Source organism: Facklamia sp. P12932, assembly GCF_050409545.1.
Taxonomy (GTDB): Bacteria; Bacillota; Bacilli; order Lactobacillales; family Aerococcaceae; genus Facklamia.
The window spans coordinates 115,344-173,014 of sequence record NZ_JBNUPG010000002.1; the positions used below are offsets into that span (position 1 = coordinate 115,344).

The following is a 57,671-nucleotide window of genomic DNA, read 5'->3' on the forward strand; positions in this document are numbered from 1 at the left end:
ATTTGTCTTTAAATTGATTTCTTTTTCTTAGAGCAATCAGTAGTGCTCCCCCAACTACTAAAATGCCTGCGACTAAGTAAATCACTTTTGAAGTTGTTTCACCAGCTGTTGGTAAATTGCCTTTTTCAGCTTCTTTACGATCGGTTGACTTTTTAACAACAACTGCTTTCCTATCCTCTTGAGTTTGAGTGGTTGTTGATTGATCAGTTTTGGCGTCTTTGTATACTAAGGCTACAATACCAAGGCCTTTGCTTTCAACAGTGGCTGTTTCTCGGTTAAGGCGTACTTTTAATCCTTCAACTTGTTGGCCCATAACTTTCATGGCTAAAAGTTGACTATTAATTGGACGGGTAGGAAGTTTGATTATTGTTGGATTTTCCAATTTTATTTCACTACCGTTTTGATTAAAAGCTTTGATTTCATAAGCTACAAAATCTTTACCTTTCAATTCAGAAGGGAGATTAGCGGCATTTAAATCAACTTTTTGAATAAGAACCTTCTCCACATTTTTAGCGTCTGCCTTGGTTAAGAGGACTTGTCCTCCATTTTCTAAGTCCTTAAAGACCATTTCAGGAACGGTCGCTTCTTCGGTAACAGTCGTTTCCTCAACAGTTGTGGTAGTTGACTCTTGTGTAGTTGATGCTAGTGTCGTAGTTGTTGGCTCTATTGATGTAATCACTTCTTCAGTTGTGGTTGTCGGCTCTGGCGTAGTTGAAGGCTCATCAGTCGTAACATTTTCTTCCAACTGATAAGCTAGTTCAACTTTTTGGTTTGCAACCACTTCAATCGTTTCTGGAGAGAATTGATCTGCACGGTAAACTTCAGGAATAGAAACAAACTGGACTTCATAACTGCCTACAGGCACTTCTTCAATTAAAGCTATTCCATTCTTGTTAGTTTCAACAGTCAACTCGCCAATTTGCATTTGCACATTTGCAACAGCTTGACCTTGACTATTGCTGACAGCTATTGAAACTTGACCCACCTCAGCTTCTTTTTGAATAGTCACAGCTTGTAACTCTGGCGCTTCATTTTCTACAGCTACATCTATTAGATTGCCTTGGGCTACATATCCTTCAGGGGTTTGACTGACTTGGTATTGGTAGTTACCTAGAGCAAGATCACTAGCTGAGGCTAGACCTTGACTATCAGTCGTTATTTCCTGTTCTTGGCCATCTTCAGTATTGATTAAGCGTATGCTCACACCTTCTACCGCTTCAGCCTTTTGATCTTGAACTTTAATCGTCAAAACCGCTTTGGGATCCTGTGTCGTCGTAGTTGGCTCTTCTGTAGTAGGTTCAGCAGTTGTAGTCGGTTCCATTGTTGTAGTCGGCTCTTCTATTTCAAATGTTAAATCCGTAGGCTGATTAACTGAAACTTCAACCCTTTGAACATTGGACTCTAAATCAGCATTTCCTGAAGTCGTCACCAAGGTAACATCGTAATCACCCACTGGCAATGAATCAATAAAGATAGAGCCATTGTCATCAGTCGTATAAACTTGGTCTAACACTTGAACTTCAGCTTGGGGAATTGCTTGACCTTGAGTATCGGTAACTAAGATATTCAGTTGACCTACTTGGTCTAACTTGGTAATACCAATTACTTGACGATTTTCTTCATTAGCAGAAACTTGTGTTTCTAATAATGTTCCTTGAGCTGAATGTGTTTCCGGTGTTTCGATTACTTGATATTGGTAATTGCCAGTGGGAATATCAGAAGCTTGAGCGACACCTAATTGGTCGGATACTAATTCTTGTTTAAATTGAGGATCATCCAGTTTGGTCAATTCAATCTTAACTCCTTCAACCGGTGCTTCCTCTTGATCATATACTTCGATTTGTAAATCAGCTTTAGCTTCTACAGTTGTTTGAGAAGTTGTTGAATCTTCGATAACACCTGACAATATCAAAGGAAAGTCGTAAGTTTGACCTGAGTAAATCTCAACATTTTCTTCAATTTCATATCCTGACATTGCTTCTGGTAATCGACCAAAATTCATTACATAGTTACCAGTAGGAACTTCTTGAAATTGAGCGATCCCTTGTTCATCGGTTAAAACTTCCTGCCCATTGATCACTATTCCTACATTCGGAACGACATTACCCACACTGTCCTTAAGAATTACATTAACGTTTCCTAATTCGCCAGCAACTTCTGTTTGACTGTTTTCTTCACTATTATCAGTTTCTTGACTACTGTCTGCAGTTGGTGATTCAATCTTTGGTACTTGAGGGTTTTGAACTTGATCACCGACTAAATAAATGTTAAAAATCGGAGGTGTTTCTAAATAATTGCCGTCAATTGTAAAGGCATAATCATATACTATCGTTTGATCGGCCAACTCAACAATTTCTCCTGAATCCTCAGCAATTTCATCAGCCTTCTCTTGTTTTTCTTGAACGATTTGAACTTGATAAGGTCGAACTGATTGTCCTCCCCTTTGAAACTTCCCGTCATCATATAAACGGAAGATATATTCACCAGCAGTCAATTCAATTGGTTGCTGTTCAGTATTGTCACTACGATAAGAATAAACAACCTCTTGACTTGCTATATCAATAATATCATAGGAAATCTCTTTTTGAGCTTGGGGGACATTCTCATCTACTTGTAAAAAAATATTAAAAGTAGGCTCTACAAAATTTTCTTGTGCTTGCGTTTCAACTTGAGCTAAAACTTCTTGGGTTTGAAATATTGGTGCTGCCAATAGGTTGCTCACTAGAACAAATGATAAAATATTTTTTCTCTTAAACATCTTGATAACCTCCTTAAATACTATGTTTCGTCTACAATTATACTTTACCATAAATCAAGAGCCAACGACCTTAGAATGCTTAATTATCAAAATTTATAAAGGTTTTTACTAAATTTCATCAATCTTTCTTCAAATTTGACAACTACTCCTGATTTAAAACTTTGACTATCTTTACAAAAAAATTTGCATAAAAATGTGCTATTGATTATAATTTAGCTAGATGTTCATAAGGGAGTAACTTAAGATAGATGATATCTTGGCTGTATCAACAACGTTAAGTAGTTTTACTACTGGTACAGTCTGAAATAGTGAGACTTATGCCATTGAGCGCAGCTTTGTGTTGCCCAAGTGGCATGAGTCTTTTTTCTATTCGAAGTCAATCTTATAAACACGTTAAATTAAAGGGGGAAAGTGGATGTCTAGCAAAGATTTTGTTGCTTATACTAAATCAAATCAAGAGATTATAAGCGAATTAGATACCGATATTAAGAGCGGATTAAGTCAAACAGAAGTAAAAAAGCGTTTGGAGCAATACGGTGAAAACACCTTGAAAGAAGAAGAAACAAGGTCTCTTCTACAAAAATTTGTGGACCAATTTAAAGATTTTATGATCATTGTTCTGTTAGTTGCTTCTGTCATATCTGCATTTGTTGGATATATGGAGGGAGAAGGACCAACTGATTCAATTATTATTCTGATTGTTGTCCTATTAAATGCAGTGCTTGGAGTTTTCCAAGAGGCTAAGGCCGAAGATGCCATTAACGCCTTGCGTGATATGTCTTCACCTGAAGCCAACGTATTACGCGATGGAGAATATATGAAAATCAAATCAACTGAACTTGTTCCTGGCGATGTAGTTAGTTTAGAAGCTGGTGACATCGTTCCTGCGGACATACGCTTAGTTGAAACCAATTCCTTAAAAGTCGAAGAAGCGGCACTAACTGGCGAATCTGTTCCGGTTGAAAAACATGCCGAAGCGGTTATTGAAAAAGAAGCTGGGATTGGTGATCGATCCAATATGGCTTTCTCTTCAACCAATATTACCTATGGGCGCGCTTTAGGAATCGTCACTCACACAGGGATGGATACAGAAGTTGGACATATTGCAGCCATGTTGTCTTCGACGGAAAAGCAGCTCACTCCACTTCAAAAAGACCAAGAAAAATTGGGTAAAACACTTACCTATTTAATTATCGCAATCGCTATCATAACTTTTATTGTTGGTGTCTTTCTTAAAGGATTCTCGCCAATTCAAATGTTATTAGTTTCTATTTCATTGGCAGTTGCCGCTATTCCAGAAGGCTTACCTGCTATTTCAACCATTATTCTATCTTTAGGCACGCGAACCATGGCTGCCAGAAATGCCTTGGTAAGAACTCTTCCTGCTGTTGAAACTTTAGGATCAACTATGGTTATTTGTTCAGACAAAACCGGTACTTTAACACTGAATCAAATGACTGTTGAAAAGGTTTATTATGATGGTAAATTGCATTATGCTCAAGATCCACTTGATAATAATGGTAAATTTATTTGCTCTTTCGCTTTCCCTAATGACTCTAAAGTCGATGCTCAAGGAAATGTCAACGGTGACCCTACTGAAACAGCCCTCATTCAATACGCCTTAGACCATGGGATGGATCTCAAAGGACAATTAAGACAATTCCCTCGAGTAGAGGAAATTCCTTTTGATTCAGGCCGTAAATTAATGTCAACCATTCATGAGACCGATGATGGCCGTTATCTAGTCTTTGTTAAAGGAGCTCCTGATCAATTAATTAAGCGCTCAAGCTCTATTCAAAAAGCCCAAGAAGTTACTGCAATGACTGCGGCTGATCGAGAAGAAATTATAGAAGTCAATGCTAAATTAGGTCGGCAAGCATTAAGAGTTTTAGCAGGTGCCTATAAAATAATTGATGAGATTCCCGCTGAAGTTACAACGGAAACCTTAGAAAAGGACCTAGTTTTCACTGGTTTAGTCGGTATGATTGACCCAGAAAGAACAGAAGCCAAAGCTTCTATTGAAAAAGCGCGTATGGCTGGTATTCGTACTGTCATGATCACAGGAGACCACGCAATGACTGCTCAGGCCATTGCTGAACGTTTAACTATCTTAGACCCAAATGACAGCGAAAATGAACGTCACGTAATGACCGGAGCCCAATTAGATGAAATTACAGACGATCAGTTAGCTAAAGAAGTTGGAAATTACTCAGTTTATGCTAGGGTTTCACCAGAACATAAAGTGCGTATTATCCGTGCTTGGCAAGCCAATGATGCCGTTGTCTCAATGACCGGTGATGGAGTTAATGATGCGCCATCTCTTAAACAAGCAGATATTGGTGTCGGTATGGGTATCACTGGTACAGAAGTCTCTAAGGGTGCTTCAGACATGGTCTTAGCTGATGATAATTTCCAAACCATAGTTGTAGCAGTCGAAGAAGGACGAAAAGTATTTGCTAATATCCAAAAAGCTGTTCAGTTCTTACTTTCTGCTAACCTTGGAGAGGTGATCACTTTATTTACAGCCACTTTATTCGGTTGGGTGATTTTAGAACCAATTCATATCCTGTGGATTAACTTAGTAACGGATGTCTTCCCTGCTATCGCATTAGGTATGGAGAAAGCAGAGTCTGATGTAATGTCACACCGTCCACGTACTAAAAAAGATTCTTTCTTATCCTTTGGGGTGGCACCCTCTATCCTTTATCAAGGGATTCTAGAAGCTTTAATTACGCTATTCGTATATTGGTATGCTGCTGAAGGCCCAATGCAAACATCCTTAATAGGAGAGGAACGACACGTTCTTGCTGAGACTATGGCCTTCATTACACTTGGTTTAATCCAACTATTCCATTCATATAACGTCAAATCCGTTTTCGCTTCCCTATTCAGCCGTAATCCTTTTGACAACAAGTGGCTAAACTTAGCCTTCTTAGTATCCGGAGCAATGCTTTTAGGTGTTGTATTAATTCCTGGTATCAGTCAATTCTTTGATGTTCATGCTTTAACAGCTGGACAATGGGGAATTGTTGTCGCAGCCGCCCTCTCAATTGTGGTGGTGGTAGAAATTGTTAAATTTATTATGCGTTTAAGTGGGTTCGCTGACAAATATAATCAATAAGCCTATCAAAAAAGCTGGGACAAAAGGACCTCTCAGCCACCTCAATATTTACAGCGAGCCTAGATTGGAAAGTAACTTTCCAATCTAGGCTCGCTGCTTTGGGTATTTACGTAGATTATTGGCCATAAATATCCGCTCGACATCGGTCTTAGAAAAGCTATTACGACCGTTAAATATCGCTTGATGAGTGGTGTGTTTTTCTTCACGAGGAATAAAATCCTGGCAATTTTTCGGTGATACTTTTGAGACGACGGCGTTCTTTTTGCGTTCATCCGCTCCGGCAACAGTTTGCGATTCAATCGCTCAGTTAAGCGTTTCAATTTCTTCACTTAAGAGCTGCTGAATCTCAGATTGAATCTGTTTGACTACCTCATGAATCCGCCTAAACATTATGATTTTCAGGGAATAAACAATCCATTTCCAGTAGCAAGCAAGTTTGATTCATAGTATACTGTTGCTAAATAGAAAGCCCCTCCTGAATGGCTTTGTGATTACTACGATTACAGCAGGAAACGCTTTCTTTGTTTATATTGTTAAAGAAAAAGTCCGATTAACGATTATATCGTTGACCGGACTTTCTTTAATTATTCAAGGCTTTTGTCCCAGCCCCTTGTTTTATTCTCTAATTTGACCAGAACCTTCAATGAGGTATTTGTAAGTAGTCAGAGCCTCTAATCCCATAGGCCCTCTGGCATGAAGTTTTTGAGTTGAGATACCAATTTCTCCTCCGAATCCGAAGACTTCACCATCCGTAAAACGCGTCGAAGCATTTACATAAACAGCTGCCGAATCGACATCATTCATAAAATCTTGCGCCACTGAATAGTCTTGCGTAATAATAGCTTCGGAGTGTCCAGTTGAAAAACGGCTGATATGGTCAATCGCTTGGTCATAATTTTTTACAATTTTTATTGCCACTACTAAATCTAAGAACTCTGTCTCATAATCTTCCTCACTAACCTGTACGGAATATGGCAATAAGTCACGTGTTTGCTCATCTCCTAAGATTTGAACATTGGCATCAAACAAGGCATTTCCTATTTGTGGTAAGTAAGCCTTAGCGAAAGCCTCATCAACAATGATTGTCTCAACAGCATTACATACAGAAGGACGTTGTGTTTTAGCATTGACAACAATCGTCTGAGCCATTTTAAAGTCTGCTTTTTCATGTATATAAATATGGACATTGCCTACTCCCGTTTCTATAACAGGAACAGTGGCATTTTTCACCACATTTTGAATTAATCCTGCTCCTCCTCTTGGTATTAAGCAGTCAACATAATGATTCATTTGCATGAGTTGAGTAACTAACTGTCGATCAGGGTCTGTCATTAACTGAACACAGTACCTAGATAAGCCAGCCATTTCAAGGCCTGCTTGAATGGCTTCAACGATTGCTCGGTTGGTGGCGATGGCTTCTTTACCTCCTCGTAAAATAACAGCATTTCCTGCTTTTAGACATAAACCAGAAGCATTCGCTGTCACATCGGGACGTGATTCATAAATAATGCCAATTACACCTAGTGGGACAGGTCTTTGACTAATGCGCAAGCCCAATTCATTCACCCATTGCTTGCGTGTGTTAGCTAATGGATCTGCTAACTGAGCTATTTTTCGAATACCTGCTACCATTGATGCAAAACGCTTTTCATCTAGGGTTAATCGCTCGATCATGGCAGCTACCATGCCATCCGCACGCGCGTTCTCTACATCTTGAATATTTTGCTCTAAAATACTTTCTTGCTTTTCTTCTAAAGATTGAGCCATAGCTAATAAAGCTTGGTTTCTCGCTTGACTGCTTAACTTACGTAATTTTTCAAAGCTTTCTTTTGCTCTTTTTCCAATGGTTAATAATTCGATCGATGTTGCCATTTTATTTATCCCCTTTCCGATGGAAAAAAGTTCCAATACTTTTACCTTTTAGAATATCAAAAATTATCGAAGGATCGGCTCCTGAGGTAATGACTAAGGATGAATCGGTAGTAAAGATGACCTCGGCTGCATTCAATTTAGTAGCCATACCTCCAGTTGAAAATTCTGAGCCTTTTCCCATTGCCATTTGCTGAATTTCTTGTGTGATTTCAGTCACTTGATCAATTAACTGAGCATGAGGGTTTTGTTGTGGGTTTGAGTCATATAAACCATCAACATCTGAAAGAATAATTAAAAGGTCAGCATCTGTAATTTTAGCTACAATAGCAGATAAGGTGTCATTATCACCAAACTTGGTTTGATGATTTAACTCCTCAACTGCTACCGCATCGTTTTCATTAATAACGGGGACAATTTTTCGTCTTAATAAGGTATCCATGGCTACTTGAACATTTTGTAGCGATTGAGGATAATCAACTACATCTCGTGTTAAAAGAATTTGGCCGACATTCACGCCATAATATTTAAAGAAGCGAGAATAGTGTCCCATTAATAACGTCTGACCGACAGCTGAAGCTGCTTGTTGGTCTGCAATGGTAGTTGGATAGTTGGCTTCATTTAAGTCCATACTCCCTACACCAATAGCTCCCGAGGAAACAATGACAACTTCTTTACCTTCTTGGATCAAACTAGCACAGACATAAGCTAAGCGATCTAATTTAGTGAAATTAATCCCTTCATCGGACAATATTGTGTTTGTTCCTAACTTAATAATAATTCGTTTTGCATTTTTTAAATCACTACGTTTCATTCTCTACCCTCTTTTACAATTCAATAGCCTTATTATAGGAAAGTTTCATGTCTGGGTAAAGTATCCATACTATTCTCTTTGAAAAGTGAAAATCCCTTTACAATTTTAATTTCCCTTTTTAGCCGCTGATAATTCTAGCTTTGATAAATAATTTCCTAAAGCTCGATTGTAAACTCTTCGCTCTAAAATAATTGATTTTTCTTTCTGGTATTCTCTTTCCAAGAAATCATAATAAGTCCCTGGCGTTTGGATTCCAACCAAAGGGGAAAGAGCCAACCCTATTTCCTTAATAATATCATCAGAAAATAAAACACAATTTGTCCAAAAAACAAAATATGTTTGAAATTGCCCTTCTTTGAATTTATAAAATTTTGTATATTTAGTTTGACGCATCAATTTTCCTACAAAAGAATTTAGGACTGTCTTGGATTGAGGATGCCAATTAATTGTTTTTTCTTTAATGCCATTCAACTTTTCCTCTAACTGCTGGGCTTGTTGTTTAGAAAGCGCGATATCATATTCTACAATCGTCAGACGATTTTTTAATGAAAAGGATAGATATTCTGAACGATCAATTAAGGCCAAGACACCTTCTCCACTTGTATCCAACAAATTTCTAGTGTCATCATCTTGATTGCCATAAAAATAAACAGTATCTTTATATGCAATGTTCATATGACCCACCCTATCAAATGTTGATTTTCCAACAGGTATTTGGATAGTAATTAAATTGTCTTCTTGCTTTGGCAAGTCATTTTCATTAGCCAAAAGTGACGCTCTATAATCGGATTCAATATCTTGGGTCGTGTCTATCAGTATTTCATCTACTTTTCTAATTAACTTCTGAGGAAACAAAGCTGAAAAGAGCACTGGCAAGGGTAGGCGTAGACTTCTTCGCCAAATATGCTGCTTTTCAAGATCAAGTAGGTTAAAGCCCCCATCATATAGATAGCTGATTCCAAGAAAAATAAGGTAGATACCCAAACGAAGCAAAGCAGGATAACCCTGATTCATTATTAAAATACTATCAATAGCAAATATAAAATTCGCAATTGCAAAAGCTAAACGTTGATAACGCTCAAAGGCCTTATCTTTAAACATTAGGTAATAAGAAAAGAAATTTAAGAGAGCCAATAATAACTGATAAATTCCTACGCAACGCACCATCCATAAATAAAAATTGGGCGAATTAGTCAAGAGTCCGCATGCAAAAATAATCTGCCCTAGACTTATTATTGGTGGTGAAAACCTCACTTTTGATGAGTTATTAAATATATGACCCAATAGATACGCCAGAAAATCTACCCCTCCAATTATTAAGATGATTATAGCTAGACCATTTAAAAGTATATTTGCAATTTTTAGCTTAAACAGCAAGAGAGCTATGCCCAGCGCTGATAAAATTAGACCCTCTAAAATATATGAATAATTTTTCTTATTTATTATTCTCATCCCTTTTTTCTCTTTTCAATTACTTTTATATTTTAGCATAGACGCTAAATAAATTTACTTACCTTATATTGATCTCAAACATGATGGTTGCTCTTAAACTTTTGTTCTATATGTTATACTTATTTCAAAATATAAGTTAGGAGCTCAATTATGTTTAAAAACCCCTATGTGAAATATGTTTATGATGATCTTCAAGCAAAATTCAGTGAACAAGTCGAGTATCTGCAGGCAGTTAAAGCGTTTTTATCCGCCATCGAGCCCCTAGTTGAACAAGATGAAAGTCTAGAAAAAGAAGCGATACTTGAGCGTATGGTTACACCGGAAAGAATCATTAAATTCCGAGTCCCTTGGCAAGATGACCAAGGTCAAGTCCATGTAAACTGGGGGTATCGTATCCAGCATTCTTCTTTACTTGGCCCCTACAAAGGAGGCTTACGTTTTGATACACAAGTTAATGAGAGTGTAATGAAATTTTTGGCTTTCGAACAGACTTTGAAAAATGCCCTGACTGGTCTACCTATGGGAGGTGGTAAAGGAGGAAGTGATTTTTCAACACGTGGTAAATCTGATCAAGAGATTATGCGCTTTTGTCAATCCTATATGACTGAACTAGCTAAACATATTAATGAAAAAATAGATGTTCCTGCCGGTGATATCGGCGTTGGAAAGCGTGAAATTGGTTATATGTATGGCCAATATAAACGCCTTAAGGGGGTTGAGCTAGGAAGCTTGACTGGAAAACCTATCTTGGCTAATGGATCACTTGGTCGAGAAGAAGCCACTGGGTACGGTCTCATCTATTTCCTTCAAGCCATGTTAAATGAAGAGAAGGAACAAATATCACAAAAACGCTTTATGATCTCAGGGCTTGGAAATGTTGGTTTAAATGCTATCAAAAAGGTTATGCAATTAGGTGGAATGGTATTAGCTGTATCCAACAGTCAAGGATCACTTTATGATCCAAGAGGCATCAATATTAATCACTTAGAAGATATTCTTGCGCACCATAAGAAAGACCTATCTATTTACACTCAAGAGTTCCCTCATGCTTCTTATTCACAAGACTCAATCTGGTCGCGTCAAATTGCAGCAGATATTGCCCTACCTTGTGCCACACAAAATGAAATAAATGCTCATCAAGCCAGAAACTTAATCGCTAATGGTGTGCGTTTTTTAGCTGAAGGTGCCAATATGCCATGCATGTCGGAAGCTATTGAGGTGTTCAACCAGAGTAAAGATTTTATTTGGGCTCCAGCTAAAGCAGCTAATGCGGGAGGAGTGGTTGTTTCTGGTTTAGAAATGTCACAAAACGCAATGCGTCTCCAGTGGTCTTTTGAAGATGTCGATCACAAACTACAAGCAATTATGTCTGATATCTTTGCTAACTGTAAAGAAACTTGTTTAAAGTTTGATTTGGGTAAGAATTATGCAACTGCAGCAGATATAGCCTCTTATCAAAAAATTGTTCAACTCATTCAGATGCATGGCCTGATATAATTAAAAATTAAAAGTGTAGGTGAAAATTTCACCTACACTTTTAATTTTTGCTTAAGTTTTTAGACTAACCTATCTGCCTTTGTACCAAGGTCTTCCAATCTTTTTTACGATAGATATAGAAGCCCCATACTACAATCAACATATTAGAAACCAGCATAGAAATCCAAATACCTGTCGATCCTAAGTCTGTAAAGTAACGCAGGTACATGACAATTGGTACACGGATAAACCATAAACGTCCCAAGGTCATTAACATAGAATATTTGGTTTGACCACAGCCTTGGAAAAAACCATTGAGGGCAGCAAATAAACCCATAAAGAAAATAATGAAAGCTGTATAAGCTAGGTACTCTTTGGCTTGCATCCAGAGGTCGCTATCTGCTGATTCTTTAATGAAGATACTTAAAATCGGTTGTTGGAAAAGAATCATCAAAGCAGAAGAGATTACCGACATAAACAAAATGAAAATAATAGCTCGTTTAAAAATTTGATTGGCGCGAGTATAGAGTTTGGCTCCCATATTTTGACCAACGATTGAAGTAAGTGCCATCCCTACTCCCATTTGCGGTTGCATCACAATATCTGAAATACGATTAACCATAGAAAAAGCTGCCAGTGTATTTGTTCCGTATGAGGTAATCAAAGCGTTCATAACCGTAAATCCTAATGAAGACCCCCCATAACCTAAGAAAGATGGTAAAGCCAATTTCATAATATGTTGACTGGTTGGCCAATCAAAGCGAATCCCCTTCAATTGAGGTTGAATTCTAGATTGTTGGCTAACTACATAAATAGCTAGCACAATTAATACAATCTTAGATACAACAGTAGCCCAAGCAGCACCTGCTATTCCCCAACCTAAACCTGGAACATTAAGTATTGGGACTTTGTCATAAATAAATATAGGATCTAATATAATATTGATTGTCATCGAAATAGCAGAAATAGCCGTCATAATTTTGGTGTTCCCTTGAGCATTTAAGATGGCCTGGTAGGTGAAGTAAGCAAAATCAAAGGCAAGACCAATAAAACTTATTTTAAAATAAATAATTGATTTGTCTAAAAAACTTCCGCTTCCGCCCATAACTGACAGCATCCAAGGAGTTGCTAGATAACCTAAGAAAGCAAGAACAATACCCAGACTTAATGTCAACAGCAAGGTATTATCTACATATACTTGAACTCGTTCATACTGTTTGGACCCTAAAAAGTTTGATAAAAGAGCTGTGGCTGCTACTCCTATTCCCATGCCTAGTGAAATAAAAAAAAAGTTTAAAGGCCACGAAAAAGCAGAGGCTGCAAAATCCTCAGCGGAAAGTTGAGCCAAAAATAAACCGTCTGCCACAGTATAAAAGGTACGTACCAAATTATTAATCATTAAGGGGGCCGAAATTGTTAAGATAACTTTCCACATAGGGCCATGCGTTAGAAAATCCCTGTTATTAATCTTTTGCTTCAATCTTAAACACTCCTATAAGTAAAAGAGTCAATCAGCAGGGTGCTAACCGACTCCTTTGATTTATTAAACGAACCCCTAAATTCTAGCGACACCTTCTTCAACTGCACAATCTGCTACAGCCTTAGCTACAGCATCTGCCACTCCATCCGCTAGGGGTGAGACAATGATATTGTCCGGGCGTAAGTCTTCTTCAGCTACCATTTCTGCAATTGCGATAGCTGCTCTTTCCTTCATTTTATCAGTAATTTCTTTTGCACGCACTGATAAAGCTCCTTTAAATATTCCTGGAAAAGCTAAAACATTATTAATTTGATTTGGGTAATCTGATCTGCCCGTTCCAACTACTTTAGCACCTGCTGCGATTGCATCTTCAGGCATAATTTCAGGAACCGGATTTGCCATAGCAAAAATTAATGGTTCATTCATAGATTTTACCATTTCTTTACTCACAACATCTGGGGCAGAAACGCCAATTAAGACATCTGCTCCTTTCAATGCATCCGCTAGTTCACCTTGCATTTTACTAGAATTTGTCAATTTTGCAATAGCTGCTTTTGCTGGATCTAAATCTGGATTCCCATCACAAATAATCCCTTTACGATCTACCATAATGATTTCGCCAAAATTCATTTGAATTAATAATTTGGCAATGGCAATTCCTGCCGCTCCTGCACCGTTAATAACCATTTTCAATTTACCCATAGGTTTTTTGGTTAGTTTAATAGCATTAATCAAAGCTGCTGCTGTTACAATAGCTGTACCGTGTTGATCGTCGTGGAAAACAGGAATGTCAGTGCGTTCTTTTAGCTTAGCTTCAATCTCAAAACAAGTGGGTGCTGAGATATCTTCAAGATTAATCCCGCCAAAACTTTTAGAAATCATAGCGATTGTATCAACGATTTCATCAACGTTTTTGCTATCCACACATATTGGGAAAGCGTCCACATCGGCAAAGCGTTTGAATAGGGCACATTTGCCTTCCATGACTGGCATGCCAGCTGCTGGACCAATATCTCCCAAACCTAAAACCGCTGTCCCATTTGTTACAACTGCTACTAGATTGTTACGACGTGTTAATTTAAAAGATTCTTCATAATCTTTAGCTATCACACGACAAGGTTCAGCTACTCCTGGAGAGTAAGCTAAAGATAAATCTTCAGCTGTGTCGATATTCACACGACTATTTACTTCAATTTTACCAGCTACATCATAATGTAATTTTAAAGATTTTTCAAAAATATCCATTTTAACTTCCTTTCTAATTAGACCATTGTAGACGGATCAACTAAACGATCAAACTCTTCTGCTTCTAGATAGCCTAGAGCTAAGCAGGCTTCTTTAAGTGTAGTGTCTTCTTTGAAAGCTTTTTTAGCAATCTCAGCCGCTTTCTCATAACCGATATGTGTATTTAACTTAGTCACAAGCATAAGCGATTGATCAACTAGTTCTTTCATACGACCTTCATTCACTTCAATTCCTACTAAACACTTATGATCAAATGAAGCAATCGCATCAGATAACAATTGAACGGATTGAATAAAGTTATAAATCATCACTGGCATATAGACATTCAATTCAAAGTTCCCTTGTGAATTAGCCAAGCTCATTAAACTATCATTAGCCATCACTTGAGCTGCCACCATTGTTAATGCTTCACATTGAGTGGGATTCACTTTTCCAGGCATGATAGAAGAGCCCGGTTCATTGGTTGGTAAAGTAATCTCCCCAATACCACTGCGTGGTCCGGAAGCTAGCCAACGGACGTCATTAGCGATTTTCATCATATCGCTTGCCAAGGCTGCTAGTGCCCCATGTGTAAAGACTAATTCGTCTTTGCTCGCTAGAGAATGAAATTTATTTGATGAAGTAACTATTGGTAAATCCGTTATTTCAGCTAAGACTTGTGCTACTTTTTCAGCATAACCTTCTGGTGTGTTGAGGCCTGTTCCGACTGCTGTTCCCCCTAATGCCACTTCATAAAGAGGTTGTAAACTTAAGTCAATCATCCTTTTGGATTGTTTAATCGATGACAACCACCCGCTGACTTCTTGTCCAAAGGTAACGGGTGTAGCATCCTGTAAGTGGGTTCTTCCATTTTTAACAACATGGCGGTACTTTTCTTCCATCATGCTTAAAGTATCCATGATATGATCTAGTACTGGAAACAATTGCGAATGGATTTTTACTAATGCGGCCAAATGCATGGCTGTTGGAAAAACATCATTCGAAGACTGAGACTTATTAACATGATCATTTGGATGAAGTAATTGTTTACCTACAAGCTCGTTTCCACGATTGGCAACTACTTCATTGACATTCATATTAGATTGAGTGCCTGAGCCTGTTTGCCAAACAATTAATGGGAAATGTTCATCTAAATCGCCTGCTAAAATTTCGTTACAAACCTGCTGAATCAGTTCTGAGCGTTCTTGATCGAGTACGCCTAAAGCCTGGTTGGCAGTTGCGGCCGCTTTTTTAACTAAAGCAATGGCGCAAATAACATCCCGAGGCATTTTTTCACTACCAATCTCAAAATTTTGATAAGATCGCTGCGTCACTGCCCCCCAATACCTATCTGCTGGAACCTGAATTTCTCCAAGCGAATCATGCTCAATTCTAACTTTCACAAGCCTTCCTCCTTTTAAAATATATAACATTTAGCTTATATCACCAATTATACACTCTAAGTTCTAAAATGAAACCCTTTACAAAAAATATTTTACTTTTCCCTCAAAATATCTAAAAAAGCAGTGACGGCTTTTGATTGATAGCGGTCTCTCTTCCAATAGAAATTAACCGGTCGTTTAGCATTTTCACTCTCTAAACGATAGTATTTAACTTGGTCAGTATGACTAATATGTTGGATCAAGGCTTCTCCAATGAAGGAAACGGCGATACCTGATGAAGAAATATTATACGCCGTTAATTGCTGCTCTACTTCAAAAGCGATATTAGGAATAAAGTGAGCTTCTTGACAAATTGTTCTTGCTCTAGCTCCAGTATCATTGGTTACTTTCAAAAAAGCAAAGGGTGCATCCTTAAATTCCTTCAAATATTTTAGCGGGAGACTGAGAGAATCTGAAGCATGCGCTTTAATTACTTCTAGACTTAGCTGATAATCCTGTAATAAGTCATTCACTTCAAACTTTTCGGGAACCGCTAAGAGTAAAGATTCCGTTACAAACTGATAATGATCATAGTAACGACTATCTAAAAAAGTGTTATCAAGTAGTAAATCAATTTCTCCTTCGTGCAATAAAGCGATTAGTTTACTTGATGTTTCTTCAAATAAATCAATTTGAATTTCAGGATAAATCTCATTAAACTTAGCCATTAACTTGGGTAAAATCATTGAAGCAAAGAGGCTTGTTCCCCCAATAGCAATGCGTCCATACTGTAAATTATCGACCTTCGAAATATATTGCTGAAAATCTTCTTCTATTCGTTGGATTTCCTTGGCATTACGAATATACTCCACCCCAAATTCGGTTAATTTGATCGGTATAGTGGATCGATCAAAGATATCATGACCCAAACGTTTCTCAATCCGCTTAACATTTGCACTTAGTGAGGGTTGAGAGACAAATAGACGTTCTGATGCTTTTGAAAAGGATTGCTCTTCAAAAACGGTCATAACATATTCTTTTCCATGAAACATTACCGCACCCCTTTATAAAATTTATGTTATATCCAGTATAACTCAATCCATGTTGAAGTTAAAGCCCTTTCATTATATAATGAACAAGAAATACTAATACTTTAGGAGGCATTCCATGAAAAACTCTGAAAACAAGGAATTTAGAGAAGAATATGATTCGATTGGTTCTCATCAAGTGCCGGAAACTGCCTATTATGGTGTTCAGTCTATCCGAGCAAAAGAAAATTTCCCTATTACTGGACAATTACTAGATCCTATTTTTATCCAAAGCCTGGCTTATATTAAGAAAGCTTCCGCCATGACAAATGGTAAGCTGGGACTTATCAGTGAAGAAATTATGCAAGCAATCATTAAAGCTTGTGAGGAAGTTCTTACAGGTGAATTAGACCAAGAATTTATTGTAGACCCTATCCAAGGTGGCGCAGGGACTTCTATGAATATGAATATTAACGAAGTTGTTGCGAATCGCGCCAATGAAATCCTAGGCAAAGAAAAAGGTAAATATAATCCTGTTCACCCTAATGACCATGTGAATTATGGCCAATCTACCAATGATGTCATCCCAACTGCAGGTAAATTGACGATTTATCAACTATCTCAAGGCCTTCTTAAAGAAATAGAGCGTTTAGAAAAAACACTTACTAAAAAGTCCTCAGAATTTAACGATGTCATCAAAATGGGCCGTACTCAAATGCAAGATGCCATCCCAATTCGTTTAGGACAAGAATTTAAAGCCTATGCCAGCGCAGTGCGTCGCTCTCATCAAAGACTTACTCAAGTAATTGAAGAGATGTTAGTAGTAAACATGGGAGCAACTGCTATTGGGACTGGTTTGAATGCGGATGTGGAATATGTCGAACAAATTGTTCCTACTCTAGCTGAAATTACCGACCTTTCATTACAACAAAGCGAAGACTTAGTAGATGGCACACAGCACATTGATTCGTTTTCAGCTGTTTCAGGTGTTCTAAGAACATTCGCTCTTAGTCTTTCAAAAATTGCTAACGACTTACGTTTGATGTCTTCAGGACCAAAAACAGGTTTTAACGAAATTAACCTACCTAAAAAGCAAAACGGCTCTTCTATTATGCCAGGTAAGGTAAACCCTGTTATTCCTGAAGTAGTGAGTCAAATTGCTTATCGAGTTGTTGGTAATGACACTACAATCGCCATGTCAGTCGAGGCTGGACAATTGGAATTGAATGCCTTTGAACCTGTCATTTTCTATTCACTCTTTGAGTCAATTAAAATTCTTCAAAATGGCATTGCGACCTTTATTGATAATTGTATTGCCGACATCACTGCTAATCCTGAACGTTGTCAAGAACTTGTTGATCAAAGTGTCGGAACGATTACTGCCCTAGTACCTCATATTGGCTATCAGAAGGCTGCCGAAATTGCCAAACGGGCACTCAATAACAATGAACGTGTTAGAGATATCATCTTATCTGAAGAGATACTAGATGAAGAAGAATTAGAAAGTATTTTAGCTCCAGAAAAAATGACAAGTCCTGGAATTAGTCATAAATAATTTAAAAAGAGAACCACCTGAAAATTCAGGTGGTTTTTAAAATAAAAAGACTTCGCAAAATCAAATATGATTTGCAAAGTCTTATTTTTATTTAGTCATTAAAGTAAGTATTAATACCATTAATCAATCCCTCAACTAATTTAGCTTGATAAACGGAATCAGTCAGTTTTTTTCAATTCGGTAGGATTATCCATAAAGCCAAGCTCCACTAAAGCTGCAGGCATGTCTGTAGTAGGTGTCACGTGAAGGTTTTGAGGGTGTATTCCTTGACTAGCTAGCCCCCCAGTTGCAGCTACTAATGAGGAGTTCTGAATACTATCAGCTAAGCGCTTGCCTTCAACGATCTTTTCATTGGTATGATATGGTAGAGTTGAATATCTTGGGACATCTACAGAGCGATCATGATAAAGCGTGCATATTAGCTATTTTGCTTAGCCAATCGCCTCGTTTTACCGTATAAGTTTTGCTTACTGTCGGTGTGCTTGGTTTTTCTGGTGTTGGTTCAGCCGGTTTTTCTGGTGTTGGTGCTGGACTTGATGCTTCACCTTTTGCCACAATCAAAACATTGCCTGGATGAATTAAGTCACTTCTTAGATTATTCCAAGACTTCAATTGCGCAACCGTAATCCCATGCATGTCAGCTATTCTAGCTAACCAATCGCCTGAACGTACGGTGTAAGTTTTTGCATGAGATACAAATACTGCTGGTTGATTAGTAGAAACATTTTGATTAATTGTCGGACTTGTTTCTGTTTTTGTTGTAGGTGTTTCTGTTGTCTCCTCTTTAATATCTGCCTGATTTTCTACAACTGAATGAGCATTCTTCACCCATACCTTCAGTACATCTCCTGGATGGATTAGGTTGCTAGTTAAACCATTTAATTCCTTCAACTCATCCATAGTCATTCCATGATTAACCGCGATACGATAAACTCCGTCGCCGGCCTGTACCGTATAACTACCGATTGCATAATTACTTTCTTGGGCATAAACACTTGGTAAGTTATCTATTTGAGTAACTGCTACTGTAGCTAATACTGACATTGAAATAGACAATAGGCTTGTCTTGATTGCTTTGTGTCTCATTATGGATCCTCCTTTATTAATTCGGTTGACTTCACTTACAAAGTATATCATATCATTGTGTAAAAATAATGAATAATACGCATTCGTAATATTTGTAATAAAAAAGCCAGTAAAACTGGCTATAAAAATCTATTTATTCAAAAAGCTTTTGCTCTTTAATTGCATCCTCAAGCGATATGTTTTTTAATTGTTCTAATAAATCACTAAGCGTCTCCTGCGACTCACTGATCTTAGTCAAATCACTTTTTTTAATTTGGTCAGCAAATTCTAATTGATCTACGAATTCCTGATACATATCTTGAATTTTATCACGATTGGCCTCATAAGTTTGCTGGTCTTCAGGCAATGAAGCAAGATTATCAAAATGTTTTTGATACAAACTTTCCATTTGTTTATCCAAGTCTAATGTTTGCTGGTAATAGGCATAATTTTTCCAATGAGTTAATAATTCCTCTTGACTATATTCTTTAGCTTTTACTTTCTCAGGCTCTGTTAAAGAATAATCCGAAACAAACTTGGCAACTTCTTCTGTTAATTGCAATTGTCCCAACTCAAAATCTTGTTCGATTTTAGCCAATCGCTCTTGGTAGTTTCTCAAATAAACTAGGTAAGTTTGATCCACTATACTGTTTAGCTGATTTAAAGCAACCGACATATAACCGGTAAAATTCTCAACTTCCGGGTCTTCTTTCAGCAGGTCCTGATAGACTTCCGTTAAACGGAACTTTCTGTATTTTTCTTTAAAGGCTTCAATTTCATCACTTACTTCCATCTTAGCTTCAAGATAAGCCTGTGGTAAAAATTCAATAATTGCTTGATCATCTTTTTTTGATACATACTCGCTAGTTACTTCCACTGTTGTTTGGTCATCCTCAGCATCAATAGGATTGACTAGTGGCAATAGCACAACGGTTGCAATTAAACTTAATATCATTTTTTTCATTTTTTCATTCCTTCTCTCCATTATGAAGTTTCTTATTTAACAGTAAATCAATGTGTTCAATATTATCCTCAAGATAAACTGAACTAGTTGGTTGAAAGCCTAAGCCCTTGTAAAAATCGATCAAATAAGTTTGACCGGATAGCTTGATCGAAGGATAATTTTTTTGATTAAATAGAAATTCAATAGCTTTAGTCATTATTTGATAAGATAAGCCTTGATTCCGTTGATCTTCTTTCACCAAAACACGACCAATTGATGCTTCTTCAAAACTCACCCCAGGAGCTAATAATCGACAATAGGCAAATATTTCCCCATTTTCTTCAAGGAATAAATGATCAGCCTCTATATCTAAATAATCAATGTCTAAATAGGGACACTTTTGCTCAACCACAAATACTTGGCACCGTAATTGCAATATTTGATAAAGTTCGTAAGTGCTCAAGTCATTAAATTGTTTTATTTTCCATGTCATTTAAGCCCTCCTATTTTAATGGATGCGCTCTTATTAATTACTTATTGATTTTAACAATAAAATAAGAACTAAGCAATAAAGAATGCTAAGTCCTTATTTTCTCTACCTCTATTAATAGGTCTCAAAATATCGATCCAGTTCCCATTGGGAAACATTTTTTAAATAATCCTCATATTCCAATGTTTTTTCTCGAATAAAGTTACTGGCGATATGTTCACCTAAACTTTCCATTATTTCTGGACTGGTCTTCAGTGCATTCACAGCCTCTTTTAAACTAGCTGGGAGCTGATAGATCCCTTTAAGCATACGTTTTTCTTGATCCATTTCATAAATATTTTCACGTACTTCTGCTGGAGGAGTAATTTTCTCCTCAATCCCTTTTAGTCCAGCTGTTAATAGTGAAGCTAAGGCTAAATAAGGATTAGCTGAAGGATCTACACTTCTAACTTCGATACGAGTAGAATTACCACGCGCAGCTGGAATGCGAATTAATGGTGAACGGTTTTGACCAGACCAGGCAATATAAACAGGCGCTTCATAGCCACTGACTAAGCGCTTGTATGAATTAACAGTTGGATTCACAATAGCTGTGTAAGCTGATGCATACTTCATTAAACCACCAATGAAATAATAAGCTGTTTGCGAAAGCCCCTCTTTACCTTCCGGGTCATAAAAAGCATTACCATCTTCTGTAAACAAAGACAGATTAAAGTGCATACCTGAACCTGCCAAACCATAAACCGGTTTTGGCATAAAGGATGCGTGCATATTATGACGATGGGCTACTGAGCGAACAATTAATTTGAAAATTTGAATGTTATCACAAGCTGTTAAAGCATCTGAATATTTCCAATCAATTTCGTGTTGGCCAGGTCCGCATTCATGGTGACTGGCTTCAATCTCAAACCCTAAGTCTTCTAACTCTAAAACAATATCACGACGAGTATTTTCTGCTGAATCAATCGGAGCTAAGTCAAAATAGCCTCCCTTATCATTTAATTCCATGGTGGGATTCCCATTCTCATCATTTTTAAAAAGATAAAATTCTGGTTCTGGCCCCAAGTTGAATGAAGTAAAACCTAGTTTTTGCATTTTAGTAAGCACTCTTTTCAGGTTAGTTCTCGGATCACCTGAGAAGGGCTGACGATGGGCTGTTTCCACATCACAAATTAAAGAAGCAACATTACCGCTTCCTTCTTTCCAATTATAAACTAACCAAGAATCATAATCCGGTACCAAATACATATCACTTTCTTCTATCCGAACAAAACCATCAATGGAGGAACCATCAAAAGTCATATTATTATCAAGAGCTTTTTCGATTTGTGAGACTGGAATTTCTACGTTTTTAATTTTCCCCATAATATCGGTAAACATTAAACGAATGAATTGAACCTTTTGTTCCTTAATATCCTGTAAGATCGCTGCGCGTGTCCATTTGTTTTGTGACATAATTGCCTCCTAAGCTAAGAATAAGCTCATTATAGTCCTCTATTTGGGACTTGTTTCACTTTAATCTAAAGTTTCTTAAGTTGAATTTCCGAACGTTCAGAAATATAAATCCACTTATTTTTCTCCTTTCTATAAGGGGGACTTAAAATAAATGGAGTTATTACTCAAAACTTCTAAAGTATTTGGACTCGGGATAAGAAAAGACATCTTGGAGCTGTCAGAAGTTTGACACTTAGAAATCGCTTATTTTTAATGATCTTTTTAACTTCATACTTAGAGTTACTTTTATCAGCATTATGCTTAATAGGATTGAAACACAGCTCAAGATAATGATTCAATTAGCCTGTTTTTTCGCCTATAAATCATCGATCAGCTGCATAATTGATGCCATTAGATTCTCATTATCTATAAATGGAATAGCAAAATAGTTCCTAAATTACAGGATGATTTTATTTCTTTTTCTCCAGCTTAAAATTTTCAATTAAAAATACGGAGGAAAAATAGAGAATCGGTAGTATAAAATAACTAATTATTTTAAAAGTATTGTCTGAAATATATGATAAAAAAAGAAAACTAATTAGAAGAACAACTTGAAGAAGACCTAACCAGGGTTTACCTGAAATCTCTATATAATCACCCGATTTGACCTCTAGGGGATTGCTTCTCATCCCTAATTGCTTAACAACTATAGTTGAACCTTCTACTACCTCAAGAGTGATTGTCTCATTCGTATGTATTTTCCCAATTGACTTGCCATCCTGATAGACAGTTAGGGGCATTAATCCCCCCATAAAATAAGCATTTCTTGTAATCTTTACCTGCATATTATTCCTCCTCTATTTCGTTTAATTATATCACAAGCTAAAGTAAGTCTTAAAAAGGCGAAAGTATCTTTCATCAAAGATTCATCACAGCATCTCATCAAAGAATGAGAGCATCATCAAAGGAATCATCTTCTCAACTACAGCTCACCCTTCTTCCTTGCGATGAGCCACCATGTCCTTCCTTTTACGGTAGAGTCCGTCTGTCTTCAAAGTTATTAATACATTTGGTGGTAGGATAGGGCCTGTTCAATCGCTTTTAAAGCATGACGATTCATTTCAACAAAACGAGTAGCTTCTTGATAATGATAGGAAGTCCCTTCGTCTCGCAAGGCTTTAAAAGGAGTTAAAAAAGTATTTTCTGCTATCTCTTCTAAAGTCCCACAGCAGCCCGCACTTATAACTTCTTCCACCCCATAAGCAATTAAAAGTTCTAAAATAGCCGTTGCTGCTGCCGCAGCAACAAAGGCTTGGACCAGACATACTGGGATCATTCCAAAAGAGGGGACAGATCTCTGGTTTTTGCTTGGGGCTTGCTTCACAATGACTAATCTTTCCTCTTACATTATTTATAAGGTGACAGAACACCTTTTTTACTATACGCTTGATTCATTGGGTCTGCAATAGTTTTGTGGAGTTGGTCTAAGGGTTGCATATTTAAATCTTCCTAAACAATATTATTTTCAAGAAGGTACACGTCTTAATATACTAGTTAGATACAATTAAAAACTCAGCCTATAATTAGACTGAGTCGCAATTGATTATAACACCTTATCCAAGAACTTTTGGCTCTGGCTTCGGCAGGATGTTTAAAAATTAGATTGGTATCGGCATCTTCAATTACATAGCCTTCTTCCACGAAGATCACTCGGTCTGACACTTCGCGGGCAAAGCCTATCTCGTGGGTTACCACCATAGTCATTCCATCATTTGCTAAATTTGGCATAACTTCCAAAATATCGCCCACCATCTTCGAATCTTCTTTCACTGTAAACATCGAGCCTACTTCAAAATAAAGGTCTGAGAAATCAAAGGTCTCTTTTCTTTCATAGTTATACCCATAGCAGCAATCATCCCATCTGCTTGATTACTTTCTAAGGCTTGCAGGCCAGAAGAAGGCATAATTTTATAATCAATCTTGAAGCCGGCTTCATCAGCTATAGCTTCGAGAATTTCAATGTCAATTCCTTTAAGATTACCTTCATCATCGGTAAATTCAAAAGGTGCATAATCAGAAGCAGTTATAATAGAATAGGTTTCTTGGTTGGATGGCTATTTATTTTGAGCATTAACCGTAAATCCACTTATTATTACACTCATTAATAGTGTGGCTAAAACCGGCCACTTTTTTATCAGTGGTTGAACAATTTTTTCACATTATCACTTCTTATCCTATAATTACATAGTGAATCTTAATCAGCATCAAAAGTTTTGCATTATTATGTCATAACACTAAAATGATAATGTTACTTGAAACTCTCCTTATATTAAAAATATAAGCGACTAGATATTAAAAATAAATTTGCCTTTAACAGGCCAATAAAAATCAACTTCGCTCTGAGCAATGAACGATTTTCAGCTAATAGTGCTTCCTATCCTGTTTGGATGGGTGCAGGGCCTAAACTTTTTAACGCGTTTTCCTTCCATCATTCTGAACAAGAGTTACTTAAGGCAACTATTTAAAACGAAAACTATACAACTACAGACATCTCAAAAACAAGAGATGTCTGTGACTGTTTACTGATAATACTGTGCTTGTGCTTGCCACAACTCCTTGTATTTACCTTCTTGGTGAACCAAGTTTTCATGACTACCTCTTTGAACAATTCGTCCTCGATCAAAAACGAGAACTTCATCACAAAAGCGGCAAGAAGACAAACGGTGGGAAATATAGAAGGCTGTTTTATCCCTTACAATTTGGGAAAAATTTTGGTAAATTTCAAATTCAGCCACCGGATCTAAGGCTGCCGTCGGCTCGTCTAGAATAAAAACTGGCGCATCTTTATATATGGCACGGGCCATGGCAATTTTTTGAGCCTGCCCACCAGAAACATGGACCCCCTCAGGATCATACTCCGTGCCTAAATATGTTTCAATTCCTCTATCAAGCGTTTCTACAAAGTCGTTCAGACCTAGTTCTCTAAGCGCATTATTTACTTGATGGCGATCATAATCTGGTCGAACTGCAATATTTTCTGCCATAGAAAGTCCTAACAACCGGAAATCTTGAAAAACTACGGAGAATAATTGGTAAAATTCTTTTAAAGCGTATTTATCGGCATCAATTTTATTCAATAGAACTTTTCCTTGAGTAGGTTCATAAAGTCGCATCAACACTTTTATGAATGTCGTCTTACCGGATCCATTCTCTCCAACAATCGCATAGTGTTTGCCCACTTCAAACGTTTCAGTAATACCCTGTAAGGTTGCTTGATCAGCACCTGGGAAAGTGAAAGAAAGGTTCTTTACAGTCAATTGGTAATCATTATCCAGTCTTTTTTCAATCGGAAGAGAACCTTTGGCTTCTTCATCAGGTAAATCCATTAATTCATAGTACCTTTGCATGGGAGCTGTTTGGGCAAAAATGTTTAAAAACGCCATGGCTTCAATCAAAGACACCATCAATTGGTTGATCCCTCCAATCATTTGAACAACCAAGCCTACCGATAAATTCCCAGAAATAACACGTACCCCAATTAATAAATAAATAGCTCCGGTGACAAGTTGTGAACCCACATTGTTGATTAAGCGAACTTTACCAAAGCCTCCATAGTACACTCTCTCAAACACCTTATATTCATCCAAATACCTTTGCGTATGCTGTTTAATTTTATCTTGTAAATGATACAGTCTCACTTCTTTCCCAGCTTCTACTTCACTCAGGTTATGAGCCAAATAATTAAAGGCATTATTCGTCTTAAGTAACCAACCGGATAACTCGTCCACTCCTTGCATGGTTTTTTGAGACCAAATTGTCTGAAGTGTGATGACTACTATAATAAGAACAATGAGTATACCATTTAAACTATAAGGATGAAACCAATTGAAAGGATACCCTTTATCCAATTGCCACAAAGGCGTTAAAAGAATAAGGGCAAAAACAATTTGAACGAGAGCTTCCACTAATAAGTAAGTGTTATGATAAATAACTTTGAAACTGGAAGCATTTTGAATTTGATCACGGTTTATTTGGTGGATTTTTTCCTTAATCGTCGCCTCATCCGCATAGTGGAAATTCATGACCAGTAATTTTTCGTTAGGTAAAGCCGTTATTTTACGCAGTATGGCTTGATGTTTTTTGTCGACCATTGGTTTTAACCAATGGACCAGCGTATTTAAAATTAAAAAGAGCACGAGGTATTGAGCAATTAGCTGATAGACGTGGTCGAAATCTTTGGCTGCTAAATGAGTTAGGATTTGAGCAATGTAGATGAAATTTAAGAAAGGAATGGCACTAGAAAAAATACTGATTACTAACTTATAAAGAAGCCCTTGCTTACCGTACTGCCAGATATCTTTAAATGTTCTTAGAAATAATTGACGCTTGGTCATTAGATTAGTCCTCCTTGCTCACTAAGTTCTTCACTCTCAGGCTCTGTGATCTTCTCCCGATAATAATAAGCTTGCGTTTCAAACATATGATAATAAGCGCCCTTTTCTTGCATTAAGTCTTTGTGACTTCCCTCTTCTGCTACTTGCCCCTTATGTAAATATATAATTCGCTCACAAAATTGGGTCGAGGCTAGACGGTGGGATATAAACAGGGCGATCTTCCCTTTCGAAAAGGCTAAATAATTCTGATAGACTTCACTCTCACTAATCGGGTCAAGAGCCGCTGTCGGTTCATCAAGCACTAATATTGGAGCCTTTTTGTATAAAGCTTGCGCTAACTTTAATTTTTGTAATTGCCCACCGGATAACTGCATGCCTTCACTATTTACTTCACGAACAATGGCAGTTTGATCGCCCTGAGGCAAACTGGCCACCACTTTAGCCATACCACTTTGATTGAGCACTTGGTGGTAACGAAGCGCATCTTCCTCATATCCTTGAAGAATAGTGTCTTTGATCGTAAACGTAAAAAGATAATTATCTTGAAAAACAGGCGCAAACAGGCGGTAATAATCTTCAATAGCAAATTTACTTCGATCAATGCCATTGATTAATACTTCACCATGATCGGGTTTTAAAAGTCCTAGCATTAATTTAATTAAAGTGGTTTTGCCTGCTCCATTTTCACCCACGATAGCTAGCTTTTCATTAGCATGAATCTTTAAATTGAAGTTGTTAATAATCGGTCGGTTCGCATTCGGATAAGTGTAGGTCACATTACGAAACTCGATTGTTTTAATTTCTTGTGGTATTGCTTCGTGCGGCTGGTGGTTCAAGACGGGTCTCTGGTTAAAATAATAATACAGAGCCATTAACTTTTCATTTTGTAAGAAAAAGGTGGCGCTCGCATTAATAAAGTTGGTTAAACTGCTTGCCATCATGGTTACCAAGCTCGCATAAATCAAAAAGTTTGACGGCTCCATTTGGCCTGCTCGAATCTCTTGCACACTTTGATGATATGCAAGGCCCATCATGATCACTAGCATGCCCATTACATAGAGCCCTTCAATCCGTTTCCATTTATTCTCAGGGCGCACAATCCTTTCATAGTCTGCCCAAAGTTGATCGAAAATGTCCTTAAACCAAGCGCTCATGGAATAGAGTCGAACATCTTTAGCCACTCGTTGATCTCCCATCGTATGATTCAAATAGCTAAACTTCGTATTATTCTTGACATGAAGGGGACGATTAGCCTTTAATAATTTATTTTGGAAATGCTTGATTACCATTAAGCCACTGATCATCACGACCAGTAACAAGAGAAAGATACTAGACAGTTGAGCTAAAACATTGATGTAGATTAAAACGGATAGCAAGGCAATCATCACTTCAGCAGAGTTCGCAATGATACCACCCAATGCTTCCTCACTATGGTCTAAACACCGTGACGCATTATCAAAGAGTTTAGCGGCATCTGACCCGACTAACAGAGGATAATCCAATCTTGCTCTTTCTGCAAAAACATCATTAAACATATGTATGTGAAATGATACTCTATGCTTTTCTATGGTAGTCAATACAAATGTTTTTAAAGCTTCCAAAACAATTAATCCACCGATGACTCCTAACACTTGCTTTGAAAAGGATAAGAGGTCACTTTCTTTCATTAATATAGAAATAAGATGGACCGATACAAATAGTTGATAAAGGGGGGTCATAATTCTTAATACAATATCGAGGAAATAATAAAAGAAAAAACATTGATCAAATTGCCACAAACGAGTGACTAAAAATTTTAAAGTATGGGTGCGGTCTCTCATTGCAATCACCTCTCCTTTTCTTGACAATATTATAGAAGGAAAATGCACCTTCAAAACAGAAAGTGCATCAATGGTTCTAATTTTGACATGAGTGGTCATTTTGCAAAGGCAAGGTAACTTCTGTCGCAAAAACCCCTTCTTCCCATTGTCTATTAACAATGCCTTGATTTTTATTGACTGCCGCATCAATCCGTTTTAACCCAAAGCCTTGCCGGTTGAGCGCTTTTAAAGATAAGAAGTTCTGTCTGGGTCTTTGAGCCATGGAGTTTTGAACGCTGATATAAAAAGTGTTTTTTAAGGGGGCAATGTATAAACGGATAAAGGCCGGCTGCTTATCCTTTGCATGAATGGTTGCTTCAAGTGCATTGTTTAATAAATTCCCTAAAATAACGGCTAAATCCGTCGAATGAATACTTAGATTTTTAGGGGCGATTGCATTGGCATGAACGTCGACTCCCTTTGCTTGAGCCCGAGTCAACTTGGTATTAACCAAGGCATCAATTAAGGTATTTCCGGTCCGAATAATCGTATCCACTTGATTCATTTCATTCGTCAGTTCTTGCAGATACTGATCCAAGGCTTGATAGTCTTGACTGGTTAAATAGGCTTGAATGACTTGAAGATGGTTGCGGTAATCATGCCGGATACCCCGCATCTGCCGGTAGATTGACTCGACTTCCAGTGCATAGTCATCCAATTCCTTTTGCTGAATTTGATGAAAACGCAAATCCAGTCTTAAACGGTAGATATACCACAGACTCAGCAATAAAACAAAAAGCACTAAACTTACTAACGCTTTAACCATAAAAGGCACTTCCTTTATAATGTTCGATAAAAGCCTTTTGAATTGTCTTAACTGAGCGACGCGAGAGAGGAACCTTTGCACCAGAAGAAAGAATGACTTCTTCTTTCCCAATACTCTCAACATGATTCAAATTAATTAAATAAGAACGATGTGGTGCTACAAACCGTTGGTCTAAGTCCTCTTTAAAACGAGCTAATGCCCCTGTTATAAAAAGCTCTTGGTCTAATAAAACTAACCGCAACTCACGTTTATTAACCTCAACCAGGATCAAATCATCAAGTTCCAAGACATATCGCTTTCCTATCAGGTCTTCAACAACCAGAAAACGTTCAGATTTCGGTTGAATCAGCAGATATTTAGAAAGTGCCCGCTCTATTGCTGTTGTATTAATCGGCTTTAACAAAAAATCTAGCGCATCTACTTGGTAGCCTTCCACTGCATATTCCGCATAAGCCGTAGCAAAAATAATCTTTAAATAAGGGGCCTTTTCTTTTAATTGATGGGCTAATTCCATGCCATTGATTTCAGCCATTTCAATATCGAGAAAAGCGATTTGCCATTCTTGATGGTCTTCTAAATGAAATAAAAAAGCCTCGGCGGATTCATAACAAGTAATAATCGGCTTGATATGGAGTGTTTGACACGCTGCTTCAATCATCCGCGTCATGTTTTTTCGTTGAATCGCTTCATCCTCTGCTAGGACTATTTGAACAATACGCATAACTACCCTCCGTCGTCATTTTTCTCTTATTATAGCAAATAATCATAAAAATATTAAAAACGATTACACATTTAAAAATTAAACAGTAATTGTTTTGATTGAAGCATATCATTCTTATTTTATTAAATATTATGGTTTACTAACTATGTACGTTACTTTGGCAAAAGAAAGGAATAGTATGTTAAAAGACTTACCAAGACTTTATCAAATTATCTATTATATCAGCTCCATGTCCCTATCAATTATTTTGTTCACGTTAAAAATACTCTATAGTAACTTTGATCAATACAAGCTCAATCATTTTCATGTTATATTGATTGTCCTCGTGGTCCTATTCGTTTTAGGTCTTTTAAGTAGATGGCTCTATGCCCATTTGAAAAAGCAATACGCCCGTAAAGCCTATATTCAGCAAGACCAATATCATATAGAAGACTTTACCAAAGATAAAATCACCGATATCAATGGTCAACCCGTCTCTTTTTTGATTTCCAATGTGACGACGGTCTATATGATTCAGTCATTCACATGGCCTTCTGTATTAGCCTACCTATTTATTCATTTAACTTTATTTACAATGATGATTAAGGGGGAAAGTTTACAACCCAACCCCTTCTTATTACTTTATGGATTGAATATCTACAAAACTAAAAACAATGACTTTCTGTACGATTTTAATCAATCCTTTGCGCATAATGAAATTATGAAGCTATCAAATAATCCTGATTGCCGCTCCTATTTAGTTGGGTCGATTGACTTGAATGCTAAGAAAAAATAGTCTCTCCTATAAAAAAAGTTAGACACTTTAGTCTAACTTCTTTTATAGTTTTAGTATTTTTTAAATTAAATCTTTGTCAAATCGCCTCTTCTCAGTTACCCCTTCAAGCGATTATTCGAACTGTTTTGCTTTTAGGCTACTAATTATTCAACAACTATAAATATTTTATGAATTATTTAATCCTCTTTCTTTTGGAATAAATCTTTTATTTTTTCCCAGACTGAAGATTGCGATTCTTCTCGCTCGAGTTCTGGCTCTTCTTTGTCTGCTTGTATTTTTTCTGTCTTCAAGACAAACTGCACGGACTTGATTTTTCCATTCTTGCTTGAAGCGTAAGAAATCGGTTGATTGGCATTTCCTGTCAGTTCAGAAAGAGTCGCATCAATGTCTTGCTCTACTTCTTGATCTAAGCCGGCTGTTTTATTCTTAAACTTATTAGAACCTTGCTTTAGTTTGTCGCTGCCCTCATATAAATCATTAGAAGCGTTAACTAATCGATTCAAATTAGCGTCTAATGAAGAACTGCCTTCCACTAATGAGGCGCTGCCCTCACTTAAACTTCTAATACCATTTAAAATAGCTTGATGACTGGACACAAGCTTTCCAAGAGATCCCGTATAATCATCGAGTCCTTGATCAAATTGAGTATATTTAACTGCCAAATCTTCCACACCGCTACTTAATTTAGGTAGTTCAGCTACTAGCTCATCTGAAGTACTAACCATTGCTTGAATGGCTGCGTGAAAGTCTGAATAAGCAGTCGTCAACTCTTGACTACCTGCTTGTAGTTGCATAGTTGAGCTAGAAACTGTCTCTAAATATTGGGCTGTGGCATCAATCATCGCATTGTTAGCCGCAAGTACTTGTTCCAAATTCGCTGCTTGTGTCTGAGCAATGACTTGATCAAGCTGAGCAGCTAGCTCTTCCTTATTCTCAATTTCTGAAGCCCTGATTTGAGAAGCGACACTGGATAAGGATAGGTTTAAATTGTTTACGGCTTGCATTCCATTATTATTGCCTGCTTGCAATTGCTGCATGTCTAAACCATTCTGTCCTAAAGCTGCTGTATATTGCTGGTAGCCTACACTTTGATTCAATTGGGTAATCCCACTATTTAACTCCCCTATTCCGGCTTGCATTTCGATCGATGCTTGATTTAATTGTTGCAGCTTACCTAACTTTTCTGCTAGCAAGCTTAATTGATCATTCGATGCATTGATTAGTGCTTTAAATTGATCCGAACCTTGTCTCAATTCTTCGGAATGACTATCGAGCTCCACTAATCCGGCTTGCATTTGCTCAATCCCTTTTTTTAGCGTGACAATTCCGTTATTTACCCTGACAGCTCCTTCTTCTAAACGCTGACTACCACTTGCTAATTGACCAGACCCTTCACTTAATTGCAAAGCTCCATCTTTTAATTCGCCTGCCCCCTCATCTATTTGCTTAACACCACTTTGTAATTCTTCAATTTTTTCAAGCAAGTTGGCATCTTCCAAATCAAATCCCAAATTGATATTGATACCATTAATAGCGATTGGCTCCATTTCAAAATTTTCTACTTTAGCCTTGATTGAAAAATTGGCACCTTGTTTAGGTAAAACAGTATAAGTTAATTGTTTGTTTTTCCCCACATTAGCGATAGTTGCTTCTTCTGCTTGAATAGCTTTTACTTTTTCAGTATCAAAAACTAAAGTAGCCTGAAGACCATAATTATTAAAAAAGAAAGGATCCACTTGTTCATTTTCTTTAATCCTTAATTTTATTTCCAAATCGCCTGATTGACCCATCAAGTCTTGAGCGCTTACTTCTTGTTGATTAAGTAAATACTTAATCGAAATTGCCCATGGTAGTTGTTGATTATTTAATTTCCCTTCATAATACAGCTTATCTTTACCATTCGTAAAGTCGACCTTTCCCTCCTTTAGCTTCAACTCAGTCTCCGATGTCATATTTCTAACCTCAGTATAGTCACCGTAATCGGTAATATCCCCTTCCTGATCAAAAATATTAACTATATAGGCATCATTAAGACTTCCGTCATAATTTAACAGTCCATACACAACCTCCTCTTTAGCTAAATTCACTTCCCTTGCCAAAGCATTGGGTAAACTGCTGCTTAAAATATTCATAATAACTATTCCACTTACCAATTTATTGATTAATTGAGTCTTCATATTTAGTGTTCCTCCTTCACGAATTTTAAACCATAAGTTAATTTTTCAATCGGCTTGTCAAATAAATAAAGCAAACCAGGTAAAACAAAAAGGACAATTAAAATAGAAAAGACAGATCCCCTAGCTAGCAGCCTTCCTAATTGCATTAAAATGCCGTGGGTCGTTATATAACCAAGTAGTGACCCTACTAAAACAATGGCAGATCCGGATGTCATAATTGAAACCGTAACATTAGAAATCGTTTCGATAATAGCTGCTTTTCTCTCAAGCCTTTCACGGTTTTCTAAATATCTTCTTGCCAGCAATATGGCATAATCAACAGTAGCCCCCAATTGAATCGCTCCTACAAGTAAATATGAAAAATAAAAAAGAACCTGATCAGTGAAATAAGGAGTGGCTAAGTTAATCCAAACAGCTGTTTCGATGGATAAAACCAAGATGAATGGAATAATTATTGATTTGAAACTAATGGCTAAAACAATGAATACAGCAGCTGTTGAGATCAAATTGACGCTCAAGTTATCCTTTGTTATGGTATCCATTAGGTCGTAAGTACTCGCACTTTCTCCCGCCAAATGGGCTTGATGAGGGTAGAATTTATCAGCTGCCTCACGTATTTCCTCAACTAAGTTAAAAGATTTTTCTCCTTCATATTCCGAATCAACTGTTAGAATCATTCGACTATAGTTTTCTGATTCTAATAGCTTTAGGGTCTCTGCATCTAAAAACTCTTTTGGGATTTCAGGCCCAACGGTATCTACATAAGAAATGATCTCCTTGACCTCAGGAATTTTTTTCAACTGATTACTCAGAGCGATTTCTTTAGTCTGCTCACCTTTAGGTACAATTAAAACCATCCGATTGGACTGACCAAAGTGTTCCTTGATTTTCGCAGAATCTTGACCCAGTTTTGTCTCTGGTCCAAATATATGTTCAGGGCCGTAATAGTAGTTATTTTCCTTTTGCGCTAAAAAAGAAGGAACTACCAAAATAGCAAAAACAACTACTAATGGAAACATCATTTTAGTAACGCCCTTACCTAATCTTCTAAATTGTGGTAGAAGTGGTTGATGTTTCGTCCTTTCCATTAAACGGTAGGTTTTTATAACCAAGACTGGTAATAAGATAAAAACAGTAAGTAAGCTAATCACAATCCCTTTAGCTAAGGCTATACCTAAATCAGGGCCAATTTTAAATTGCATTAAGGTCAATGCAGCAAAACTAATGCCGGTGGTCAAGCCACTAGAAGCGATCGAACCACGTGATTGACTTAAAGCTTTGACCATCGCTGCCTCAGCTTCCATACCTAGCTGCCGATTTTCTTCAAAACGATGAAGTAAAAAGACCGAATAGTCAAGCGATACTGCTAAGAGCAAAATATTGCCAGCACCGCTGGTTACAAAGGAAATGGTACCAAAAAGCAAGTTTGACCCAGCATTTAAAAGAATTGATACCCCAATCGTTAACAATAAAATAAGGGGCTCAAACCAATAATTGGTCGTAATTAATAAAATAACTAAGACAACTGGAATCGTAACCTTAATGATTTTACCGATTTCTTCAACCGTGGATTCAGCTGCAACTGCCGTGTTAACCGCCGCTCCCTCCAAATATCCCCTATTTCCTATCAAATCGCGCAGAGCATCAACCGCTTTTATTCGCTCTCTTTCATCGATAGTAATTGAATACAATGCATTTTGGTTTTTATAATAAGCCTCAACAAGCTCTTGATCATATTGATCCAATGGTTCCGTTATGTTAACAGTGTCATCTAACCAAAGGACCTCATCCACTCCTTTAATTTGACTAATTTTATCCTTAAATGCTAACGCTTGAGGAATGGTTAGGTTCTCTAGCATTAAACGCGCATTAGGGACTTGACCTTCAAACTCTTCCTCCATCATTGATAAAGCTTGCGTAGAAGGACTGTCTGAAGGAAGATAATCATTCATATCATAGTTCACCTGTACTCTAGGCACACTTAATAGACTTATTACAGATCCAATTATAAAAAAGAACAAGACAAGCTTGTCATGCTGCAATATCTTTCTAAATACTTTTTCCATACTTCCTCCTTAAATAAAAATATTGTCGTTAAATAGGATTGTTAAACGACTACTTTTAGAGTATATTAGAGCTAGATATATTAGACAATGTTCAATATAAGGACAGTTGGCCTATTTTTAGACATTTTGTATTATTTGTCCGATTGTTCATTCAAGGAGGAAGTATGAAAAAAGAACGAATTACAACAACAATGACGAAAAGAGCTTTAGCTGATTCTTTAAAGAAACTAATGAATAAAAAAGCCTTAGACAAGATATCGATTCGTGAAATTGTAGAAGACTGTGGCGTCAACCGCAAAACATTTTATTACCATTTTACTAATATCTACGATTTACTCAACTGGATGTTTGAAGATGAAGCGATTGAACCGATACAAAAATATGACTATTTTACCGAATATGATGAAGTGGTGCGCTTTGCCATGAACTATGTGGAAGAAAATGAACACGTAGTTAGCTCAGCCATCAATGCCTTAGGTAGAGATGAATTGAAAAAATTCTTCTATAATAACTTCATTGAAAATATGCGTAATATTGTCGATGACATTTCAAAAGAGATGGTCATTCCTGAAGATTATAAGGACTTCCTGATTGACTTTTATACCGATTCCTTTGCTTCCCTACTGACTAATTGGACACACAACAAAGATAAAAAAGATAAGGAAAAATATATTGAATACATCTCTATTACCCTCTTTGAAGGAATACGTCCTGATCTTGAACGGACACATGAACACTTTGCTAATCAGTAACTATTAAAAACCCCTGAAGTCAGATTGGACTGATCTCAGGGGCTTTGTTTTCTTAATAAAAGTTATTTGATCTTTACTCGCCAGAAATATACTCGAAACCGTCAGTTATCAGCCCCTTTGTCATTCAATTTTTAGTCGTTAATGAATAATTTGTATGATAAGATTTTATTATCTTAAGTTTTACTGGTACAAAGTACTCAAACTAATTAAAGGTAAGGAGCCCATTGGATGAAGTTAATAATAAAACACTTAAAAAAAGATTTTAAAGAAACACAAGTCTTAAAAGACGTTAACTTTGAGTTTGAAGCAGGCAAAATATATGGTCTTTTAGGGAAAAATGGAGCAGGTAAAACGACCTTTTTCAATATTATTTATGGTGAACTAGAACAAAGTGGTGGTCTCTTTTTTCTTGAAGAAAACGGAAGGCTTTCTGATATCAGCTATGAGCAGGTTGGCATGCTATTTTCAGAAAATTTTTTGCCCGATTTCTTAACAGGCTATGAGTATGTTAAGTTTTTTAATGATTTAAACGGAGAAGGTCAAGCTCCCGATCATTACCTGGATTTGATGGCGTTCTCTGAAGAAGACAGACACCGCTTAATCAAAGACTATTCGCATGGGATGAAATCGAAACTCTCGCTCCTCTCAATTATCATTGGAAAACAAAAAATAATTCTTTTAGATGAACCACTGACTTCCATCGATGTTGTAATGGCGGCTGAGATAAAGAAAATATTAAAAGAATTAAAAAAAGAACATATTTTGATTCTCTCTACGCATATGCTTGAACTTGCTAAAGAACTATGTGATGAAATAGTCATATTAAGTGATGGAAAATGCATGCCCTTTGAACACCTAAAAAAAGATGAAGATTTTGAATCGAAAATTGTCGAACTTTTAAAGGAGGACAAAGGAGGTGAATAAAATATTAACCTTTTTAATCCAATACCAACTGATTAGTTTTTACAATGGGTTCATTTTTAATTTGCAAAGAATACCTCTCATTGGAAAAATCTTTTCGAATAAGTTATATCACTCTAAATTCTTACTTAAATGGGGACCTCCCCTGTCAGTGATCTTTCAAATGATAAAACCCATTGTAACAAATATAATTTTTATCGCGCTTATCGGTCTTTTGCTTCCTACTTTTTCGAATAAGTATGTCGAATCAGAAGAGATTATGTTTTTGAGCTATGGACCCTTTTATCTATCGATTGTGATGCTAATGATGGCAGTAGCGATTGAAATCTATAGCGCCTTTGAAAACGCTGAAGACAAATATATGCATATTAAGATCTTTAGAGTGAATCCTAGATTTTACTCTATCGCCAATGATCTTTTGAAGTATGGACCTAAAATCGTCGGATTTAGTATTGGGATGTTCCTCTTTTCTTTTATTTTCAAGATCACTTTACTTGAAGGCTTTTCATTTGTTATTTTTTCGATTGGACTAAGATTATTTATTAGAAGTATCTTTCTCTACTTGTGTCGCAACAATTATCCTCTCGGCAAAAAAGTGGCTAATTTTCTAGTTTTTTTCACTTGTGGAGTAGGCTTTCTTTTGGCAATAGTCGGTACTTTTATCGATTTAGGATTTAACTATGCCTTCTTTTTCTCGGTCATTTTTTTAGCCCCTGGTCTTTTGATGCTCGTTTTAACCATTATTTTCACTTTGAAAACTACTTATCTGGAACAATTTATTTTGAAGTCTTTAAATATCAGCGACTTGCTTGAATCGCAACAATTCGTTGATGAAATAGATAGCCAGTCCGCCAAAGTGGAAGATAAAGATATCCGAATAGGAAAGAATGATTATTCTGATGATCAAGGAATTATCTATCTTAATAAGATTTTTTATGACCGAATTGGTTCAGTCTTTAAAAAGAAAATCCTGATTCGATTAGCCTTCATTGGCATCACTCTTGTTATGCTTAATGTCGTAAAGTATTTTGTTCCCCTCTCTCCTGCCGATGTCAAAGGGCTCTCACAATTTATTCCCTTAGTATTATTATTAATTGCTAGAAAAATGTATTTGGGTGAATTTTTTACTAAAACGACCTTTTACTATATGGACCGTAAACTGTTAAGCTTTCATTTTTATCGAGCGAAAGAAAATATAACTACTGCTATTGTTTTTAGAACAAAACAGTTGCTTAAGTACAATCGTCCACAATTTATTGTCGCTTTAATTGGTCTATTATTCACCTATTATCATTGGGATCTATTCGATAGTCAAAGCCTTTTAGTGATGGTCATCAGTTTAATCAGTGGGTATGTCTTTATGACCTTTCATTTTCTTTTTGCTTATTATATGTTTCAACCCTTTACCAATCAAATGAAGGTAAAAAACCCTGTCTATACTGGAATTCTCAATTTTGTCCTCTATATTTTGTATTTTAGTATGGTTAGATTATCTTCCTATACTCACTATTTGGTATTCGGCTTTTTCTTATTCGTGATCTTGTATGTTGTTTTGGGTATAATGATCGTCTATTTATTTGGACCCAAACGTTTTAGACTGAGATAAATACGCAAAAGAATATGCAAAATATTTATCATTTCAATAATTTCCATCTGATAAAATGACCGTTTAAAGTCCATAAATAAACCTTTTTCTCACAGCGAATAGCACTCCCTTCTAATCCATTCCACATGACTTTGAGGGGAGTGCTTTTATTTTCTCTCGCTATTTAATCTCAATCCAATAATCGCCCAGTCTATTTTAACTCTACTACATAGACCATCTATATTATTCAAACCTTCATTTATCCGTCTGTATTTGCCTACTTTTTATTCATTTGATTTTGTTTTCCCCATTGGTTAAGGAAAAAGCTTACAGTCAAAACCCTTCTTTAACCTATACACTTAACCATTTACAAAGAAAAACTAAGAATTTCCTTTATAACTTTAACATGCCTTTAAACATTATGCTATTTTGAACTTAAGCAATCACAAAGAATGGCGGTCTTAGTTGATTGGATCCTTTGCTATCAATGAAGAAAGAGAATAGCCATTTAAAATAGAGCATAGACATTTAATTTATTGAATCAATTTTGAACCCATTTTTGTTCGGATATCATGAACAACCATAAAACCAACCAGAATAAATCCTAAATACCCATTAATTCCATAAAGGACATTTACAAGATCCTTGTAGGGCAAGAAAATAGCGATTACCATTCCAATAACTCCACCCAAAATGGTTAAGATTTTATAGCGTGAGCTTCCATCTGTGGCCACACGACCCACCCCTGTCCAGAGTAGAGGAACTGCCGTGGTATAGATTCCAGCAAAAACAATAACGGCAAAAGCTTGCGCAAATACCGGGTTCACTTTATTAGCTAATACCAATGCTGGAATATCAGCCTTACCAGTTTCACCAATGTAGCTAATTAAAGCGATACAACAAATGGCTGCTGCCCCGAAAATGAATAAAGTAGATAGAAGCATTCCTGTGTTCACTTCTTTTAATTTGTTTTTTGCACCAATTTCAGATAGAAAAGCTGCAAACCACAAAATAACAAAGCCACCGTATGATGCGCCTGAAAAAAATGGATTGTCGCCGCCTACTTGAACCAAATCATAAACGCCTCGATCAATTGCGCTTACATTTTCGCTGAAGTTTGGAAAGCCAGTGATCGCAGTAATTGTTGATACAATCAGAATAAGAATAATAATAATCGGTCCTATTTTACTAAGTGCCTTGATAATTCCGTCTAATCCAAAGACAGCTGTAGCAACTACTGCAATGGTTAGAACCAATGCACCTACTCCGTTTGCTAATCCCCATTGTTGAGAGGCCGTAGCATTCGCCCCTCCACACATAACGATAAAACACATATAACAGAAAAAGGCAGAAAAATAATCAAAGAAAGCACCGATGTACTTACCGGTATAATGTTGGTATATGTCGCCGCCTCTTTCAAGTTTCAAGCGATTACCATTGGTCGCAAAGGATAAATTCGTATAGACATAAATGATTGCCGCAACAGCTATGACAATCCAAAATCGTGAGCCATAGGAAGCCTCATATTGCATTACTTCTTGCATTGTCGCAAATCCGGCCCCAATGTAAAAGGCAATACACGCGCCTGTAAATCCTAGAATCGTCCAAATGTTCATTTTTGATTTTTCCATGTTTTCCCCCTCTTTTCTACTTTCGAACATCTTGTCATTCTGAAGAAGTAAATTTTAAAAAAAAGCAGTCCATAGAACAGTTATAAAGCTATTCGATCGGGACTGCTCTTATTATTTTAGAATCTATTCACTCTATTCAAGTGGATTTAGAAGACCGTAACTTCCGTTACTGGTTGGCTCAGTGCATTTATCGCACGTTCAACCATCTTCATGCGCAATTTCTCTTCATCTTTTCGCTCCAGGGATGGATCTCCAGTAGGGTGAGGAATAGCAACTGTTGGCACAATTCGGTTCGCTCCAACAGATTGAGAAATGGTAATAATTGTAGCCATATGAACAATTGGAATACCAAAACGTTCGATTTCTTTAACGATTGTTGCTCCGCAACGTGTACAGGTCCCTCAAGTACTGGTAAGAATTACTCCGTCAACTCCCGCTTCCTTCAATTCTTTTCCTATTTCTTTACCGAATATGATGGCATTACCAACTGCCGTACCTGTACCTGTCGTGGTGTAGAATTTCTCATGAACCTTACCAATTTTGCCTTCTTTTTCCATTATTCTAAGAGAGTCTAATGGAAGAACACGATCTGGCGATTCATTACAATAGATAGGATCAAAACCACCATGAATGGTGATGAAATCGCCTGTAAGGTTAGCATGATCTTCGATATTGTATTTACCCCATTTTTGAGCAGAGGCAGACTGAATCCGATCGGGATTTCCTACCGGTACAATCCCTCCAGTAGTTACCAAAGCTATTGTGGCTTTAGTTAAGTCCTTAATTGGAGGGGCTGGCTCAACCAAGTCAAAGCTAGGCATTGGCATTTCAGTTTTATATTCTTCGTTGTTCAAACGTTTCATCAGCATCTCAACCGCACGAACGGCACCGATTTTATCGGAAAAGCCTGTAATACGCTTACCTTGCTTGAAGATCCCATCTTCTTCAGGAATAACTTGCTCGCCTGCTAATATTTTCTTCGCAATCGCAGCCATTTTAGGTAAGGCAGATCGCATATCAACTGCACTATTTCCAGTTGGAACGGTATATGCTTTTAGTCTGGTAATTTCAAGACCTGGGTTTTCTTCATACATACCTGATACTACAGGGATATCGTATTTATCCACCACGAACTGAGCAATTAAGGATGAAGCCACCCCATAGCGGCCCGCATTAAAGGAGGGGCCGACTACTACTAAATCCGGTTGAATCTCATCCATTGCTTTCTTAAATTCAGCTAAAGCTGCTTCATTGTTTTCATTGATATAGTTATCGCCACAAATAAAAGTCGCGACCACTTTACCTGCATCGCCCAACTCCTTTTCAAATCCTACGGCAGGACCGACTGTCCCTTCCTTTAAAACGGGAGCAAAGTCGGCATTGTCTTCTCCACCAATCTGACCAAAAAACTGATTCAAATAATATAAGATTCTTTTTTCCATTGTCTTCCTCCTCGTTCTAATACTCAGTGACCATCAAATTATGATATCCGATCTCTGAAGTGGCTCCAATCACAGCATTTAATTCACACTTCATAACACCGGTTTCAGCATCATAGGCTCCAGCCCATCCTCCTGCCAAATTGGCAATCGCTTCTGGATCTCCCAGGATACGGTCCGCTTTTGGTAATGTTACAACGTGAGAAACGTTTCCTGTTGATATTACAGCTTTTGCTTCTGGTTTTGAGTCTGCGAGTGGTTGACTGGCTCCATCCCAACCAGAACATTCATCTGTAATCAGAACAGCTTTTATCCCTTGTTTTTCTAATCGTTCAGCAATCATGACTAAGTCAGAGTCTGGATTTCCATATCCTTCTTCCGATACAATCACCCCATCTGCCCCCAACTGCTTGCATAATTTAGCAGTGAAATCACACGATCTAAATTTTCCTTCTAAGGTTGTTAGTTCTGGAACCATAACCACACCAAGGAAATTAATTTCTTTGCCGTGTTTTTTCAAAAGTTCTAAGATAACTGGATTGGTTTGATGTTGATAAGTCGTAATCTTATCGCAAGCTGCTACACAGTTGCCCGAAACGACTGCTCCATCCAGTTCTTCCAGCGGATGCAGAAGTGTTGGAATAATATTTTTAGCATCCACTCCATAGATATAAGAGTCATGGAGAAGTCCTTGAGTGATTAACATCTCAGCATAGACTACCTTAGGAAGATCTGGATATTTAGCTGTTTCTTCTGGATTTGATCCTACTTCAAACGTTTCGATTTCATAGACTGGAGCGTCTTTTGCAAACTGTCCGACATATTCAGAGATTAATAGACCTGCCATTCGAACTGCTAATTCATGTTCATGCGCTGTTAATCCGTCGACTACCGATAGATCCACCACTAAATTAAAAGTCTTGGAGAAGGGCGTCCATTTTGCTCCTTCTCCCCACATATCAATCACACCTTCTTGGAAGCCGACAATATCTCCAATTGTAACGATAGCAACGCCTTCTAATACGTTATAAGCTCCATTCCCAAGCTGGCCAGTCTGCGAAGTTATCCCAGCAAATCCAGGAACACCTTCTACTTTTACCCGTGGTTCAATGACATCTTTTACAGGGATGATGCGTGTCTTTTCACCTGGTTTAGCGATATCGACAGTAACCTCTTTAATATTGTCCAAACTCTTAATATAATTGACTAATTCTTCGCGATTTAAAACGAGTTTTTCTCCTACTACTTCATTTTTATCGCCAAAGACAACATCATTAATTTTTACTTTACGTCTTTCTAGTTTCAAATTGATTCCCTCCTATTTGTTAAAACGATCTCCCAACTCACTTACCTCTTTAAGAGCTACTTTTAAAAGCTCGTAATCAATAAATTCGTAATCCTCCTTATTCTTGTAATCCACTGTATGGGTAGCTAAAGAGTTTTGTAAAAGTTCTATGCTATTTTCAATTGCCAAAAGAGACTGAGTGTTATCTCCTTCTGGTTTATCTGATATCAAGATCGACCGTACGGGAGAAAAATGCATCCGACCACTGGCGGCCAAAGGAGATGTCATTAAATAATGTCCTTTGTGAATCAAGTCACGTGCCTTTTTCAAAACAGCTAATTGATCACCTTCAACCAAGATTGTGTTACCGCTTTCATTGACGGTTATATTATTCGTTAAAATCATATCACCACCTCTATCTTTTCACTTTTAATGAAGACAATGCTAACGCTTACATCCAATAATAAATTGTGGGTTGAAACCATCTCATCACCTCACTGATATACTAACTGTTTTTCAGATGAATGTCAATTGTATTTAGATAAAAATTTTGATTTATTTAAAATAAAAATTTACATAAAAAAACCTTAAGATCTTTTTACTAAGACCTTAAGGTTTTTAACTATATTTCATTCACTCTTAAAAGAGAGATTCTTTAATTCTAGAAAGAAAGTCTTCAATATGTTCGTAAGCATATTGTTCGGCTGCCTCTTCATCTTGATCTTCAATCGCTTGCACGATTTTACGGAAGGTTCTGGTAAAGATAGTCATATCATCAAAGTAATCATTACAATAATGCCACAATCTTTCGGTATGTAAATGAAGATGAGCTAGTGTTTCTTTTAACCATCGATTATCACAAGCTTGAAAAATAATTTGATGGAATCGTTCATCTTCGTTGATAGCCTCTTGATAACTTGCTGTAGTAGAATAAGATTCTAAATTTTTAATAATTTGCTTCAACTCTGCTAATTGTGAGGGGGTGATCCGTTTTACGGCTTGACGAGTCGCATAGGGATCTAGTTGCTTTGTTACATCAAATAGCCCCTTGATATTACGAAAATCAATAGGAGCAACTTGTGCTCCAAACCTTGGCACAATATTAATGAGATCATCTCGCTCTAGCTCTTGCAAGGCTGATCGAATCGGTGAACGACTTACGCCAAATTCTTCAGCTAGATCAACTTCATTGAGTATTTTTCCGGGTTTATATTCAAACTCAATGATGCGACGCTTCAATTGATTATAGATACTTAAATTTTTCTGATCCAATCTTCTTCACCTCTTAGCTATCAAGCCATTCTGTATAACACTATACATAGACCTCACTTATTATAACCTCAATCTTTGAGGAAAATCAAATAATGTTTAATTATGTATAATCTCCTAGGTTATCTTTACGTTAGCACTCAATTTTATTTTGCACAGCGAATTAAAAGAACTTGTATAAAGTATAGCTTTTTTTTAACCTCTCTCTTAAATCGTTTAAACTATTTTTTCTTTGATTATCTCATTCATAGTGTTTTTTCACTTGCGAAGTTGGCTTTCTTTTCGCATTAGCCGGTACTTTGGTAGATTTAGAGTTTAGCTATGACTTATTTTTCTCAATCAATTTTTTAGCCCCTGGTCTTTTAATGCTCGTTCTAACCATTATTTTTACTTTAAAAACTTCTTATCTCGAGCAGTTTGTTTTAATTGTTTGAATATAAGCAATTTAATTGAATCCCGACAATTCGTTGAAGAAATAGATAGCCAGTCCGCAAAAGTGAAAGTCGAAGATATCCGAATAGGAAAGTCTGATTATTCCAATGATCAGGGAATTATCTATATTAATAAGATTTTCTATGACCAAATTGGTTCAGTCTTTATAAAGAAAATTCAGATTCGATTAGCCATCATTGACATCACTCTTCTTATTCTTAATGCCTTAAAGTATTTTGTTTTAGGTATAATGATCGTCTATTTATTTGGACCCAAACGTTTTAAACTGAGATAAAATTGAAGTTTCACAAAAAAAGACGCTTTTTATAATCTTTCATGACTGAAAATTGGGTTGATTTAGAAGGCGTTTTTTTTAAGATTTTTTTAATAACTAAATATCTCGTCTTTTAACAATTAAACAAATAACCAGAGGCAATCAGTGTACTGACCCCTATAGTTGGACCATGAAATTCAACTTTAGGGAGTCTTATTATGGCAAAATATAACTTAGATTTTAACATCATCCACAACAAATATCCTTTAAACACATCTCTCATTTTCTCAACTCTCTCGATAGCCTGATTCATATTTTCTATCAATGACAATAACCTTACTGCCATCACATATCATACACATATTCGTGAATTCAACTTTTTCTATCATTTATCAAAACTCCTGTAAATTATAATTTATCTTTTTTCATGCTTTTTAGAGCAAAATAATTAATTTATTGATCTAATAGTATTTCATTTCATATTTTGTTTCTCTAGTAGAGGGTTTGAAATCTAGTGTTTATCGTTACTATCTTCCGTTTTCATAATTATGACACAAGACCCGGGTGTTAAATCGTATAGTAATATCAACACTTATAAAATACAAATTTTATATCTATTCAGGTGAATTGCTAACCTTATAAACTCAAATTTATAATATTCTTATCTCAATACCAACTACACCATACTCTTGCTGTTTTTCTTTTGGATAGTATACATCCATATCAGCTGATGAAGCCTGATTAATATTGTCGATAGTATAACCACATCGCAATAAAGATAATGACTCATACAACTTATCAAATGATGGAAATTTATGTAATGCAACCACGACAGCACTTAATTTACATTCACTATTCTCAGTATTTGTAAACTTAATGAAATCTCCAACTTGTATCATTTGCCTTTTTTCATCTAACAATCGCAATTCAATATCTTTTTGCTTATACTTTATTTTATAAAAAGGTTCAGGATGTAAGTTCATATAATGAATCAAATTATTCACCTCCCTAATGATTTACTGTTTACAATATTTATTATCGAAAAACCCTGCTACATAGTACATCAATAACTCATTTTTTTGATTTTAAACTTTGTTAGAAGCTCTAAAACCCTTGTATTTACTTGACTATTTGCCTGTGTCATTATTATGACACGAAACCCAGATGTAAACTCCTAAAATTTCTTACTAACTCTTGATTATTAACGTTATAAGATCCATAACTTTATCAACATGAATATCTTCTTTAATCAAATAATTCCATAGACTAACATTCGGCCATAAAAATAAATCTACAATCCTTCGATAATCATCCCAAACACTCTGCTCGATATTATCTAAATCATAAATTTTAAAAACATGATTCAGTAAATCATTACGATAGTCGGTCATTTTCTCGAAGCTTTCTTTCGCCGTTAGATTCTCAAAATCATACATAGATAATTCATATCTTGTTTCGTTAAGAATATTATTATTATTCACTACCGTTCCAGACATATTAAAATCAATTAGACCCACAAATTCATTCTTATTAACTAAAATATTTGTTGCATTAAGATCGCCTTGTATGGAGCACTTTCTTAATTGAGGCAGAACTTCTTTTATTCCATTCCTACAGTTCTGATTTACCTCATCTAATGTAGAAATTAAATTTGATTGGTTTTATAGACAATAAGCATTCTCTTAATAAATGATAATTTTGTTCTTTCTCATCAATTTTTTCTTCTCAATCTGGTAATTCAATGATTGACCACATACTCCATCTACTCATCAAATCTTTATTTGAATTTTTTGCCATATATTTGGCAGTATTTTTTAACACTTAAAATTTTATATTGTCTGAATAGTCATTGAAGTTACAGATTTCGTATGGAACATATTCTTCAATCCAAGAAACAAATTCTATTTTTTCCAAGTTAAATTCATATAAGTAATTTCCATCGGGAGATTGAAGGTAACTTGGTACATAAATGCACTATTGTTATAGTTATCAATCACTTTAATCAGTTCAATAAAGTCATTTTGAGTTAATTCATTTTTTGAATTAATTTTAATGACCCAATCCTTATTGACATAAAAATTAATTCTAATATCAGTTTTTGAGGGACTTGTATCGTTACCAAAGGCGATTGTTTTATTGTCTATTTGGATATAATCACATATGTCATGGAATAGCTTGCCTTCATCTTTAATGCTCTCCACTATTAATTTATAGCCCATTACTCCCCCAGTTTACTATTCTATTTCTATTCGAGGGTCTGGAAACCCCGTATTCATCGTTATTATTTGCCGTTATCATAATTATGACACGAGACCCACAGGCTGGATCTATTATGATGTCTGATGGGGTTGGCTTTACCAGTTCGACCATCATCTTTATAATATGTCTAGGTGTTCTAAACTGTCCATTTGTACCTGATGTAGATAGCTTAGATAGTAAGTACTCATAAAGATCTCCCTTTAAATCTCCTTCTAAAACTAAACTATCTATTGCTGTTACAATTTTCTCTAACATTTGAGCTGTAGGAATTTGAAACATTACATCTGTCATAAATTTAGAAAAGGAGGATCCTTCATTGCTATTCAAGTCTTTTATAAATGGAAATACTCCTTCAACAATCGTTTTATGCATTTTTTCTGCTTCAAACTCTTTGAAATTGTGCCATCTCAAGTCTTCATAATCAAAGCTGTTTTTGTATTTTTTACTATTCCCTTTAAATATAATTTTTGGTTCAAGACCTAATATATTCGCTTCTGCTTCACTTTGTAATTGTTTATCATCTAATGTTTTTATAAAGATGAGATATGTAAATTACTCGATAACAGTTAACGGATTAGTAACTCCACCCGTCCAAAATGTTTCCCATATTCTTTCTACTTTATTCTTTAATTCACCTGTCAACATATTTTCCCTCCTATAAAATTCAATTTAAATATACCTTTAATTTATTACATTAAATATTAAATTTTTATTTAAATTGAATTTCCGCGCACTAATCCTATACAAATTATTTTGTTAATAGTGAGTTCTTCATTTTCACCCTCACAAAACCCTAGTTTGGCCTAATTATATAATTAAAACCTATGATTTTAAACGGAATATTTACATAAGTTTCGCTTCATCTGAATTGAAGACTCTTTTCATACAAAAACACTCCCATCAAATTCATTTTCCTTGAATCCAATGGGAGTGTTCTAAAGTTTTGTACTATTATTCAGTTTCAGTCCAATACTAAGCTCATTACATTAGTAAGTCTGTGTTTTATCTTCTACTAACCATTTGTCAATTGTTTACGAATAGACGAAGAAGAAAATTCGACCACTAGAATGAGCACAACCAGTCCTACTAGAATGGCTCCTACTTGCGACCAACGGTTGGAGGACATGGCAAATTTAAGGGGTGCACCAATTCCTCCCCCTCCTACCAGACCTAAAATAGAAGCATCCCTTAAATTCATATCGAAGCGGAAAATAATTGTTGATAGTAAACTAGACCATAATTGAGGAATAATCCCACAACGAATCTTCTCGAAAGTATTGCAGCCAGCTGCATCGAGCGCTTCTAAAATGGATTTATCCATATCGTCAATGGCTTCACTAAATAACTTGGTTAACATACCAATGGAAGTCACTGAGATCGTCATAACGCCTGCAAAAGGTCCTGGACCCGTCACCCGAATAAACATTAGACCATAGACAAAGGCTGGAATGGTTCGAATAGCCATCACCAAAAAACGGGTCATCACTACAACAGGAACCGGAACCACTTTACTCGATGCTAGAAAAGAAAGAGGAAAGGAGAAGACTGCTCCGACCAGAGTCCCTAAAAAGGCGATCGCCATCGTCTCCAATAATAAATAAGGAACCGACTGTTTCGTAAGATTAAAAAGCAGTTCTCTGTCTGGGTTAACAATTCCTTGGATGATACTTACAGCAAAAGTGATGCCCCGCTTAGCAAGCCCCACTTCATCAATGGTTGAAGCAGACCAGACGACTAGCCCAACTACTAACATCGTCCAAGCCAATACTTGCCAGCGATTCGTATCTTTACTTTCATACATTTGATTAATTTTATCTACCATGACTACCTCCTATGTTAACCTTGCTCTTAGATAGCGACTGATACTTTCAATCACCACTACCGTTAAGAACAGACAAAGCAGGATCATTCCGACATTCTGATATTCTCGCCAACCTAGATTCTCATCGAGAATAATGCCGATTCCTCCTGCCCCAACATAACCTAAAATAGCAGCGTGGCGAACATTTCCTTCGAAAGTGTATAAGGCTACTGACAGATAAGTTGGAAGCACTTGCGGTTTAATCGCTCCGAGAAAACTATACATTTTATTCGCTCCTAAGGCTTCCATGGCTTCATAAGGCAACATATCCGCTGTCTCAATGGCTTCATAAAGTTGTTTAGCTATGAAAGAAAAGGTGAATAAAGCAATTGCCAAGGTCCCTGCAAAAGTCCCTAAGCCAAAAATATAAGTCAAAATCAAAGCGGTCACTAAGGTTGGTAAAGTTCTGATTAGACTCAACAATAGTTTTAAAAGACTAGTTATCCAGTGATTTCTAGTTAAGTTAGTGGCAGACCACATGGCATAAGGTATCGCTAAAAGCGCACCAATAAAAGTCCCCAGTACAGACATTTTAATCGTATCGAGCAGCGGAGGGATTACCTCATTAAAATAAGCCGTATTGGGTGGTACCATCCGTTTTAAAATAACAAAGAATTCCTCACCACGCTTGATTAAAACTTGTAAATCAAAACCAGTCATTTTAGCTGATAAATAAATCAATAAAGTAATCAATAAAACAATTAACAAGGTAAAAGAGCGCTTCTTATACACCTTCTTGCCATTTGAAAGCACGATTTCTTTGGGACGCATAAATGAAAGTATTGGATTATTCATAGGAGTCACGTTCCTCTTCAGTGCTTTGTCCTTTATAAATATGGTTTAGGACTTCTTGGGTGACTTCATTTGAAGGCCCATCATAAACAATTGCTCCTTCGCGAATGCCAATAATCCGATCACAATATTCAAGCGCCAATTCCACATGATGAATATTGATGATGACGGTGATGTTGTCTGATTGATTGATATTCTGGAAATCTCGCATCACTACAGCAGCGGTGACTGGGTCCAAAGAAGCAACAGGCTCATCGGCTAGAATAATGCGTGGATCTTGCGCCAAAGTCCTAGCCAGTGCCACCCGCTGTTGTTGACCACCCGATAGTTGGTCGACTCGCGTATAGGCCTTATCAAGAATTCCTACCCTGTCCAAAGCTTCCAAGGCTTTTATTTCTTCTTCCTTCTTGTAATAGCCAATCAAGACGCGCCAAAAAGGGATATCAGGGACAAAAGCCGATAAGACATTGGTGATGACTTTTGCACGAGTTACTAAGTTAAAAGACTGAAAAATCATCCCGATCTTACGTCGGAACTGACGCAAGCTCTTACCTTTTAAGCCACTCACATCCACCCCATCAACCGTTAATTTTCCTTCTGAAATGGAATGCATTTTATTAACCGTTCGAATGAGAGTGGACTTACCTGCACCCGATAAACCAATAATGCCAACGAATTCTCCTTGATCAATCTCCAAATTAATATCTTGTAATGCTAATACACCTTTTGGATATCTTTTATAAACTTGTTCAAATTTGATCATTGCCTTCTCCTTTTTTAATCTTTCAACTAAAGAAACACCCACCGTCCAGTGGGTGTTTTGTTTTAGACTATTTGTCGGTATTTATTATTCACCTTGTTCACGTAGAATTTTTTGTGCTTCACGTTCTGTTTCATAATCTTCAGCTTTGGCGGGTTTGTAGCCTTCATGACTATAAATGGCAATGACTTCTTTACCTTCTTCGGTTTCAGCAATATTAATGAAAGCATTTTGAAGGGCTGTTTTTAATTCGTCTGTCATTATCTCTGAAGTCTTACTTACAGAAACAGTGTCATTGTAAACATTAGGAGTAACGCCAATGACATTTGTCTCTTCCCAAATGCTCGCTTCACGTCCCATATCTTCCATCCATGCATCGACATTATCACGACGTAAGTCAGCAAAGCCAACCACCACATCTACTTGCTCGGATGCTAAACGAGCAATGGAAGAAGGATAGGAATCTGCTTGAACGACATTTGATAAGTCAGAAATTTGTTTACCATCGAATTGGTTTCCTAACCAAATGGAAGGATAAATGTAACCTGATGAAGAAGAGGAGGACATGACTGACCACTTAGCAGAGTCTAAGTCTTCCCATGTTAATTCTTCGCCATTGTTTACTTTCTCAGCTAATTCTTGGCCTTTTTCAGAAGGCCCTGCAATAATTAAGCCTTTATAATAAGAAACTTGATCTTCAATTAATTCAGTCGCTTGACCGTCATTCCAGTCTGCTGGATTCTCAGAGTCTTTCGATAAACCTTGACGGGTCGATGTAAGAAGAACGTCCACATCGTCTTCGAACAAGACATACGTTCCGCCAGGAATTAAACCAACATCAATCGTTCCTGCAGCCATACCCTCTCCGACTGCTTCATAAGATGTTCCGACAGTAATTTCGACATTCTTAACATTGAATCCTTCTTTAGCTAACTCATCAATCAAGAGCTGTTTTAAAGGCTCGGTTGTTGTAATAATTTCTTCGGGATCACGGGATGGAACAAAAGCAACTTTTAACGTCTCAATTTCAACTGCTTCTTCTTGCGCATTTACAGTAAATACATTCAAAAAAACACTTGCCAGTAGAGATAGGACCATTAATAGACTAAACTTTTTCTTCACAGATGTTACCTCCAAATATTTGATAGCTCAATTATAACGAACTAAGTAAAGTAGAGCAACTTGCTTGTTCAATTTTACATAAAGTTTACAGTAGGTAAGAAGCCATTCAATCATTCTCCTGTTATCATGTGTTTTTTTAATACTATTTTCTCATACTAAGAAAATATTTTTATTTTCGTATAAAATAAATTTGACAAAACTCTCTACATTAAAAAGCTTTTATTATTGAAACAGCAAAATCAATAATTTCAATTCCATAAAACTGACTAATGAAAACCTAAATAATGTTGTGCATTTTCTCCCTTACAATCTGGTTTCCTTAAGGGTCTTTAGAATTTGATTTTCTAGTCTACGAAAAGTAATATAAGTTTCTGTTAGAAAGTTACCACTACCGGGTGTAAAATCATGAGCAATTTCAGCGAATACAAAAGTGGATGTAGTTTATTCCTAACACATTACTAGAGCTTTTATTATTAAACCCAGGTGTTTTCTGTATATTTCCTTTGTTTTAGGTGAATTGTTAATGATTAGGAGCGCACTTATCACAAAAATCGTTTCCACCATCATTTTCCCATGTTAGTCCACATCCACAATCTGGACAATAATTTTCCCAAATAAGATCTGGATAATTAATGATTTGTCTACCTTTACTATTTAACGTTCTCTGCGTAAGTTTTTGTGCTGTATCTACTTCAATGCTATCTACTTCAAATTCTGGATAAGAATCTTCGTCTTCATTTTCATACTCATAGTGTATACGTGCAACTATCTCAATTTTTTTATTGTGATTTTCTTTTATTAAACCATATTCCATTGTAGCGTATTCTTTATCATCAGAATCCCAAATAGAGTTCTCTAAATCAAAAAATGTACAGTTAATTACAATTTCTACTAAACACTTTAAAGCAACTACTATTTCATGCTCTTCAGAGTTATAATCTATAACTACAGAGCTTAACATTTTGAAGCTCAGTTTCCTCATATTCATATCCACCAATAATGCCTTTACGATCATAATCAAACCCGTCAAGTTCGATGTTTTGTGAATTATCAAAAATTGTTCTTTAATTTCCTCAGCAAACCTATAATTAATACTATTGATGTACTTTAAAGCTTGTTGAGCGATAAGTTTATCCGTATTAATAAGATTCAATAATTCATCTATACTTTTATAAAGATAAATTCCTTTTATGTCCTCAAAATCTTTATCTCCACTTATTACATATATGGGTTGATAATCTTTTTTTCTTAAACTCTTTAACATTGAAATATTAAAAGCATCAGGAAACTCGTGCTTCTTCTTACCTGTTCCGAATGGCTTTCTGTTATTAAAATAATCATTTAGTATAGTTTTTAATTCAATACTATCTAAATCTAAATATGTTACTTCTGCCTCATTTAAATAATTATGAAATTGATTTAGCGCTTCTTGAACTACCTCTTCAGTATCCAATTTATTAAAACTATCAGCATACTTACTGTTTCTAAGAATAGCTATTTCTCTGCTATTAAAGTTTTGGTTTATTTCATTGTTTTTTTTCAACATTTTCTTTTATGTGCTTATTTGCCTCTCCAACAATTATCTCACTTGTAAGAAAATTGATAGCACCCTTTTTAACTTGTTTTTTTAGCAATCCTAATCTACTTTTATCACTTATATCAAAACTTTGACTTTCAAATATTTGTGTATCAACAAAAACATTTAATGGAAACTCTAATTCTTCTTTACCTTCCAATTCTTCCTCCTTTTTAATAATTAACAAATTATATCTATTCCAATACGCCTTTTAGAACAATCGTGAGCCATAATTGGTCTAAAAAATACACCAATCCTTATTTTGTATCTATAGTACGTGGCTTGAAAGCCAGTGTTCATCGTTACTATCTGCCGTTGTCATAATTATGACACGAAACCCGGGGCTTTTTATATTCAATGAACAATTTAGGTTTACACAAGATATTCTACACTATGTAGCTAAAACTAAGCCTAATTGTACATATAGTTTATTATTTTCTAATTTCTTCCACCGGATAGCATTGATAAAACATCTTGGCTAATTTATTTATTTCATCTTTAGCCCCAACCTTACCCAATGCCCAAAAAACTAACCCTATTGATTCTAAATCACTAGCAAAACTTTCAAAACTATCTATTATTATTGGCAGTATTGAATCATCTTCAAGTCTTCCCATTGCATATGTAGAGTCATAAGGGTATTGGTTTATTATTTTTATTGTATTTTCTTCTAATACACCTTCAATTAAAACTTCAATTATACGAGTTCTCCAATATCCTTCTTCAATTTCAGATAAAACAAAATTCAAATCCTTTGGTTCTAGAAAACCTACTTTATAATTTCTAGCAATAAGCTCCAAAATTCTTTTATCAAAGGTCTCTCTATACAATTCTAATAATTTGTTAATACTTTCTTTGCACTGAGAATTTCTTTTAAAATAATCAAACCCTACTTCTCTTCTAGCTTTTCTTCTATGCTTAAAACAAGACATTGCATATTTATAAGAGATTTCACTTGGCAATATTCTAAGTAATTTTTTAAGTAAGCTATCACTTTTATACCTATATTTAGATGGAATTTCTTCCCCTTCTTTAATCGTTCGTTCAACTAAAGAAATTAAATACTCTATTTGGATATCAGTGTATTTTTTTAAATAAATATAGTCTCCAATTCTATTTAAAATATTTTCACAATGATTGAAAATAGAAAAAGAACTTATTTTTAACAATTCAATTAACTCATTTAAAGTAAGGCAATTAAACTTAGCTCTCTCTATATCTTTTTCAATTTTTTTAATCTTTGTCTCTTGAGTATCATATTTACTAAATCTCATATATATTCTACTTTCTTTTTCTCCTATTTTAAAAATTCTCCTTCTGCTGTTTTCCCGTCTATCTTAATCATCCATTCAAACCTACCCCTTCTTATAACTGAAGTTAAGAGAACAGGATTATCTGCTTCCTTTTTACCTATTACTTTATCTATTTCCCAATGTCCTAATTCTTACGTTATTGCCAATATTAAAAACAATTTCTAATATTAAATTTTAATCAAACCTATATACATACATTTTCAAAGTAGTATTCTAAAAAGCACATCAATCCATATTAAATTTCTTAATAGAGCGCTTAAAAGCTAGTGTTCACCGTTACTATCTACCATTATCATAATTATGAAATGAGACCCAGATGATAAATCTTATAGCTTTTATTAAAGCTAAATAAAACATGTGGTTAATATCTTACAATCCAAAACTTTTTGGAGACATTTCAATTCTCAACATATTACAAAACTGAATTCCAAATCTTATAAATTCAAAAGAAACAGACGTGACTATATTATCATTTAGAATATAACCTTCTTCAATAGGTTTTGTTATACAATTATTCCAATCCTTCATATATTTAAGATCAGCCTCACTGTATCCCTCCTGTAGCAAACCTTCTTTATCTGTTCCTATCATAAAAGCCTTGCCATTTAATATGCCGGCTCTTACCAGCAAAATAGGAGCAATAGAAATGGCACCTATTATTTTACCTTCAAACTTTTTAATAAATTCAATTATTTCATGATCTTCAACTGCTGAACGTATATCAACCGCACCGGGTAATAAGAGACTATCATATCTCTCTATGTTTAAATCATAAATTGTTTGATCTGGGAGAACTTTTAGACCTTCTTCACATTTAACTATATCTTTAGTTTTTGCAAATACATCAATCCTTCTACCATTTAAGGGCAAAGTTTCTAATGCCACACTTATTTCAAAATAACAAAATTGATCATATATAAGCACTGCTGTTTTGTTCATTAGTTAACCTCCACATATTTTGCTATGTTTCATTTCTCCAGTAGAAGCCTAGAACCCAGTCACCATCGCTACTATGTACCGTTGTCATAATTATGACACAAAACTCACCTGTGAAATCATAAAGTAATATCAACACTTATATATACTAAGTTTTCTAGATATTCAGGTGGACTGTTAATCCAATAAACTGGGATTTGTAGAACTAAAGCTTTTCTAAATACTTTTTACCATTTTTATATTGTTGTATCGGGTTCCATCCTTCAAAATGTAGGCATTAGGAGTTTCTCCCACTTGGATGAATCCGCATTTCTCATAAAGAACCCTGCCTCTTTCATTACCTGAGAAATAGTCAAGCTCAAGTTGGGAAAGGCCCCATTCTTTAGCATAGTCTTCGAGAACTTGAAGTAACTTCTTCCCTATTCCTAAGTTCCAGAATTCTTTTAGCACAGCAAGGGCAACATTTCCTCGATGGCGCATTTTCTGTTTTCTTAGTCTTATTATTGTGCCGCTTGCAATCAGTCTTCCATCCATTTCAACAACAATCATAAGTGTATTATCAGATTCATTAAAGCCTTTGATCATTTTTGCTTCCTCTTCAACAGTTATGGTTATTTCTTCTGGATAGGAATTCAAAAAGTCAGATTCTCCCATAATGGTTTTCAAATATTTAACAGTTTCTGCAGCGTCTTTTACTTGAATCTCTCGAATTTTACAGATTCTGCCATCTTTTAGTTCAAAATTTTCTGGTGTATATTTCATATTTATCCCCCACATAAATTTAAATTTCTACTTTTTCCTAGTATTATTTTTAGAGGAAAATAATCATCTGTTGCTCTAAAAAGCACTTAACTCGACATTTCGTTTCCTTAGTAGAAGGTTTGAACCCAGTTTTCATCTTTACTATTTGCTCTTTTCATAACTTTGACACTAGGTTCGGGTGAAAAATATTACGCAATATCAATGGTTGTAGATTCAAACTCTTCATTGTTTTAGAAGAGTTTGTTACTTAACAAACTGAGATTGGTTAGTTTTAAATTACTTATTAAGATATTCTAAGAAACGTTTTTTTAATTGTTCGATTACATCTTCATTATCAATAAAATCTTCAAAAGCTAGCATTTCATACTTTTGTCCCTCTTCTCCAAATTTTATATTCTCGATTTGACTATCACATATATTAGCAACCATAAAAACTGATTTTTCTCCTGCATTTGTGATGCTTTCATGGTATTTGGTCCATACAATATTTGATTCAGAAATATCAATAGCTAATTCTTCTTTAACCTCTCTTCTCATAGTTTCATATGGTGATTCTTCATTTTCTCTTCCACCACCAGCTAAATCCCACATATTAGGATAAGGAATGTTTGGGAGATTATCTCTTAAAATAGTTAATACTTTCCCTTTATTAATGAGTGCTACTTTAACACCTATAAAATTCAATTGATTCATGATTAAACCTCCTCAATCTAATTATGTTTTTGCTCTTTTAAATTTTAAGAATAAACTAACTCAATAATCACTCTAAAAGGTAGATCATTCTTTAATTTGTTTTCCTAGTAGAAAGTTTTTAAACTCAACATCAATCACCGTTATTTGCATTATGGCTAATTATGACACGAAATCGAGCAGTAGTGCCTAAAAATTTAGATCCAGCCAATTTATTTTGCAACTATATAAGCCTTTTTTTAGTGCAGATAGTTTTTACAAAAATCGCTTTTTTAAATTCTTCGTGTAAATCATCCATGAATTAATAATTGCGATAAAATTGTTATAGTACTCACAACAATGATTATATAAATCTCGTTCTTATTCTTACTCTCTTTCAAAATCAAATTTGAAAACATTACTCCATAAAGCGATGTAATATTCAAGAAGATCCAAGCAATTGAAGAAATATTAGAAGATGTCACAAAAACAAATGTTATTTGTGCAATACACGTTAAAATTGCTCTAAAAAATAAAGATTATCGAAAGAGTTTTTATTGTGTCTTTTCCAATCAGTTTGATTTAAGGTTGGAATCAAACTTATAAAAGATACAAAAAATCTTAATATTAAAGTACTTACTGTAAATAAAATCAGTGAATCAATATTTTTTATAGTCTCCAACCAAAAGAGGAAATAAGCAAGCTTGTATAACTAACGGTGGAACAATAATAATTACTCCATGTAATAATGTTTTTAAATCACTTTTTTTCTTTACCCAAATAATAATTATGATAGTTGTTAAGATAGAAATGAAATAATTACCAAAATTTATTCTTCCTGTCGTAAAAAATAAGGCTAAAGGAATAAAAAAACAGCTGTTTTTGATACGATCGCCGATTCAAAAATGGATAAGCGTTTAAATAGTTTTGAGTATCCTACTGCAACAATTTGTACTAAGATGCTGTAAATGATTATTTTATAATTAAGAATCATAGTAAACAGATCATTAACATTTATATAAAAGAACGAAATTATTATGAATAATAGCGTATATAAATTGTTTGAAAAATTAACTTTTAACACAGATTGTTTTTTATACCCTATTTGATACCTATCAATCACACTTATTAATCCTCTGGACATTGCTGAAATGGTTGAAAATAAAATAATGTAGAAATATGAA

Annotated in this window: 49 protein-coding genes and 2 pseudogenes (1 of these 51 only partly in view); 8 read left to right on the forward strand and 43 right to left on the reverse strand. The window is 35.8% G+C overall.

Going from position 1 to position 57,671, the window contains the following annotated elements; genetic code table 11:
- A protein-coding gene (locus ACQV2P_RS01350) for a SpaA isopeptide-forming pilin-related protein (protein WP_428894521.1) crosses the window boundary here: on the reverse strand, positions 1–2,758 show its 5' portion. The gene continues 2 nt to the left of window position 1, outside the view; the window shows 2,758 of its 2,760 coding nt (coding positions 1–2,758); it begins with the start codon at positions 2,756–2,758; only part of the stop codon is in view: it crosses the left edge, with 1 base visible at position 1.
- Between the two features lie 415 nt (positions 2,759–3,173).
- Between ACQV2P_RS01350 and ACQV2P_RS01355 the strand changes: the two genes are divergently transcribed.
- Complete coding sequence (locus ACQV2P_RS01355) at positions 3,174–5,879, forward strand: cation-translocating P-type ATPase (RefSeq protein ID WP_428894522.1); 2,706 nt, start codon at positions 3,174–3,176, stop codon at positions 5,877–5,879.
- A 615-nt stretch (positions 5,880–6,494) separates the two neighbouring features.
- On the opposite strand, the gene ACQV2P_RS01360 is transcribed toward ACQV2P_RS01355, so the two are convergent.
- From ACQV2P_RS01360 to ACQV2P_RS01370, 3 genes are all read right to left on the reverse strand, one after another.
- Complete coding sequence (locus ACQV2P_RS01360; protein ID WP_428891812.1) at positions 6,495–7,751, reverse strand: glutamate-5-semialdehyde dehydrogenase; 1,257 nt, start codon at positions 7,749–7,751, stop codon at positions 6,495–6,497.
- A 1-nt stretch (position 7,752) separates the two neighbouring features.
- Positions 7,753–8,562, reverse strand: coding sequence for a glutamate 5-kinase (gene proB, locus ACQV2P_RS01365; protein WP_428874477.1), 810 nt, complete (start codon positions 8,560–8,562; stop codon positions 7,753–7,755).
- 105 nt (positions 8,563–8,667) lie between these two features.
- Positions 8,668–9,696, reverse strand: a complete 1,029-nt coding sequence (locus ACQV2P_RS01370; protein ID WP_428875010.1) for a DUF308 domain-containing protein — start codon at positions 9,694–9,696, stop codon at positions 8,668–8,670.
- 468 nt (positions 9,697–10,164) lie between these two features.
- Here ACQV2P_RS01370 and gdhA point away from each other — a divergent pair, with 468 nt between their 5' ends.
- Entirely contained in the window at positions 10,165–11,511 is a 1,347-nt protein-coding gene (gene gdhA / locus ACQV2P_RS01375) for an NADP-specific glutamate dehydrogenase (protein WP_428874475.1), read from the forward strand.
- Between the two features lie 64 nt (positions 11,512–11,575).
- Here the strand turns inward: gdhA and ACQV2P_RS01380 are convergent, their stop codons facing one another.
- The 4 genes from ACQV2P_RS01380 to ACQV2P_RS01395 form a co-directional block, all read right to left on the reverse strand.
- Positions 11,576–12,970, reverse strand: a complete 1,395-nt coding sequence (locus ACQV2P_RS01380; RefSeq protein WP_428882332.1) for an MATE family efflux transporter — start codon at positions 12,968–12,970, stop codon at positions 11,576–11,578.
- A gap of 75 nt (positions 12,971–13,045) precedes the next feature.
- On the reverse strand, positions 13,046–14,215 hold the full coding sequence (locus tag ACQV2P_RS01385; protein ID WP_428874473.1) for an NAD(P)-dependent malic enzyme: 1,170 nt from the start codon (positions 14,213–14,215) through the stop codon (positions 13,046–13,048).
- Positions 14,216–14,232: 17 nt separating this feature from the next.
- Entirely contained in the window at positions 14,233–15,597 is a 1,365-nt protein-coding gene (gene fumC, locus ACQV2P_RS01390) for a class II fumarate hydratase (protein ID WP_428874472.1), read from the reverse strand.
- A gap of 92 nt (positions 15,598–15,689) precedes the next feature.
- On the reverse strand, positions 15,690–16,628 hold the full coding sequence (locus tag ACQV2P_RS01395; RefSeq protein WP_428874471.1) for a LysR family transcriptional regulator: 939 nt from the start codon (positions 16,626–16,628) through the stop codon (positions 15,690–15,692).
- A gap of 115 nt (positions 16,629–16,743) precedes the next feature.
- Here ACQV2P_RS01395 and ACQV2P_RS01400 point away from each other — a divergent pair, with 115 nt between their 5' ends.
- The gene (locus tag ACQV2P_RS01400) at positions 16,744–18,159 is read left to right on the forward strand and encodes an aspartate ammonia-lyase (protein WP_428874470.1); all 1,416 of its coding nucleotides are present in this window, start codon (positions 16,744–16,746) and stop codon (positions 18,157–18,159) included.
- A gap of 158 nt (positions 18,160–18,317) precedes the next feature.
- Here the strand turns inward: ACQV2P_RS01400 and ACQV2P_RS01405 are convergent, their stop codons facing one another.
- The 13 genes from ACQV2P_RS01405 to ACQV2P_RS01465 form a co-directional block, all read right to left on the reverse strand.
- Complete coding sequence (locus tag ACQV2P_RS01405) at positions 18,318–18,578, reverse strand: N-acetylmuramoyl-L-alanine amidase family protein (RefSeq protein ID WP_428894544.1); 261 nt, start codon at positions 18,576–18,578, stop codon at positions 18,318–18,320.
- Positions 18,559–19,245, reverse strand: coding sequence for a LysM peptidoglycan-binding domain-containing protein (locus ACQV2P_RS01410; protein WP_428894523.1), 687 nt, complete (start codon positions 19,243–19,245; stop codon positions 18,559–18,561). Before ACQV2P_RS01410 ends, ACQV2P_RS01405 begins: the two co-directional genes overlap by 20 nt.
- Before the next feature lie 133 nt (positions 19,246–19,378).
- Complete coding sequence (locus ACQV2P_RS01415; protein ID WP_428874118.1) at positions 19,379–20,188, reverse strand: hypothetical protein; 810 nt, start codon at positions 20,186–20,188, stop codon at positions 19,379–19,381.
- Positions 20,189–20,192: 4 nt separating this feature from the next.
- Positions 20,193–20,660, reverse strand: a complete 468-nt coding sequence (locus ACQV2P_RS01420) for a GNAT family N-acetyltransferase (protein WP_428874117.1) — start codon at positions 20,658–20,660, stop codon at positions 20,193–20,195.
- A 111-nt stretch (positions 20,661–20,771) separates the two neighbouring features.
- Positions 20,772–22,112: a type I glutamate--ammonia ligase gene (gene glnA / locus ACQV2P_RS01425; protein ID WP_428874116.1), complete on the reverse strand. Its 1,341-nt coding sequence runs from the start codon at positions 22,110–22,112 to the stop codon at positions 20,772–20,774.
- Between the two features lie 449 nt (positions 22,113–22,561).
- Positions 22,562–22,936: a hypothetical protein gene (locus tag ACQV2P_RS01430; protein ID WP_428874115.1), complete on the reverse strand. Its 375-nt coding sequence runs from the start codon at positions 22,934–22,936 to the stop codon at positions 22,562–22,564.
- 215 nt (positions 22,937–23,151) lie between these two features.
- Positions 23,152–23,475, reverse strand: coding sequence for a hypothetical protein (locus ACQV2P_RS01435; RefSeq protein ID WP_428894524.1), 324 nt, complete (start codon positions 23,473–23,475; stop codon positions 23,152–23,154).
- Between the two features lie 188 nt (positions 23,476–23,663).
- Positions 23,664–23,930, reverse strand: coding sequence for a hypothetical protein (locus tag ACQV2P_RS01440; protein WP_428893439.1), 267 nt, complete (start codon positions 23,928–23,930; stop codon positions 23,664–23,666).
- A 5-nt stretch (positions 23,931–23,935) separates the two neighbouring features.
- Entirely contained in the window at positions 23,936–24,181 is a 246-nt protein-coding gene (locus ACQV2P_RS01445) for a transporter substrate-binding domain-containing protein (RefSeq protein WP_428882467.1), read from the reverse strand.
- Between the two features lie 489 nt (positions 24,182–24,670).
- The gene (locus tag ACQV2P_RS01450) at positions 24,671–26,485 is read right to left on the reverse strand and encodes an ABC transporter ATP-binding protein (protein ID WP_428875264.1); all 1,815 of its coding nucleotides are present in this window, start codon (positions 26,483–26,485) and stop codon (positions 24,671–24,673) included.
- Positions 26,485–28,305: an ABC transporter ATP-binding protein gene (locus tag ACQV2P_RS01455; RefSeq protein ID WP_428894545.1), complete on the reverse strand. Its 1,821-nt coding sequence runs from the start codon at positions 28,303–28,305 to the stop codon at positions 26,485–26,487. Before ACQV2P_RS01455 ends, ACQV2P_RS01450 begins: the two co-directional genes overlap by 1 nt.
- Before the next feature lie 76 nt (positions 28,306–28,381).
- Positions 28,382–29,110, reverse strand: a complete 729-nt coding sequence (locus ACQV2P_RS01460; protein ID WP_428874110.1) for a sensor histidine kinase — start codon at positions 29,108–29,110, stop codon at positions 28,382–28,384.
- The gene (locus ACQV2P_RS01465) at positions 29,103–29,831 is read right to left on the reverse strand and encodes a LytR/AlgR family response regulator transcription factor (RefSeq protein ID WP_428885370.1); all 729 of its coding nucleotides are present in this window, start codon (positions 29,829–29,831) and stop codon (positions 29,103–29,105) included. Before ACQV2P_RS01465 ends, ACQV2P_RS01460 begins: the two co-directional genes overlap by 8 nt.
- A 94-nt stretch (positions 29,832–29,925) precedes the next feature.
- On the opposite strand from ACQV2P_RS01465, the gene ACQV2P_RS01470 reads away from it, so the two are divergent.
- Positions 29,926–30,606 carry a hypothetical protein gene (locus tag ACQV2P_RS01470; protein WP_428874108.1) on the forward strand — a complete coding sequence of 227 codons (681 nt, stop codon included), beginning with the start codon at positions 29,926–29,928 and terminating at the stop codon, positions 30,604–30,606.
- 176 nt (positions 30,607–30,782) lie between these two features.
- Here ACQV2P_RS01470 and ACQV2P_RS01475 read toward each other — a convergent pair whose 3' ends face one another.
- Together ACQV2P_RS01475 and ACQV2P_RS01480 are read right to left on the reverse strand one after the other, a co-directional pair.
- Complete coding sequence (locus ACQV2P_RS01475; protein ID WP_428894525.1) at positions 30,783–32,783, reverse strand: hypothetical protein; 2,001 nt, start codon at positions 32,781–32,783, stop codon at positions 30,783–30,785.
- Positions 32,784–32,785: 2 nt separating this feature from the next.
- Positions 32,786–34,849 (reverse strand): efflux RND transporter permease subunit, encoded by a 2,064-nt coding sequence (locus tag ACQV2P_RS01480; RefSeq protein WP_428894526.1) that lies wholly within the window; start codon positions 34,847–34,849, stop codon positions 32,786–32,788.
- A gap of 164 nt (positions 34,850–35,013) precedes the next feature.
- Here ACQV2P_RS01480 and ACQV2P_RS01485 point away from each other — a divergent pair, with 164 nt between their 5' ends.
- The 3 genes from ACQV2P_RS01485 (at position 35,014) to ACQV2P_RS01495 (ending at position 38,128) form a co-directional block, all read left to right on the forward strand.
- Positions 35,014–35,601: a TetR/AcrR family transcriptional regulator C-terminal domain-containing protein gene (locus ACQV2P_RS01485; RefSeq protein ID WP_428874105.1), complete on the forward strand. Its 588-nt coding sequence runs from the start codon at positions 35,014–35,016 to the stop codon at positions 35,599–35,601.
- 228 nt (positions 35,602–35,829) lie between these two features.
- Positions 35,830–36,525, forward strand: coding sequence for an ATP-binding cassette domain-containing protein (locus ACQV2P_RS01490; protein ID WP_428893434.1), 696 nt, complete (start codon positions 35,830–35,832; stop codon positions 36,523–36,525).
- Positions 36,518–38,128: a hypothetical protein gene (locus ACQV2P_RS01495; protein ID WP_428875270.1), complete on the forward strand. Its 1,611-nt coding sequence runs from the start codon at positions 36,518–36,520 to the stop codon at positions 38,126–38,128. The genes ACQV2P_RS01490 and ACQV2P_RS01495 overlap by 8 nt, the downstream gene beginning before the upstream one ends.
- Positions 38,129–38,640: 512 nt before the next feature.
- Here the strand turns inward: ACQV2P_RS01495 and ACQV2P_RS01500 are convergent.
- The 5 genes from ACQV2P_RS01500 to ACQV2P_RS01520 form a co-directional block, all read right to left on the reverse strand.
- On the reverse strand, positions 38,641–39,738 hold the full coding sequence (locus ACQV2P_RS01500; RefSeq protein ID WP_428874102.1) for a YkvI family membrane protein: 1,098 nt from the start codon (positions 39,736–39,738) through the stop codon (positions 38,641–38,643).
- A gap of 146 nt (positions 39,739–39,884) precedes the next feature.
- Entirely contained in the window at positions 39,885–41,180 is a 1,296-nt protein-coding gene (locus tag ACQV2P_RS01505) for a glycine/betaine/sarcosine/D-proline family reductase selenoprotein B (RefSeq protein ID WP_428875271.1), read from the reverse strand.
- 16 nt (positions 41,181–41,196) lie between these two features.
- Positions 41,197–42,483: a glycine/sarcosine/betaine reductase component B subunit gene (locus ACQV2P_RS01510; RefSeq protein WP_428874100.1), complete on the reverse strand. Its 1,287-nt coding sequence runs from the start codon at positions 42,481–42,483 to the stop codon at positions 41,197–41,199.
- Positions 42,484–42,495: 12 nt separating this feature from the next.
- Complete coding sequence (locus ACQV2P_RS01515) at positions 42,496–42,867, reverse strand: GrdX family protein (RefSeq protein ID WP_428874099.1); 372 nt, start codon at positions 42,865–42,867, stop codon at positions 42,496–42,498.
- A 234-nt stretch (positions 42,868–43,101) separates the two neighbouring features.
- Positions 43,102–43,734 carry a GntR family transcriptional regulator gene (locus ACQV2P_RS01520; protein WP_428874098.1) on the reverse strand — a complete coding sequence of 211 codons (633 nt, stop codon included), beginning with the start codon at positions 43,732–43,734 and terminating at the stop codon, positions 43,102–43,104.
- A 427-nt stretch (positions 43,735–44,161) separates the two neighbouring features.
- On the opposite strand from ACQV2P_RS01520, the gene ACQV2P_RS01525 reads away from it, so the two are divergent.
- Positions 44,162–44,458 carry a hypothetical protein gene (locus ACQV2P_RS01525; protein WP_428882446.1) on the forward strand — a complete coding sequence of 99 codons (297 nt, stop codon included), beginning with the start codon at positions 44,162–44,164 and terminating at the stop codon, positions 44,456–44,458.
- A gap of 629 nt (positions 44,459–45,087) precedes the next feature.
- On the opposite strand, the gene ACQV2P_RS01530 is transcribed toward ACQV2P_RS01525, so the two are convergent.
- The 15 genes and pseudogenes from ACQV2P_RS01530 to ACQV2P_RS01600 form a co-directional block, all read right to left on the reverse strand.
- Positions 45,088–45,441 (reverse strand): ASCH domain-containing protein, encoded by a 354-nt coding sequence (locus tag ACQV2P_RS01530; RefSeq protein ID WP_428875274.1) that lies wholly within the window; start codon positions 45,439–45,441, stop codon positions 45,088–45,090.
- A gap of 183 nt (positions 45,442–45,624) precedes the next feature.
- Entirely contained in the window at positions 45,625–45,954 is a 330-nt protein-coding gene (locus ACQV2P_RS01535) for a hypothetical protein (protein WP_428875275.1), read from the reverse strand.
- Between the two features lie 384 nt (positions 45,955–46,338).
- Positions 46,339–46,656: a hypothetical protein gene (locus ACQV2P_RS01540; protein WP_428875276.1), complete on the reverse strand. Its 318-nt coding sequence runs from the start codon at positions 46,654–46,656 to the stop codon at positions 46,339–46,341.
- A 91-nt stretch (positions 46,657–46,747) separates the two neighbouring features.
- Positions 46,748–46,894 (reverse strand): annotated as a pseudogene (locus ACQV2P_RS01545) (N-6 DNA methylase); the annotation flags it as partial.
- Between the two features lie 45 nt (positions 46,895–46,939).
- Positions 46,940–47,236, reverse strand: a pseudogene (locus ACQV2P_RS01550) (type I restriction-modification system subunit M N-terminal domain-containing protein); the annotation flags it as partial.
- Positions 47,237–47,708: 472 nt separating this feature from the next.
- Positions 47,709–48,518: a phosphonate ABC transporter, permease protein PhnE gene (gene phnE / locus ACQV2P_RS01555; protein ID WP_428875277.1), complete on the reverse strand. Its 810-nt coding sequence runs from the start codon at positions 48,516–48,518 to the stop codon at positions 47,709–47,711.
- A gap of 9 nt (positions 48,519–48,527) precedes the next feature.
- Positions 48,528–49,352, reverse strand: a complete 825-nt coding sequence (gene phnE, locus ACQV2P_RS01560; protein ID WP_428874091.1) for a phosphonate ABC transporter, permease protein PhnE — start codon at positions 49,350–49,352, stop codon at positions 48,528–48,530.
- A complete protein-coding gene (gene phnC / locus ACQV2P_RS01565) occupies positions 49,345–50,112 on the reverse strand; it encodes a phosphonate ABC transporter ATP-binding protein (protein ID WP_428874090.1) in 768 nt (255 codons plus the stop codon). Before phnC ends, phnE (ACQV2P_RS01560) begins: the two co-directional genes overlap by 8 nt.
- 84 nt (positions 50,113–50,196) lie before the next feature.
- A complete protein-coding gene (locus tag ACQV2P_RS01570) occupies positions 50,197–51,231 on the reverse strand; it encodes a phosphate/phosphite/phosphonate ABC transporter substrate-binding protein (RefSeq protein ID WP_428875279.1) in 1,035 nt (344 codons plus the stop codon).
- A 520-nt stretch (positions 51,232–51,751) separates the two neighbouring features.
- Positions 51,752–52,777: a PIN domain-containing protein gene (locus ACQV2P_RS01575; RefSeq protein ID WP_428875280.1), complete on the reverse strand. Its 1,026-nt coding sequence runs from the start codon at positions 52,775–52,777 to the stop codon at positions 51,752–51,754.
- On the reverse strand, positions 52,758–52,967 hold the full coding sequence (locus tag ACQV2P_RS01580) for a PIN domain-containing protein (RefSeq protein ID WP_428875281.1): 210 nt from the start codon (positions 52,965–52,967) through the stop codon (positions 52,758–52,760). The genes ACQV2P_RS01575 and ACQV2P_RS01580 overlap by 20 nt, the downstream gene beginning before the upstream one ends.
- Positions 52,968–53,238: 271 nt before the next feature.
- Positions 53,239–54,081 carry a hypothetical protein gene (locus tag ACQV2P_RS01585; protein ID WP_428882448.1) on the reverse strand — a complete coding sequence of 281 codons (843 nt, stop codon included), beginning with the start codon at positions 54,079–54,081 and terminating at the stop codon, positions 53,239–53,241.
- A 408-nt stretch (positions 54,082–54,489) separates the two neighbouring features.
- Positions 54,490–55,059: a DJ-1/PfpI family protein gene (locus ACQV2P_RS01590; RefSeq protein ID WP_428875283.1), complete on the reverse strand. Its 570-nt coding sequence runs from the start codon at positions 55,057–55,059 to the stop codon at positions 54,490–54,492.
- Between the two features lie 213 nt (positions 55,060–55,272).
- Positions 55,273–55,818: an N-acetyltransferase family protein gene (locus ACQV2P_RS01595; protein WP_428882450.1), complete on the reverse strand. Its 546-nt coding sequence runs from the start codon at positions 55,816–55,818 to the stop codon at positions 55,273–55,275.
- A gap of 276 nt (positions 55,819–56,094) precedes the next feature.
- A complete protein-coding gene (locus ACQV2P_RS01600) occupies positions 56,095–56,511 on the reverse strand; it encodes an NUDIX domain-containing protein (protein ID WP_428876215.1) in 417 nt (138 codons plus the stop codon).
- Positions 56,512–57,671 lie beyond the last annotated feature (1,160 nt).

Bases quoted from the DNA above. Each gene is read 5' to 3' on its own strand.
- ACQV2P_RS01420 (WP_428874117.1), bottom strand. From the start codon at position 20,660: ATGACATGGAAAATAAAACAATTTAATGACTTGAGCACTTACGAACTT.
- ACQV2P_RS01490 (WP_428893434.1), top strand. From the start codon at position 35,830: ATGAAGTTAATAATAAAACACTTAAAAAAAGATTTTAAAGAAACACAA.
- ACQV2P_RS01385 (WP_428874473.1), bottom strand. From the start codon at position 14,215: ATGGATATTTTTGAAAAATCTTTAAAATTACATTATGATGTAGCTGGT.
- ACQV2P_RS01480 (WP_428894526.1), bottom strand. From the start codon at position 34,849: ATGGAAAAAGTATTTAGAAAGATATTGCAGCATGACAAGCTTGTCTTG.
- ACQV2P_RS01415 (WP_428874118.1), bottom strand. From the start codon at position 20,188: ATGAAAAAAATGATATTAAGTTTAATTGCAACCGTTGTGCTATTGCCA.
- ACQV2P_RS01450 (WP_428875264.1), bottom strand. From the start codon at position 26,485: ATGACCAAGCGTCAATTATTTCTAAGAACATTTAAAGATATCTGGCAG.
- phnC (WP_428874090.1), bottom strand. From the start codon at position 50,112: ATGATCAAATTTGAACAAGTTTATAAAAGATATCCAAAAGGTGTATTA.
- ACQV2P_RS01395 (WP_428874471.1), bottom strand. From the start codon at position 16,628: ATGTTTCATGGAAAAGAATATGTTATGACCGTTTTTGAAGAGCAATCC.
- ACQV2P_RS01540 (WP_428875276.1), bottom strand. From the start codon at position 46,656: ATGGGCTATAAATTAATAGTGGAGAGCATTAAAGATGAAGGCAAGCTA.
- proB (WP_428874477.1), bottom strand. From the start codon at position 8,562: ATGAAACGTAGTGATTTAAAAAATGCAAAACGAATTATTATTAAGTTA.
- ACQV2P_RS01465 (WP_428885370.1), bottom strand. From the start codon at position 29,831: ATGCGTATTGTTCAAATAGTCCTAGCAGAGGATGAAGCGATTCAACGA.
- ACQV2P_RS01515 (WP_428874099.1), bottom strand. From the start codon at position 42,867: ATGATTTTAACGAATAATATAACCGTCAATGAAAGCGGTAACACAATC.
- phnE (WP_428874091.1), bottom strand. From the start codon at position 49,352: ATGAATAATCCAATACTTTCATTTATGCGTCCCAAAGAAATCGTGCTT.
- ACQV2P_RS01410 (WP_428894523.1), bottom strand. From the start codon at position 19,245: ATGAGACACAAAGCAATCAAGACAAGCCTATTGTCTATTTCAATGTCA.
- ACQV2P_RS01475 (WP_428894525.1), bottom strand. From the start codon at position 32,783: ATGAAGACTCAATTAATCAATAAATTGGTAAGTGGAATAGTTATTATG.
- ACQV2P_RS01575 (WP_428875280.1), bottom strand. From the start codon at position 52,777: ATGTTGAAAAAAAACAATGAAATAAACCAAAACTTTAATAGCAGAGAA.
- ACQV2P_RS01455 (WP_428894545.1), bottom strand. From the start codon at position 28,305: ATGAGAGACCGCACCCATACTTTAAAATTTTTAGTCACTCGTTTGTGG.
- ACQV2P_RS01600 (WP_428876215.1), bottom strand. From the start codon at position 56,511: ATGAATCAATTGAATTTTATAGGTGTTAAAGTAGCACTCATTAATAAA.
- ACQV2P_RS01355 (WP_428894522.1), top strand. From the start codon at position 3,174: ATGTCTAGCAAAGATTTTGTTGCTTATACTAAATCAAATCAAGAGATT.
- ACQV2P_RS01460 (WP_428874110.1), bottom strand. From the start codon at position 29,110: ATGGTTAAAGCGTTAGTAAGTTTAGTGCTTTTTGTTTTATTGCTGAGT.
- gdhA (WP_428874475.1), top strand. From the start codon at position 10,165: ATGTTTAAAAACCCCTATGTGAAATATGTTTATGATGATCTTCAAGCA.
- ACQV2P_RS01360 (WP_428891812.1), bottom strand. From the start codon at position 7,751: ATGGCAACATCGATCGAATTATTAACCATTGGAAAAAGAGCAAAAGAA.
- ACQV2P_RS01430 (WP_428874115.1), bottom strand. From the start codon at position 22,936: ATGCAGGTAAAGATTACAAGAAATGCTTATTTTATGGGGGGATTAATG.
- phnE (WP_428875277.1), bottom strand. From the start codon at position 48,518: ATGGTAGATAAAATTAATCAAATGTATGAAAGTAAAGATACGAATCGC.
- ACQV2P_RS01440 (WP_428893439.1), bottom strand. From the start codon at position 23,930: ATGTTTACAGTGAAAGAAGATTCGAAGATGGTGGGCGATATTTTGGAA.
- ACQV2P_RS01500 (WP_428874102.1), bottom strand. From the start codon at position 39,738: ATGGAAAAATCAAAAATGAACATTTGGACGATTCTAGGATTTACAGGC.
- ACQV2P_RS01595 (WP_428882450.1), bottom strand. From the start codon at position 55,818: ATGAAATATACACCAGAAAATTTTGAACTAAAAGATGGCAGAATCTGT.
- ACQV2P_RS01485 (WP_428874105.1), top strand. From the start codon at position 35,014: ATGAAAAAAGAACGAATTACAACAACAATGACGAAAAGAGCTTTAGCT.
- ACQV2P_RS01585 (WP_428882448.1), bottom strand. From the start codon at position 54,081: ATGAGATTTAGTAAATATGATACTCAAGAGACAAAGATTAAAAAAATT.
- ACQV2P_RS01400 (WP_428874470.1), top strand. From the start codon at position 16,744: ATGAAAAACTCTGAAAACAAGGAATTTAGAGAAGAATATGATTCGATT.
- ACQV2P_RS01590 (WP_428875283.1), bottom strand. From the start codon at position 55,059: ATGAACAAAACAGCAGTGCTTATATATGATCAATTTTGTTATTTTGAA.
- glnA (WP_428874116.1), bottom strand. From the start codon at position 22,112: ATGTCACAAAACAAATGGACACGCGCAGCGATCTTACAGGATATTAAG.